Source organism: Qipengyuania sp. B-5 (genome assembly GCF_056857815.1).
This window is the reverse complement of sequence record NZ_JBSXNU010000049.1, coordinates 1-55,129: the sequence shown is the minus strand read 5'-3', so window position 1 is coordinate 55,129 and position 55,129 is coordinate 1. Positions and strand designations below refer to the sequence as shown.

At 61.3% G+C, this 55,129-nt stretch carries 61 protein-coding genes, 2 tRNA genes, 1 other RNA gene and 1 pseudogene (1 of these 65 cut by a window edge); 10 read left to right on the top strand and 55 right to left on the bottom strand.

The window, feature by feature from the left end; all coding sequences use genetic code 11:
* The 23 genes from hypB to AC13CE_RS09805 all read right to left on the bottom strand — a co-directional run.
* Window positions 1–522 carry the 5' portion of a hydrogenase nickel incorporation protein HypB gene (hypB, locus tag AC13CE_RS09915; RefSeq protein ID WP_482972247.1) on the bottom strand. The gene continues 372 nt to the left of window position 1, outside the view, so 522 of the gene's 894 nt are visible here — the first part of the coding sequence; its start codon is at window positions 520–522; its stop codon lies beyond the left edge, outside the window.
* Window positions 522–764: a hydrogenase maturation nickel metallochaperone HypA/HybF gene (locus AC13CE_RS09910; protein WP_011536540.1), complete on the bottom strand. Its 243-nt coding sequence runs from the start codon at window positions 762–764 to the stop codon at window positions 522–524. Before AC13CE_RS09910 ends, hypB begins: the two co-directional genes overlap by 1 nt.
* Window positions 764–1,483, bottom strand: coding sequence for a HoxN/HupN/NixA family nickel/cobalt transporter (locus tag AC13CE_RS09905; RefSeq protein WP_482972246.1), 720 nt, complete (start codon window positions 1,481–1,483; stop codon window positions 764–766). Before AC13CE_RS09905 ends, AC13CE_RS09910 begins: the two co-directional genes overlap by 1 nt.
* 15 nt (window positions 1,484–1,498) lie before the next feature.
* Window positions 1,499–2,548: a hydrogenase expression/formation protein HypE gene (gene hypE / locus AC13CE_RS09900; protein ID WP_482972245.1), complete on the bottom strand. Its 1,050-nt coding sequence runs from the start codon at window positions 2,546–2,548 to the stop codon at window positions 1,499–1,501.
* Window positions 2,545–3,678 carry a hydrogenase formation protein HypD gene (hypD, locus tag AC13CE_RS09895; RefSeq protein WP_482972244.1) on the bottom strand — a complete coding sequence of 378 codons (1,134 nt, stop codon included), beginning with the start codon at window positions 3,676–3,678 and terminating at the stop codon, window positions 2,545–2,547. The genes hypE and hypD overlap by 4 nt, the downstream gene beginning before the upstream one ends.
* The gene (locus tag AC13CE_RS09890) at window positions 3,675–4,358 is read right to left on the bottom strand and encodes a D-sedoheptulose-7-phosphate isomerase (RefSeq protein WP_231735368.1); all 684 of its coding nucleotides are present in this window, start codon (window positions 4,356–4,358) and stop codon (window positions 3,675–3,677) included. Before AC13CE_RS09890 ends, hypD begins: the two co-directional genes overlap by 4 nt.
* A complete protein-coding gene (locus AC13CE_RS09885; RefSeq protein ID WP_011536535.1) occupies window positions 4,355–4,651 on the bottom strand; it encodes a HypC/HybG/HupF family hydrogenase formation chaperone in 297 nt (98 codons plus the stop codon). Before AC13CE_RS09885 ends, AC13CE_RS09890 begins: the two co-directional genes overlap by 4 nt.
* Complete coding sequence (gene hypF / locus AC13CE_RS09880) at window positions 4,642–7,008, bottom strand: carbamoyltransferase HypF (RefSeq protein WP_482972243.1); 2,367 nt, start codon at window positions 7,006–7,008, stop codon at window positions 4,642–4,644. The genes AC13CE_RS09885 and hypF overlap by 10 nt, the downstream gene beginning before the upstream one ends.
* Window positions 7,005–8,183 (bottom strand): NHL repeat-containing protein, encoded by a 1,179-nt coding sequence (locus AC13CE_RS09875; RefSeq protein WP_482972242.1) that lies wholly within the window; start codon window positions 8,181–8,183, stop codon window positions 7,005–7,007. Before AC13CE_RS09875 ends, hypF begins: the two co-directional genes overlap by 4 nt.
* The gene (locus AC13CE_RS09870; protein ID WP_041384249.1) at window positions 8,180–9,046 is read right to left on the bottom strand and encodes a NifU family protein; all 867 of its coding nucleotides are present in this window, start codon (window positions 9,044–9,046) and stop codon (window positions 8,180–8,182) included. Before AC13CE_RS09870 ends, AC13CE_RS09875 begins: the two co-directional genes overlap by 4 nt.
* Window positions 9,047–9,050: 4 nt before the next feature.
* Window positions 9,051–9,272, bottom strand: a complete 222-nt coding sequence (locus AC13CE_RS09865; RefSeq protein WP_041384247.1) for a hypothetical protein — start codon at window positions 9,270–9,272, stop codon at window positions 9,051–9,053.
* 11 nt (window positions 9,273–9,283) lie between these two features.
* Window positions 9,284–9,484, bottom strand: coding sequence for a hypothetical protein (locus AC13CE_RS09860; RefSeq protein WP_197421697.1), 201 nt, complete (start codon window positions 9,482–9,484; stop codon window positions 9,284–9,286).
* Between the two features lie 18 nt (window positions 9,485–9,502).
* Window positions 9,503–10,501 carry a hypothetical protein gene (locus tag AC13CE_RS09855; RefSeq protein WP_482972241.1) on the bottom strand — a complete coding sequence of 333 codons (999 nt, stop codon included), beginning with the start codon at window positions 10,499–10,501 and terminating at the stop codon, window positions 9,503–9,505.
* Window positions 10,502–10,597: 96 nt separating this feature from the next.
* On the bottom strand, window positions 10,598–10,909 hold the full coding sequence (locus tag AC13CE_RS09850; protein ID WP_007015748.1) for a hypothetical protein: 312 nt from the start codon (window positions 10,907–10,909) through the stop codon (window positions 10,598–10,600).
* Window positions 10,910–10,912: 3 nt separating this feature from the next.
* Window positions 10,913–11,398: a hydrogenase maturation protease gene (locus AC13CE_RS09845; protein ID WP_007015747.1), complete on the bottom strand. Its 486-nt coding sequence runs from the start codon at window positions 11,396–11,398 to the stop codon at window positions 10,913–10,915.
* Window positions 11,386–11,703 (bottom strand): hypothetical protein, encoded by a 318-nt coding sequence (locus AC13CE_RS09840; protein ID WP_039330882.1) that lies wholly within the window; start codon window positions 11,701–11,703, stop codon window positions 11,386–11,388. Before AC13CE_RS09840 ends, AC13CE_RS09845 begins: the two co-directional genes overlap by 13 nt.
* An 11-nt stretch (window positions 11,704–11,714) precedes the next feature.
* Window positions 11,715–12,095: a hypothetical protein gene (locus AC13CE_RS09835; RefSeq protein WP_007015745.1), complete on the bottom strand. Its 381-nt coding sequence runs from the start codon at window positions 12,093–12,095 to the stop codon at window positions 11,715–11,717.
* A gap of 89 nt (window positions 12,096–12,184) precedes the next feature.
* On the bottom strand, window positions 12,185–13,780 hold the full coding sequence (locus AC13CE_RS09830; protein ID WP_039330883.1) for a nickel-dependent hydrogenase large subunit: 1,596 nt from the start codon (window positions 13,778–13,780) through the stop codon (window positions 12,185–12,187).
* 61 nt (window positions 13,781–13,841) lie between these two features.
* The gene (locus AC13CE_RS09825) at window positions 13,842–14,804 is read right to left on the bottom strand and encodes an NADH-quinone oxidoreductase subunit B family protein (RefSeq protein ID WP_011536524.1); all 963 of its coding nucleotides are present in this window, start codon (window positions 14,802–14,804) and stop codon (window positions 13,842–13,844) included.
* Window positions 14,805–15,289: 485 nt separating this feature from the next.
* Window positions 15,290–16,738 carry a sigma-54 dependent transcriptional regulator gene (locus AC13CE_RS09820; RefSeq protein ID WP_482972240.1) on the bottom strand — a complete coding sequence of 483 codons (1,449 nt, stop codon included), beginning with the start codon at window positions 16,736–16,738 and terminating at the stop codon, window positions 15,290–15,292.
* Window positions 16,739–16,887: 149 nt separating this feature from the next.
* A complete protein-coding gene (locus AC13CE_RS09815) occupies window positions 16,888–18,153 on the bottom strand; it encodes a DUF3422 family protein (protein WP_482972239.1) in 1,266 nt (421 codons plus the stop codon).
* Window positions 18,154–18,461: 308 nt separating this feature from the next.
* Complete coding sequence (locus AC13CE_RS09810; RefSeq protein ID WP_482972238.1) at window positions 18,462–18,689, bottom strand: conjugal transfer protein TraD; 228 nt, start codon at window positions 18,687–18,689, stop codon at window positions 18,462–18,464.
* Between the two features lie 22 nt (window positions 18,690–18,711).
* Complete coding sequence (locus AC13CE_RS09805; RefSeq protein WP_482972237.1) at window positions 18,712–19,017, bottom strand: conjugal transfer protein TraD; 306 nt, start codon at window positions 19,015–19,017, stop codon at window positions 18,712–18,714.
* Between the two features lie 173 nt (window positions 19,018–19,190).
* Here AC13CE_RS09805 and traA point away from each other — a divergent pair, with 173 nt between their 5' ends.
* Both traA and AC13CE_RS09795 read left to right on the top strand, forming a co-directional pair.
* Window positions 19,191–22,076, top strand: coding sequence for a Ti-type conjugative transfer relaxase TraA (gene traA / locus AC13CE_RS09800; protein WP_482972236.1), 2,886 nt, complete (start codon window positions 19,191–19,193; stop codon window positions 22,074–22,076).
* A gap of 10 nt (window positions 22,077–22,086) precedes the next feature.
* Window positions 22,087–22,860, top strand: a complete 774-nt coding sequence (locus AC13CE_RS09795; protein ID WP_482972235.1) for a DUF6118 family protein — start codon at window positions 22,087–22,089, stop codon at window positions 22,858–22,860.
* A gap of 647 nt (window positions 22,861–23,507) precedes the next feature.
* Here the strand turns inward: AC13CE_RS09795 and AC13CE_RS09790 are convergent.
* The 13 genes from AC13CE_RS09790 to AC13CE_RS09730 form a co-directional block, all read right to left on the bottom strand.
* Window positions 23,508–23,747, bottom strand: coding sequence for a hypothetical protein (locus AC13CE_RS09790; protein ID WP_482972234.1), 240 nt, complete (start codon window positions 23,745–23,747; stop codon window positions 23,508–23,510).
* Window positions 23,748–23,876: 129 nt separating this feature from the next.
* Window positions 23,877–24,131, bottom strand: coding sequence for a cold-shock protein (locus AC13CE_RS09785; protein ID WP_482972233.1), 255 nt, complete (start codon window positions 24,129–24,131; stop codon window positions 23,877–23,879).
* A 153-nt stretch (window positions 24,132–24,284) separates the two neighbouring features.
* Window positions 24,285–24,470 (bottom strand): hypothetical protein, encoded by a 186-nt coding sequence (locus tag AC13CE_RS09780; RefSeq protein WP_482972232.1) that lies wholly within the window; start codon window positions 24,468–24,470, stop codon window positions 24,285–24,287.
* A 33-nt stretch (window positions 24,471–24,503) separates the two neighbouring features.
* Entirely contained in the window at window positions 24,504–24,716 is a 213-nt protein-coding gene (locus AC13CE_RS09775) for a hypothetical protein (RefSeq protein ID WP_482972231.1), read from the bottom strand.
* Between the two features lie 67 nt (window positions 24,717–24,783).
* Entirely contained in the window at window positions 24,784–24,993 is a 210-nt protein-coding gene (locus AC13CE_RS09770) for a cold-shock protein (protein WP_482972230.1), read from the bottom strand.
* Between the two features lie 191 nt (window positions 24,994–25,184).
* A complete protein-coding gene (locus AC13CE_RS09765; RefSeq protein ID WP_482972229.1) occupies window positions 25,185–25,409 on the bottom strand; it encodes a hypothetical protein in 225 nt (74 codons plus the stop codon).
* Window positions 25,410–25,467: 58 nt separating this feature from the next.
* On the bottom strand, window positions 25,468–25,611 hold the full coding sequence (locus AC13CE_RS09760) for a hypothetical protein (RefSeq protein WP_482972228.1): 144 nt from the start codon (window positions 25,609–25,611) through the stop codon (window positions 25,468–25,470).
* A 55-nt stretch (window positions 25,612–25,666) separates the two neighbouring features.
* Entirely contained in the window at window positions 25,667–25,933 is a 267-nt protein-coding gene (gene infA, locus AC13CE_RS09755; protein ID WP_482972227.1) for a translation initiation factor IF-1, read from the bottom strand.
* Window positions 25,934–26,174: 241 nt separating this feature from the next.
* Window positions 26,175–26,384 (bottom strand): hypothetical protein, encoded by a 210-nt coding sequence (locus tag AC13CE_RS09750; RefSeq protein WP_482972226.1) that lies wholly within the window; start codon window positions 26,382–26,384, stop codon window positions 26,175–26,177.
* A 1-nt stretch (window position 26,385) separates the two neighbouring features.
* A complete protein-coding gene (locus tag AC13CE_RS09745; protein ID WP_482972225.1) occupies window positions 26,386–26,583 on the bottom strand; it encodes a hypothetical protein in 198 nt (65 codons plus the stop codon).
* Between the two features lie 68 nt (window positions 26,584–26,651).
* Complete coding sequence (locus AC13CE_RS09740; protein WP_482972224.1) at window positions 26,652–26,909, bottom strand: cold-shock protein; 258 nt, start codon at window positions 26,907–26,909, stop codon at window positions 26,652–26,654.
* A 301-nt stretch (window positions 26,910–27,210) separates the two neighbouring features.
* Window positions 27,211–28,401 carry a tyrosine-type recombinase/integrase gene (locus tag AC13CE_RS09735; protein WP_482972223.1) on the bottom strand — a complete coding sequence of 397 codons (1,191 nt, stop codon included), beginning with the start codon at window positions 28,399–28,401 and terminating at the stop codon, window positions 27,211–27,213.
* A gap of 196 nt (window positions 28,402–28,597) precedes the next feature.
* Window positions 28,598–28,683, bottom strand: a tRNA-Tyr gene (locus AC13CE_RS09730).
* 155 nt (window positions 28,684–28,838) lie between these two features.
* On the opposite strand from AC13CE_RS09730, the gene rlmB reads away from it, so the two are divergent.
* Window positions 28,839–29,630 (top strand): 23S rRNA (guanosine(2251)-2'-O)-methyltransferase RlmB, encoded by a 792-nt coding sequence (gene rlmB, locus AC13CE_RS09725; protein WP_482972222.1) that lies wholly within the window; start codon window positions 28,839–28,841, stop codon window positions 29,628–29,630.
* Between the two features lie 21 nt (window positions 29,631–29,651).
* Complete coding sequence (locus AC13CE_RS09720) at window positions 29,652–30,497, top strand: hypothetical protein (RefSeq protein WP_221539661.1); 846 nt, start codon at window positions 29,652–29,654, stop codon at window positions 30,495–30,497.
* Between the two features lie 74 nt (window positions 30,498–30,571).
* Here AC13CE_RS09720 and AC13CE_RS09715 read toward each other — a convergent pair whose 3' ends face one another.
* The 8 genes from AC13CE_RS09715 to AC13CE_RS09680 form a co-directional block, all read right to left on the bottom strand.
* Entirely contained in the window at window positions 30,572–30,844 is a 273-nt protein-coding gene (locus AC13CE_RS09715) for an HU family DNA-binding protein (RefSeq protein WP_006834374.1), read from the bottom strand.
* A 213-nt stretch (window positions 30,845–31,057) separates the two neighbouring features.
* Window positions 31,058–33,451, bottom strand: coding sequence for an endopeptidase La (gene lon, locus AC13CE_RS09710; protein WP_482972221.1), 2,394 nt, complete (start codon window positions 33,449–33,451; stop codon window positions 31,058–31,060).
* A gap of 297 nt (window positions 33,452–33,748) precedes the next feature.
* The gene (locus tag AC13CE_RS09705; RefSeq protein WP_221539665.1) at window positions 33,749–34,090 is read right to left on the bottom strand and encodes a YbaB/EbfC family nucleoid-associated protein; all 342 of its coding nucleotides are present in this window, start codon (window positions 34,088–34,090) and stop codon (window positions 33,749–33,751) included.
* 10 nt (window positions 34,091–34,100) lie between these two features.
* Window positions 34,101–35,939 carry a DNA polymerase III subunit gamma/tau gene (locus tag AC13CE_RS09700; protein WP_482972220.1) on the bottom strand — a complete coding sequence of 613 codons (1,839 nt, stop codon included), beginning with the start codon at window positions 35,937–35,939 and terminating at the stop codon, window positions 34,101–34,103.
* A gap of 50 nt (window positions 35,940–35,989) precedes the next feature.
* Window positions 35,990–36,084, bottom strand: an RNA gene (gene ffs / locus AC13CE_RS09695) — signal recognition particle sRNA small type.
* 34 nt (window positions 36,085–36,118) lie between these two features.
* On the bottom strand, window positions 36,119–36,397 hold the full coding sequence (locus tag AC13CE_RS09690; RefSeq protein WP_221539669.1) for an ETC complex I subunit: 279 nt from the start codon (window positions 36,395–36,397) through the stop codon (window positions 36,119–36,121).
* Window positions 36,398–36,412: 15 nt separating this feature from the next.
* On the bottom strand, window positions 36,413–38,839 hold the full coding sequence (gene hrpB / locus AC13CE_RS09685; protein ID WP_482972219.1) for an ATP-dependent helicase HrpB: 2,427 nt from the start codon (window positions 38,837–38,839) through the stop codon (window positions 36,413–36,415).
* 29 nt (window positions 38,840–38,868) lie between these two features.
* Complete coding sequence (locus tag AC13CE_RS09680) at window positions 38,869–39,885, bottom strand: polyprenyl synthetase family protein (RefSeq protein ID WP_473820587.1); 1,017 nt, start codon at window positions 39,883–39,885, stop codon at window positions 38,869–38,871.
* Between the two features lie 67 nt (window positions 39,886–39,952).
* Here AC13CE_RS09680 and AC13CE_RS09675 point away from each other — a divergent pair, with 67 nt between their 5' ends.
* On the top strand, window positions 39,953–40,267 hold the full coding sequence (locus AC13CE_RS09675; protein ID WP_473820607.1) for a chorismate mutase: 315 nt from the start codon (window positions 39,953–39,955) through the stop codon (window positions 40,265–40,267).
* Here the strand turns inward: AC13CE_RS09675 and AC13CE_RS09670 are convergent.
* From AC13CE_RS09670 to AC13CE_RS09650, 5 genes are all read right to left on the bottom strand, one after another.
* Window positions 40,264–40,902, bottom strand: a complete 639-nt coding sequence (locus AC13CE_RS09670; RefSeq protein ID WP_473820588.1) for a hypothetical protein — start codon at window positions 40,900–40,902, stop codon at window positions 40,264–40,266. The genes AC13CE_RS09675 and AC13CE_RS09670 overlap by 4 nt on opposite strands.
* A 40-nt stretch (window positions 40,903–40,942) precedes the next feature.
* A complete protein-coding gene (locus tag AC13CE_RS09665) occupies window positions 40,943–42,436 on the bottom strand; it encodes a sensor histidine kinase (RefSeq protein ID WP_473820590.1) in 1,494 nt (497 codons plus the stop codon).
* Entirely contained in the window at window positions 42,384–43,064 is a 681-nt protein-coding gene (locus tag AC13CE_RS09660) for a response regulator transcription factor (RefSeq protein ID WP_221539679.1), read from the bottom strand. The genes AC13CE_RS09665 and AC13CE_RS09660 overlap by 53 nt, the downstream gene beginning before the upstream one ends.
* A gap of 87 nt (window positions 43,065–43,151) precedes the next feature.
* On the bottom strand, window positions 43,152–43,457 hold the full coding sequence (locus AC13CE_RS09655) for a PepSY domain-containing protein (protein WP_473820592.1): 306 nt from the start codon (window positions 43,455–43,457) through the stop codon (window positions 43,152–43,154).
* A 62-nt stretch (window positions 43,458–43,519) separates the two neighbouring features.
* Entirely contained in the window at window positions 43,520–44,239 is a 720-nt protein-coding gene (locus AC13CE_RS09650; protein ID WP_482972218.1) for an SIMPL domain-containing protein, read from the bottom strand.
* Between the two features lie 132 nt (window positions 44,240–44,371).
* On the opposite strand from AC13CE_RS09650, the gene AC13CE_RS09645 reads away from it, so the two are divergent.
* Genes AC13CE_RS09645 through AC13CE_RS09635 form a run of 3 tightly spaced genes read left to right on the top strand, consistent with a single transcriptional unit; the run spans window position 44,372 to window position 48,360 of the window.
* Entirely contained in the window at window positions 44,372–45,934 is a 1,563-nt protein-coding gene (locus tag AC13CE_RS09645; protein WP_482972217.1) for an amidohydrolase family protein, read from the top strand.
* A gap of 42 nt (window positions 45,935–45,976) precedes the next feature.
* A complete protein-coding gene (locus AC13CE_RS09640) occupies window positions 45,977–47,782 on the top strand; it encodes an ABC-F family ATP-binding cassette domain-containing protein (RefSeq protein ID WP_482972216.1) in 1,806 nt (601 codons plus the stop codon).
* Complete coding sequence (locus AC13CE_RS09635; protein WP_221539687.1) at window positions 47,779–48,360, top strand: uracil-DNA glycosylase family protein; 582 nt, start codon at window positions 47,779–47,781, stop codon at window positions 48,358–48,360. The genes AC13CE_RS09640 and AC13CE_RS09635 overlap by 4 nt, the downstream gene beginning before the upstream one ends.
* A 38-nt stretch (window positions 48,361–48,398) precedes the next feature.
* Here AC13CE_RS09635 and AC13CE_RS09630 read toward each other — a convergent pair whose 3' ends face one another.
* Window positions 48,399–48,872: a DUF6456 domain-containing protein gene (locus tag AC13CE_RS09630; RefSeq protein ID WP_482972215.1), complete on the bottom strand. Its 474-nt coding sequence runs from the start codon at window positions 48,870–48,872 to the stop codon at window positions 48,399–48,401.
* A 92-nt stretch (window positions 48,873–48,964) separates the two neighbouring features.
* Between AC13CE_RS09630 and AC13CE_RS09625 the strand changes: the two genes are divergently transcribed.
* Window positions 48,965–49,537, top strand: a complete 573-nt coding sequence (locus AC13CE_RS09625; protein WP_482972214.1) for a helix-turn-helix transcriptional regulator — start codon at window positions 48,965–48,967, stop codon at window positions 49,535–49,537.
* Between the two features lie 19 nt (window positions 49,538–49,556).
* On the opposite strand, the gene secF is transcribed toward AC13CE_RS09625, so the two are convergent.
* Genes secF through yajC form a run of 3 tightly spaced genes read right to left on the bottom strand, consistent with a single transcriptional unit; the run spans window position 49,557 to window position 52,495 of the window.
* Window positions 49,557–50,534 carry a protein translocase subunit SecF gene (secF, locus tag AC13CE_RS09620; RefSeq protein WP_221539693.1) on the bottom strand — a complete coding sequence of 326 codons (978 nt, stop codon included), beginning with the start codon at window positions 50,532–50,534 and terminating at the stop codon, window positions 49,557–49,559.
* A 12-nt stretch (window positions 50,535–50,546) separates the two neighbouring features.
* A complete protein-coding gene (secD, locus tag AC13CE_RS09615) occupies window positions 50,547–52,142 on the bottom strand; it encodes a protein translocase subunit SecD (protein ID WP_482972213.1) in 1,596 nt (531 codons plus the stop codon).
* 26 nt (window positions 52,143–52,168) lie between these two features.
* Window positions 52,169–52,495: a preprotein translocase subunit YajC gene (yajC, locus tag AC13CE_RS09610; protein ID WP_221539696.1), complete on the bottom strand. Its 327-nt coding sequence runs from the start codon at window positions 52,493–52,495 to the stop codon at window positions 52,169–52,171.
* A gap of 207 nt (window positions 52,496–52,702) precedes the next feature.
* Between yajC and AC13CE_RS09605 the strand changes: the two genes are divergently transcribed.
* Window positions 52,703–52,779 (top strand) — tRNA-Pro (locus AC13CE_RS09605).
* 91 nt (window positions 52,780–52,870) lie between these two features.
* Here the strand turns inward: AC13CE_RS09605 and AC13CE_RS09600 are convergent.
* The gene (locus AC13CE_RS09600) at window positions 52,871–54,853 is read right to left on the bottom strand and encodes a putative bifunctional diguanylate cyclase/phosphodiesterase (protein ID WP_482972212.1); all 1,983 of its coding nucleotides are present in this window, start codon (window positions 54,851–54,853) and stop codon (window positions 52,871–52,873) included.
* Window positions 54,854–54,988: 135 nt separating this feature from the next.
* Window positions 54,989–55,129: pseudogene (locus AC13CE_RS09595) on the bottom strand (IS5 family transposase); the annotation flags it as partial.

The window sequence follows — 55,129 nt, the reverse complement described above, 5'->3', positions numbered from 1 at the left end:
GCGGGCAACCATATCGGCTTCGAGGTGACAGCCGGCTCCAGTGTTGATCTGGATTGCACGGGCCCCCGCTTCGCGAATGCGCGTGGCATCATTGGCCGTCTGTTGATCACCTTCGATAACGGCAATCGGCAGACTTCCTTCCAGCGCCCGGATCGTGGTTTCGAGCAAGGTCGTCTTGCCAGCCCCTGGCGAACTGACGAGATTGAGCGCGACAACACCGCGCCCTTCGAACCAGCCCCGGTTGCGAGCCGCCTGGCGATCATTCCGGTCAAGCACGGCGGTTTCCAGCGATACACGCGCCGCTTGTTCGCCGTGGTGGTGATGGTCATGCCCGTGATCATGATGGTGGTGATGATGGTGCCCGTGTGAATGATCATGGTCGTGTGAATGAGTGTGATCGTGGGGGTGGTCATGATCGTGGGAATGGTCATCGCCGCTGCGAAGCAGCACTCGCTTCCCGGTTTCCGGGTCGATCATCGCGATCTCGTTGTCAGGATCGGTGCATCCGCAGGTGCCGCACATCAGGCCATTTCCTCCATATCGAAATCCTTGATGATGAACTGGTCGGTCTCGCCTTCCAGAAATTCGAGTGCAGCCTTCTCGAGCAGCGTACCTTCGCTCGCCACCTCGAATGAAAATCGGATCGCCTCGCGCTCTACGCAGGCATAGGGGCCGACTGCCAGGCGCACACGCGACACCCGCCGACCCTGCGCGTGATCACCAACAATGGCGACAATATTCCGGGCAAGAGACAGCTCGTGCATCAGGCCGCCCCCAACACGCCAGGCAGGTTGGCGTAGATCGTGTGCAATCCCAGGCCAAGTGCCAGCACAGCCAATGACAGATTCAGCGCTCGATGAAGTCGCAAGGCAACTCGCTCTGCATAGCCAAGTGGCCAGGAGGCGATAAAGCTGAGCGCAGCCATTCCTGCAATAGAGCCAACTCCGAACAGCAGGACATAGATAACCGCCAGCAGAGGATCACCCACCGAAGCGACTGCCAGGGTAAGCAGGGCAGCCGATCCTGCTGCGCCATGCACCAGCCCGACAGCCAGCGCTTTCAAGGGAAATTTGTGGGGGTGAGAGTGCTCGTGGCGGCTCGCATCATGGGGCGCCCGTTCGCCAAGATGGCTGTGAGCATGAAAATGACGTTCGCCATCGGAATGATCGTGCAGGTGGAAATGCACCCGTGCCTTGCGCATCCGCCAAAGTACATCACCCCCCAGCAGAATCAGCATGAAGCCAACGGCGCTCTCCAGAAGGGCTGCCGTACGGCCTGTCAATGCCATGCCCAGCAGGATCACTGCAGAGCAGATCGCGAGCAGGGTGAGCGTATGCCCTAGCCCCCACGCAGCACCCCGCAGCACCATCGACCGGCGCGAATTCCGTCCCGTGGCCATAGCGCCGACAGCGGCGAGGTGATCGGGTTCGAGCGCATGGCCCATTCCGGCAAGGAAACCCAGGGCGATCAACGAGAGTTGCATGGCAGGTCTTCTCCCTCAGCAGATACGCGGCAGCTGCTCGCCGACCAGCATATCGACGATCCGGCTCCCGCCGAACAGGCTATGCATGACCACGCGCGGGCTGCGCATCTCTGCCGCGCGCCCGATAATGGCTGCATCGCGCCCTGCCTCGGTTGAGCGCATGGCTGTCAGCGCAGCTTCCGCCTGCTCCTCTGGAACGAACAGCACCAGCGCCCCTTCATTGGCGAGATAGAGTGGATCAAGCCCGAGCAGTTCGCACACGCCCTTGACCTCGGCCCTCATTGGCAATCTGGCCTCGTCGATCTCGATCCCGATGGCCGAGGCTTGCGATATTTCGTTGAGTGCGCTGGCCAGGCCTCCTCTGGTGGCATCCCGCGCACAGCGCACACCCGGTGCGGCTTCGATCACCGCTTCCATCAGGTGATTGAGCGGGCGGCAATCCGAACGAATATCCGCCTCGAAAGCCATGTCTCCACGCGCGGCCAGAATGGCGGCGCCATGATCACCCAATACACCGTTGACCAGCGCGACATCGCCCGCGCGAACTTTCTCCGCGGCAAGTTCGCGTCCAGCAGGGATGACTCCCACTCCGGAAGTGGTGACGAAAAGCGTATCGGCAGCACCGCGCTCAACCACCTTGGTATCGCCGGTCACGATCCGCACACCGGCCTCGTCGGCCGCCCTACGCATGGCCGCTGCCACGCGGCGTAGCAAGGCGACTTCGGTGCCTTCCTCAATGATAAAGGCCGCCGACAGCCACAGCGGTTGAGCGCCGCCGACGGTAAGGTCGTTAACTGTGCCGCAAACCGCAATCTTGCCGATATCGCCACCGGGAAACTCGAGCGGCTGCACTACGAAACTGTCCGTGGTGAAGGCCAGCCGGGCACCCTCCACGGCCAACATTTCGTGGCTCAACCGCGCCTGGTCTTCCAACCCGTCGGGTTCGAAAACCGAGGTAAACACATCCTCGATCAGATCCCGCATGGCCTTGCCGCCACCGCCATGCGCCAGCGTGACCCGCTCCGCTCGCAGCCGTCCGTTGCCAGTGGGAGTTACAGCGTTCATTGCGCTGGCTCCGGCACCGCATCGATCCCGCCATACTGATAATAGGCGGCACATGCTCCTTCAGACGAAACCATCAGGGCACCCATCGGTGTTTCCGGTGTGCACGACCGACCGAACAGCTTGCACTGCCATGGCTTGATCGCGCCTTTCAGCACTTCGCCGCACTGGCAAGCCTTGGGATCCGGAATGCTAGGCGATGCAACGGCAAATTTTCGCTCAGCATCCCAGGCCGCATAGGCCTCGCGAATCTGGACGCCAGAATGGTCGATCGAGCCCAGCCCGCGCCATTCGAAGAATTCCCGCAGTTCGAATACTTCCGTAACCGCAGCCAGCGAAGCTTCATTGCCATGGCGTGGCACAATCCGGGCATACTGGTTTTCGATCTCCGCCCGGCCTTCGGCCATCTGCCGAAGCACCATCCAAACCGAATGCAATACGTCGAGCGGTTCGAAGCCGGCGACCACCAGCGGACGGTGGTAGTCGCGTGCGATGAAGTCATAGGGATCAGTGCCGATGACCATCGAGACATGGCCCGGCCCGAGAAAGCCATCGATCCCCATATCGGGTGAATCGAGGATCGCCTTGATCGTGGGGATGATGGTGATGTGGTTGCAGAACAGCGAGAAATTGCCGATCCCTTCTGCCTGAGCCTGCAGGATTGTCAGGGCTGTGGAGGGCATCGTCGTCTCGAAGCCGAGGCCGAAGAAAACCACTTCGCGGTCCGGGTTCGCACGGGCCAGCGCGAGGGCATCGAGTGGTGAATAGACCATCCGCACATCGGCCCCTTCGGCCTTTGCGCCTAGCAGGCTGAGCCGCGATCCCGGCACGCGCATGGCATCACCAAACGTAGTGAAGATCACCTCCGGCTTCATAGCCAGTTCCACGCAATCATCGACCCGGCCCATCGGCAACACGCAAACCGGACAGCCCGGCCCATGGGCAAACTCGATTTCCGGCGGAAGCATCTTCTCGATGCCGTATCGGAAGATCGAATGCGTGTGGCCGCCGCACACTTCCATGATGACGACCGGGCGATCGCGCCCGGCCATGATCTGTGCGGTCAGGGCCTCGATTTCCTTGAGCAGGACACCGGCGCGAACCGGATCGCGGAATTCGTCGACATACTTCATGCGCCTGCCTCCAGCGGTGCGGCCCGGTCATTGGCTAGCAGCGTGTGGGTCAGGTCCCAGAGGATGTGATAGGCCGCGAGGTGGCATTCCTGCACCCGGTGGATCGAGCCTGTTGGGACCACCAGCAGATGATCCAGTCCGGCGCGGGCCATCTCGCCCCCGTCACCACCCGCCAGGCCGATCGTGGCAATGCCCATCTCCCGCGCCTTGGCAAAAGCCCGGATGAGGTTTGCGGAATTGCCGCTGGTCGAAAAGCCGATCAGGCAATCACCGTGCCGCCCGTGGGCAATCAGCGGACGCACGAACACATGGTCCTGTCCGACATCATTACCGACTGCCGTCAGCATCGCGACATCGGCCGCGAGGTTGATCGCACCCAGCGCCGGCCTTCCGGCGGTCACTGGATGGAGAAACTCCACCGCGACATGCGCGGCATCACAGCTCGATCCGCCATTGCCCATGGCCAGCAGGCGCCCGCCCTGGCGATAGCTTGCGGCCAGCGTGGTCGCGGCGGCGACCAGCTCGTCTGCCTGTTCTGCAAAAAACTTGCCGAACACCTCAGTGTGGTCCCGAGCCTTGCTCTCAACCGAATGGCGCAGGCTTTGCGCCGAGGCACGGAGCTGTTCGCCACCTCTGCGCATATGCGGATAAAGCGCATTCAAGGCAGGGCCAGTGGTCACCACTGCGCGTCTCCCAACGCGCGATCGCCGTCGCGCATGGCTGCAAGTTCCTGCTGCGCCTCTCCCAGCTCGGTCAGGATGCGCAGTGTTTCGGCCGCCTGATCCTCGTCAATCTTGCTCATGGCAAATCCGACATGGATCAGCACCCATGTGCCGATCAGGTCTTCGACACTGCCTTCGCCAATAACGCAGGCGAGGTTGACCGGGCGCCGCACGCCCGAGACATTGGCCACGCCCAGCTTGCGCCCGGCATCGGTGATCTCCACGATCTGTCCCGGAATACCTAAGCACATACTTCTCTCCCATTTTCGATTTCCGTGGCCGCTTCGTGCAAATGAGCCATGGCCACAGCGGCCTGCCCCAAAGCCAGACCGCCATCATTGGCGGGCACTCTCGAGTGGCTGAGGACGTTGAGCCCCAGTTGTTCCAATCCTTCATGGACCAGGCGGAACAGCGTGGCGTTCTGGAAACAGCCGCCAGACAGGGCCACAATATCAGGGCCATCGTCTGCGGTCAGGCGCTGCGCCATGGCCACAACAGACCGTGCGAAGCCGCGATGGAACCGCGCGGACATCACCCCAACCGGCGTATTCAGCAGCAGGTCACCCAGCATCGCCCGCCACACGGCGAGCGGTTCAACATAGGGAAGCCCACGCCCGCCCAGCAACGGAATGGAAAAAGGATAGGCCAGATCGTCCGGCTCATTCAGCGCCGCCGGATCGATTGCTGCTTCCAGCAACATGGCTGCCTGCCCTTCATATTCCTGCCGATCCCAGGCGAGACCGCAGATCGCCGCAGCGGCATCGAACAACCGCCCGCAAGAGGAAGAAAGCGGGCTGTTGGTCCCGCTGGCGATCATCGCATCGATCGTGGATCGCGGCATGGCGGAAATGCGGGAAAACAATGGCAGGTCAACGAAATTCATCGCGAATTCGGCCCAGCCCATCTGCGCCATCAAATGGGCATAGGCATTGCGCCAGGGTTCGCGGATCGCCGCAATCCCACCCGGCAGTGCGACCGGCTTGAGCATCCCGGCACGACGGTATCCGCGATAATCGCAGATCAGGAACTCACCGCCCCAGATCGTACCGTCATCACCCAGACCCAGGCCGTCAAGCGCGATCCCCAGTACAGGGGCGGCATCGAGCGAGCGACCGTTTTCGGCCAGACAGGCGGCGATATGGGCGTGGTGATGCTGTACCGTGATCACCGGCCGTCCATCCGCGATTTCGCGTCCATGCTTGGTCGAAAGATATTCGGGGTGCGCGTCCACCGCGATTGCCGCGGGCCGATGGTCGTAGAGCTGGTTGTAAAGATCGAGGTTGCGGCGCACATCTTCTTCGGTCGCTGCGTCCTCCAGATCGCCCATGTGCTGACTCAACACAGCCTCGCCATCACGCACCACACAGAAGCTGTTCTTCAGCTCCGCGCCCATGGCTAGTAGCGAGAGGTCACTCGGAAAGCCGGTGGGCAGGTCGATAGCTCTGGGGGCATAGCCGCGTGCGCGGCGCAGCAGCCGGACCCGGCCCAGATCAACCCGCGTAACGCTGTCGTCGATCCGGTTGGCAATGTCCCGGTCGTGCATCAGCGCGAATTCGGCAATGCCTTCCAGTTCGGCGCGGGCCTGCTCGTTGGAGGTACATTGCGGGCGGCCTGAGAGATTGCCCGAAGTCATCACCACCGGGCGCTTCATCCGCCGCAACAGCAGGTGATGCAGCGGGGTATGCGGCAGCATGAAGCCGATCCGGTCCAGCCCCGGCGCAACCGCTTCGGGCAGCGGCTCCCCCGATGCGCGCAGCAACACGATCGGCGCTTCAGGCGATGCCAGCAGTTCGGCTTCATGATCCGAGACTTCGGCATAACGGCGGATAACGTCCAGATCGCGCGCCATCAGGGCAAAGGCCTTGCCCCTGCGCCGTTTGCGCATACGCAGATCGGCCACCACCTCCGCGCGGGTGGCATCACAGGCGAGATGAAAGCCGCCAAGCCCCTTGATGGCGACGATATGCCCGTTCATCAGCATGCCGCCTGCGGCATCCACGTCGTCCATCATCGAAAAGGCTTCGTGATTAACAGTACCGGGGCCAAGGCGCTCGATCCATGCGCGCGGTCCGCAAACATGGCACGCGATAGGTTGGGCATGGAAGCGCCGGTCTGTCGGATCGGAATATTGCTCTCCGCATTCCGGGCACATCGCGAAACCTCTCATGGTCGTGCGGGCACGATCATAGGGGCCGGTCTCGATAATCGAGAAACGCGGCCCGCATTCGGTACAATTGGTAAAGGGGTAGCGATAGCGACGCTCGAAAGGATCGCGCACTTCTTCAAGGCAGGCGGAGCAGATTGCCGCATCGGGCGTTACAGCCCCGCGCATGCCGTCACCTTCCGATGCACCGATAACGAAGCTCTCGGGCCGCACAGCATCAATTGCCACGCGTTCTATCGCATCAATCCGCGCCAATGCAGGCAGCGCCGCGCGCAGTTCGCTTTCAAAGCGCGACACCGCTTTGCCCCAAAGGCGAATTTCAACTCCGCTGCTGGTGTTGCGCACATCACCGGTTAGCTCAAGCTCGCGTGCAACCCGCCATACAGTGGGCCGGAAGCCTACGCCCTGCACCTGGCCGCGCACCAGAAGGCGTTCGCCGGTCACCGCGCCAGATTCCACAAAAGGACGCGATTGTTGCCGCTATCGGCAACCGCCACCAGATCACCCAGCGCTGACAGGCCATAGGGCCAGCACAGGCTGTCTCGTTCGGGCATGCCCCAGCGATTGTCGCCTTTGCTGGCGAAGTCCGGCTGACCACAAAGCCGGTTCGCCGCAATGCCGGTGGCGCTGTCTGCCCAGCCGAGCAGACGCGAGTTCGCGGTATCGGCCACAATCAGCTGGCCACCGGCTTCAACCGTCGCATAGGGCATGTTCACACTGGCCGCGCTGGGATAGTAGGAGGACATATTGTGATCGCAATGTGCGGCGTCCCGCTGTCCCAGAATTGCGTCGCAAGGCGCGCCATTGTGCTCTGGAAATCCACGCCACAGCATCACACGGTTGTTGCCGCTGTCTGCCAGCGCGAGATGGCCATTCCACCAGCAGGCTCCATGCGGCCACCGCATCGACATCGCCGTGACTTCGCCGCCCGCGTTCTCGTCGCGCGTAGAGAAGTCATGCTGGCCCAGCACCAGATCGGCTGGCTGGCCGGTTTCTGAAGGATCGCTCCAAACCAGCAGGCGGCGGTTGCCGCTGTCGCATACGACCAGTCTGCCGGCCACTTCGGCCACGCCATAGGGCCAGTGCAGGCTGGCCGAGGTTGGACGGTCAGCGCCGCGATTGGCCAGAACGGATTCACTATCCTCCTGACCCAGCACCAGATCGGCTGGCTGGCCATTGCCTGTTGGCACTTCGCGCCAGATCAGCACGCGGTGGTTCCAGGCATCAGCCACGGCCAATCCGCCGCGCCATGCGCACAGGCCAGTCGGCACATTGAGCGTAGCAGGACCGGGAGGCCCCTTGGCGTTGCGGCCTTCGCGGCAGAAACTCGGCTGGCCGATCAGAATATCGGCAGGCTCATTGTCCGATTGTGGGATCTTTCGCCATCCCAGCAGCCGATGATGCCCGGTATCCGCGACCCATAATGTTCCATCAGGATGCAGGCAGACACCGCGCGGCCCGAACAGGCTTGCAGCGGCGGGAGACAGCGGCGTTGCAACGTCGCCCGGCGACCAGCCGAGTACCACGCGCGGCCCGCCTTCTTCCAGCAGCGGTGTTCCCGCGATTTGCGTCCCTTCGGCTTTAACCGGACGGAAGGAGGGCGCGAGCGATACTTTCATCGCGTCAGCCTCAGTTCGATGGCATCCCCTCGGACGCGTACTGCATGAGGTTGCAATTGCACTTCTGGTGCCGTCAGGCATTCACCGCTTTCGAGCGCATAACGGAAACCATGATGCGGGCAGGTGATGAAGCCATCGGCAATTTCCGCCTGGTCCATCGGCATGCCAAGATGCGCACAGGCGTTCTCGAAACAGGTAACCTTGTCCCCGAATCGCGAAAGCAGCAGCGAACGCCCTTCCAGCTCCAGAACAGAAGTCGTCCCGTCGGGCAATTCAGTCAGTTGCAGAGCATGGAGCCAGCCTTCATGCTCATGCGCGGCGAAGGGAGAAGTGAAATGCACCGTATCACCGCCGCCGCCGCCCAGCCCCTTGGCCTGCTTGACTTCGCGGATTTCGGGCACTTGCTCTGTGATCGCTTTCTTTACCCCGGCATAGAAAGTCAGCGCCGAAGCGGGACATCCATCACAGGCCCCCAGAAAACGCACCACTGCCTTGTCGCCAGATACTTCGACCAGTTCGGCATCGCCGCCATGGCCAGCCAGCGTCGGGCGCACCGTGGCAAGCGCGGCATCGACCCGCTCGAACAGGCTGGCTTTGAGGATGCCATGGCGGCGGAGCACGCAATAGACCACCTCGTCCGCCGCCGCCTGACGCAAGGCCTCGGCTGCGCCGGGCAGCTCACGCAGCGAACGGATCAGGCGACGGAAGGCTTCGGCATTGAGCGCGTCAAGCGCCGCTGCCCGTGCCTGCGCACCATTACGTGCACCTTCTTCCCAGTTCTCTGCCAGCGCTTCCAGCGCGGTCAGATCCCCCAGCAGGCGGGAAAGCGTTGGCTCGGGCCGCTGGGGATCCGCCTCTGACATCGGATCAGGCGTACTTGATGTTCCGGTAGAGGTAAGGCTGAAGCAAGCCGCCCACCAGGCCCCCGGCAATCGCCGCTACCCATAGTGGTGCAACCATGCCAACCAATACAGTTGCAACGGTAGCTGCGGCAGCCCCGGTCACAAGTAGACGGATGGCGAGGGCCGTATCCTGGAACAGCTTGCCCTGAAAAAACAACTTGGTTGAACTGAAAACCATATCAAACATGGTAGTCTCCCTCAGGCCGATTGCATGAAAAACAGCACGGCGAGTCCCATGACTACACCGGGAACTCCGGCGAGCAGGCCGTAAAGCCCGCCCAGTTGGGCTGCCAGTTGCTTGCCCAGCGCAGCCCCGCCAATCTTCAGGCCCGAGAGCGCGCCGCCGACAAGAGCCCCTGCTATTCCGGCCACCAGGGCCAGCAGTAAAATTACGAGCAAATTTACCTCCATTGTTCTCTAAAATCCGCCGTTGGCGCGCGAGGGTTCGCCGCGCACTGCCATTTCAAGTTCGATGATTGTTTGCGCCGCGCTCTCGGCCCGGTCCTGCGCTCCGGCAGCGGCAAATATTTCGCGCGCTTCGCGCAGCAGCTTGATCGCCTCCGCGATGTTGCGTGGATTGCCTGCTTCTCCGTCTTCCGGATCGTCAGGGAGGTTGCAAAGGCAATTGGCCTTGTTCGCTATGGTGTTGGCATATTCAAGCGGAGTGTTGTCCCGCTGGCGCACCTTCAACGCCTCGTCATAGGCCTCCAGCGCACGGAAACCGTTCTCGACCCGGTGGCTCGATGATGCATATTGCAGCGCATTGCCCAGATTGTTCTGCAGCATTGCATATTCCATCGGCTGATCGATCAGATTGACCGCCGAAAGTCCTTCTTCAAATGATTGCACCGCCAGCGCTTCGCTGATCTTGCCGCTTTCGCTCGTAATCGGAACGGAGAGGAAGGCGGTCGCCAGATTGTTGTTCAGAATGGCATATTCGCGTGGATGACGCAGCTTGTTGAACGTCCGCAGCGATCGCTGATAGGCGGATATTGCATCTGTAATTCGTGCCATGCCTGCGCCTGCAAGAGTCTGCAGGGCGAGGCCAAGGTTCATTTCCGCTTCAGCCACCTCTTCGCCGCTGCCTCCCTCCGCCAGGACCGGTGTTGCCTGTTTCAGCAAGTCACGAGCCTGTTCGATCGGTGCGGCAATTTCGGAAGGAATTGCCATGAGCGCCGTGGCCATTCGCGCACGAATCCGGGCAGTCAGCAGTGCATCCTGGTCTCCGCACTGATGGATTGCCTGTTCATAGAGTTCGATGGCTGCCAGCAGGTCGTCGGCTTCCTTCGGCCGCTGTTGCAGACCCATGGCAATTTCCATGAGCATTTCGGCTTTCTCGATAACCGAAGCGTCACTTTCCTCCACCACCTTCAAGGCGGCCGCCAGCTGATCCTCTGTGCGACTGAGCGCAACCATCCCGACTCTCCCCGGCCTCCCCTTGATCGGATTCGGGCCTGCAGCCCTTAAAACGAGCGCCGGGTAAATTGTCTACCAGTTTTTCGTTATGTAAACTTAGTTATCAGTTACGGGGAGGTCCGCAAGAAGCGCCGCATCTCCGCTTGACCACCTTACGGGGACGTCCTGCGCCTCGAAGTCGGCCAGGCCGTGCGCCTCGAACACATCGAAAGCGCCAACTACCCGATCACCCTGAGCATTGCGTTGTTTCAACAGCGCTCCTCCGGCCGCCGCGTGAAACACCGGCAAAATCCGCAAGGTCGCGCCATCGATCAGCACCGCAACTGCATCGATGCCCGAGAAATAGGTAGCGACCAGGCCTGCGGGAAACCGGATCGTCCCGCGCGCGACCGAGATGGTCTGCTCCATGACTTAAGCCTCGGGGGCGATGACGAGCCGCGCCGCGATCTTGGCCGCCACCTTCTCGACCGCTGCAACTACCGGCCCGGAAAGCTCGGTGGCATAGTCCAGCGTCTGCGCTTCGATCAGATAGACTTGCACATCAGAAGGGAAGTCATCGCCAAAGATCTTGCGTCCCACAAACAGGGCGTTGTCCCAACGGAACGCGTGAAGACCCACGCCATGGACCGGTTCTGCCGCCAGCACATCGCCGGGAACCTCGTAGATAGCCCCCGGCTTGCCTTCGGGCTCCCTTGCATCGATCACGATAAGCTGCTGCGCCCCGCGCGCACGGTACATCACTGCCATCCCATCAGTGCCGGCATCCAGCAGCGCTACATCAGACGGCAAATCTTCAGCAGCAAGCCGGGCGATGACGGCCGGACCAGCCCCGTCATCACCGCGATTGATATTGCCGCAGCCAATGATCGCAGTGGCAGGTGCGTCTAAATTCGCCACAGGCGGCACGACCACTCGGGTTCAACCGGCAGCATAAGTTCAGGCAGATCACAGAAACGGCGCTTGATAAGGTAATACATGCAGGTTTCGCAGGGCTGTTCCAGTTCATCAGCCGTGATGGTGTGATCTGTAAACCCGGCAATCACAAGTTTGGAAGCAAGGTCCTTGCCTTCCGATTGCAGGCGGGACACGATCGCGTTGACCTGCGCGGAGTCTTCGGCTCTGGGGAAGACTTCGGTTTCAAGGCCGCCAGCCAGAAGACCCGCGATCTCCCGCCGTAGGGTTTCGTCTGCATCAGTGGCCATGCGCAACTCCTTCAAATGCGCCAGAGGCGACACCACCATTCGGGCTCGGCGGGCAAGCTTAGCTCCGGCAGGTCACACCAGCGCCTGTGGACCAGATAATACATGCATTCCTGACAGCGCATCTCGTCTGCCCCGTACGGGCGAAGCAACCAGCCGGAAATGTCGAGCTTGGCCCTTAGATCATCCGGGTCGAGCGCCCTTAACTCGTCAAGAATGCCTGAAAACTCGCGGTCGGTTTCGGGAAATGGCTCAACCTGCGTTTCCAGCCCTTCGTTGAGATAATCCTCGATCATGCGCAGAAGTGTCGCATGATCGGCCTCTGAAGGCACCACGCCATACCGGGACAGGAGCCATTCGCGCTGGCGCTGCAATTCGGTGTTGTCGCCTGTCATTCCGGCGCATTCTCCCAACGGGTTGTTATTCTATTCGCAGCCTCGGGTGGGAGACACCTCACAGCGTCCTCCCACCCGGCGGCCCGATATCAAGCTGTGCGGAAGCGCGCCAGTTCCTCGCCCGTTTTCGCATCGTGTGCGTGGACCGTACAAACCAGGCAGCTGTCGTAGGAACGGCAGACATGTCCGACTTCAACCGGATCGGCAGTATTTGTAATCGGGGTGCCGATGAGTGCCTCCTCGATCGGTCCCAACTCGCCATTGCTCGCACGCGGGCCGACATTCCATGTGGTCGGAGCGATGATCTGGTAATTGTGGATCTTGCCATCGCGCACGTCGATCCAGTGGCACAAGGCGCCACGCGCAGCCTCGGTCGCGCCCCATCCCTGGCCATCGCGCTCAGTAGGCTTGATGTACCATTCATCGTTGAGACGGAACTCGCGCAGGATGCGTTCGGCTTCGCGGTATAGCTTGCACAGCTCATGCAGGCGGGCGAAGTGGCGCAGGTAGGTCGAAGCGCCGCCAAGCTTGCGATACATGTCGAGCACCAGTCCATCACTGTGTTGCCAGGCCTCGCCATGATCGCCACCAGCGATCAGCTGCCGCGCGAGCGGGCCGGCCTCAAGACGACCATGTTCGGCGTGGCGAACGGCAGTCGACCAGCTGTATTTGCCATCAGTATCGATGTCGTTTTTCGCGATTGGCATCGTCGTCCGGTCGAATGGGTGGATATCGTCCCCTTCGTTGTACCACGCGCGCTGCATGTCCTCGCGGACATTGCCCTGATCCATCAGCTTGAACGCGCCGCTGGCACCGTCGAACGTCCCCGATTTCATGATCACGGCGCTGTTGCGGCCTTCAATCGTGGGGTTGTTGTAACGGTCTTCATGCGGGAGATAGCCCCACGAGATGAACTTGCCGTGGCCAGTGCCATATTTCTCCAGTCCGATGTCGAGCGACATGCGGATAAACATGCCGAGATCGGAATTCGCGTGTTCCGGCCGCTCATCAAGCCACGCCATCAGTTGATCGTACGTGGTGATTTCCTCATAGCGCTCCATCGAGCAACCAAGGAACAACGGTTCGATCCAGTTGCGGCGGAAGTGCTCCAGGATCGACCAGGCGCGGGTCACGTCGGTCAGGGTCGGGGCGCACATCACGCCGCCAGGAACCATGAAGGAAGAATGCGGCCACTGCCCGCCAAGCAGGGCATAGATTTCTACCGGGCGGCCCGAAATGGTCACACCCGCTTCATAGGAGGTCCCTGTGAAGGGCGCATAGCGCTTCACCGCTTCTTCGTAGAACTTGGACTTCGCATAGTTCTGGTTGGTGTAGTCGATCATGAACAGACCATAGTGATGTCGCGGGATTGACTGGAGTGTTTCGACGATTTGCCCGAGATTGCGGGCAAGGATCGCGTTACGCGGAACGGTGGTACCCCAGGCGGAATCGAGTGCCCAGGCAGCACAGGACAGGTGCGAGGCACCGCAGATGCCGCAAGCACGAGGCGTAACGACAAGCCCGGCCTGTGGATCCTTGTTCTTGAGGATGACTTCGAAGCCGCGGAACATTTCCGCTTGCGTCCATGCATTGGTGACGATCCCGTTCTCGATGTCGACGCGGACATCAAGGTCGCCCTCCACCCGGCCAACGGGCGAAATGTCGAGGGTTTGTGTAGCTGCCATTGTAATTCTCCCGAAATTCTGTGTGCGGCGCGCTTCGCTGCGCGCCATGAACCCTCATGAATCAGACGACGAAGATATCCTCTTCGGCCCACGCCGGAGCCGCACCCTTGGCGGCAGCTGTGAGCTTGACGTAGCCGGTACGATCAACCCCTAGCGGCAGATCCTTCGGCACGCCCATCACAGTCTGGGTCTTGAAGACAGTTCCTGGGGCGAGATCGAAGAAGGGGAATTCCGGTTCCGTACAGCCAAGGCAGGGCATGCCAGCACGGGTCTTGGACGAAACGCGGTTCCACAGAATGCGGTTGCAGGGGCTGTGAGTCATCGGGCCGCGGCACCCCAGATCGTAATAGAGGCAGCCCTTGCGCTGACCGAAGGCCGTGGTCGAGACCTTGTAGGCGAAGTGCATGTTGCGGGTGCAGCCCGTCTGCGTGAAGCTGGAGAAGAAGGTCTTTGGCCGATGGAATTCGTCCAGCGTCAGGTCGCCCGCGCGGCCCGTGGCAACGGCGACAAGGATCTGCGTTACCCAGTCAGGGTGAGCGGGGCAGCCGGGAATATTGATGACCGGAAGGCCAGCCTGAGACGTGAAGCCTTCGCCCAGCGCTCCACCCTTGGCCCGCTTGAGGAACTGCAAGCCTTCGCTTTCAGACGGGTTCGGCGCCGTTGCCGGGATGCCGCCCCAGGTGGCGCAATCGCCGATTGCCACAACAAATTGCGCCTTGGCAGAAAGATCCGCCACCCAGTCTTTCATCGGGCGGCCACAGAAGCGATTCCATTCGCCCGTACCGTTGGGCGCATTGATGACGCTGCCTTCGAACACGAAAATGTCGAGCGGGATTTCGCCGGAAAGGCACTTTTCCATCATGACTTTGACATTCTCACCCAGCTCGAGGCCAAGCGAGGGATGCCAAAGGACATTGATGCCAAAATCCGTCACCAGATCGCATGCGCTGGGCTCCTCGGCATTAAGGAAGGACATGGTATTGCCAGAGCAAGCACCGCCTTGAAGCCACAACAGATTCGCCATTTCTCAGTCTCCCAACTTCCCGGCGGAGTGCCCGACCGGCCAAATGCCCGTGCGGGCCATGGGAGGACATTAAGCATGATTCGTGCCAGAAAAATATTAAAGCATTTTCAGTATCTTATGGAGAAGCCCCTATTTTCGGCGAAGAAAATGCAAAGAAACTTTGCACGCACTCCTTGAAACATTCTTTGCAGTCGGAGCCGTAGGAGGTGCGTATGCCAACCGTTCAGGCTAGCCGTGCCGGTTGCCGCAGACCGGGCATTCAACTTCGCCGAACGCCGAATACCAGATGCCTTTGCAGCGCCCGCACCAATGGCCATGCGCACCAGAAAGCCCTGCACCCGCTGTTCGCGTCAGCTTTGTGGAGCCGAGGTCTTGTGGCGCCTCTTGCCCCGGATAGGGCATGCGGGAAAAACGCAAGCGAACAACATTGTCCCGGTCTGCCATTTCACTGCCACTCCCGCTCCTGCTCCTGCATGAGACCACCGTCAGCCATCATGCAGACCGTAGCGCTTGATCTTGTTGGCCAGGCCCACGCGGGATAGCCCCAGCGCGTCGGCAGTCTTGCTCTGGTTCCAGCGAAAACGGGTGAGTGCACCTACCACGACCCGTTGCTCCAGACGCTCGACCATCTCCTTGAGTGTGCCGCCTTCCATTTCCGCCTGCTGGCCGACCTCCGGGGCAACAACGAGATTGTCAAACACGGCCGAGAGGTTACGCTCTGTAATGTAACCACCATTTTCAGCCAGCGCCACCGCGCGCCTGATCTCGCTTTCCAGTTCCCGGACATTACCTGGGTATTGATGAGCCTGCAGCCTGTCGAGCGCACTCTGCGTAATGCCAATTACCCTGCGGCCGACTACTCCGGCATATTTCTCGATGAAGAAATCTGTAAGAACAGGAATATCCTCCCGCCTGTCCCGCAGCGCCGGGATGCTCAGCGAAAAGCCTTTGAGACGATAATACAGGTCACGCCGAAATTCGCCTTTTTCGACCATTTCCAGAAGCGGCCGGTTGGACGCCGCAATGATCCGGACATTGGCATGCAGCAACTTGTCCGACCCTAGCGGTTTAACCTCGCCATTCTGAAGGAAGCGCAGCAGGCTGACCTGGAAACTCGGCGAAACATCTGAAATTTCGTCAAGGAACACCGTTCCGCCATCTGCGGCACGGAACAGCCCAAGCCGGTCTGCGGTGGCTCCGGTGTAAGCCCCCCGCACATGTCCGAACAATTCGGAATGGAGCGTGGAATCCAGCATACCGCCGCAATTCTGTACATGGATCGGAGAATCGACACGTGTAGAGTTGAAATGGATCGCTCGCGCCAGCAGTTCCTTGCCCGTCCCGGTGTCGCCCTCGATGAGGACTGGCAGATCGGTGACTGCCGCCTTGCGCGCTTCAACGATCAAATCAGCCATCTTGGCGCTGGCATAAACGAGCTTCTCGAATTGCGAGTAACCGCCCTTGACTGACATATCCACGCGTTCCTCGAAAATCTGGTCATCGACCGAAATCTTCAGTTCACGCGAAAGAAGGCGATGCCGTCGCGAAAGTTCGTTCATTTCCAGGCTGCGCTTTACCATGAGCGCAATCTGATGAGGTGTTAGCGGCTTGAACAGATAGAGATAGGCGGCAGAGCGACGGACTGCCTCGCTGTCAGCATCGTCGCGATTCTGCGAAGAGACCGCAATTCGACAAACCCCCGGATGTGAAACGCGCGCGCGTGTCAGTACGTTGTCTTGGGCATCGTCCACCGTGTCGAGATCGCAAAGCAAGAGGTGTACTTCGATGTCGTTGAGCCGCTCCTGCGCGGTCTTGCCGTCCTCAGCTATGACCAGCCGGTAATCAGCCCGCTCCTTCAGCCCAGCTCGCGCCGCGCTGATCAGCGCATCGTCGCGCGAAACAACAAGGATCGTCAATTCCCCGGCCAAATGCACCTCCCAACATGCAGCGGACCGCAACTGCTACCGCCAGTCGCGACCGATGTGCAAGGAAAGTTTGCATTTCGCCTGCCAACTTAACAATGAAATGTGCTTGGAGGCTGGTCACAGGCGTTGTCGCGTGCGCAATTCCCGCGTGAATGCAGCTAATCGCCGCCCAGAACCCGCTTTTTGAGCGAATGGAGCGCAAACCACACGCATCCCAGGACCGGCAGCACCAGCAAAGCGATCGCAACTTCCGGATCAACCCAGTCAAAGTGATGGGACGCACCCTTTATGGCATACCCTAGCAGGCCGATGGCATAATAACTCACGGCCACTACGGAGAGGCCCTCGACGATCTGCTGCAAGCGCACTTGCATCGTCGTGCTGCGCTCCATCGATCGAAGCAGTTTCGCGTTCTGGTTCTCGATCCGCGTCTCGATACGGGCGCGCAGCAGTTCGGAGATTTGGCGCGCACGCCGTGTCAGCTGGCGTTCGCGCTCAGTCAAGGCGGCGCAGGTGCGCGCTGCCGGCAGGAAGCGGCGTTCAGTGAAGTCGACGAGCGAAGCGAACCCACGGATCGGTTCCGGAGCAAGTTGTGCGAGTCTCTCTTCCACCAGACGCGAATAGGCTGCGGTAGCGTTCATGCGATAGTCAATTGACGTGGCAATGGTCGAAAGTTCCAGGCTGAGGTCAGACAATTGTGCCAGCAAATCATCGTCAGAGGCCACCGAGGAAGTGACGGCCTTGGCAAGTGCGGCCAATTCGCGTTCGGCCGCGTCCAGCCTTGGCCAGGCCTCTTGTGCCACCGGCAGCCCCAAGAGCGCCTTGTTGCGGTAATTCCCAAGCTCCTGCAATTGCTGCAGTTGCCGGGTGAGATCACTCCGGTCGACTTCCCCGGCTGACACCACAAGGCGCCCCCGGCCATCGGGGTGAATGCGAAAATCCGACCAGATACGCACTCCCTCGGAGAGGCCGCACGACACAAGCTCGCTGCGATTGAAATCAACCGCGGGCAATGCCCTTTCGACTTCGGCTTCGTCGCCACCAACCCAGATCGATGTCGCGCGAATGATTGCGCCCGGCAGGGTTTCCACCCAGTCAATGGCCTCGCCCACCGAAGAGTCCAGTCCGGGGGCGAGCAAAACTTCGATGGCGCGTCCCGGACAAAACACTGTCAGCGTCGAACCTTCGCTCTGTCGCTCCCATGTAAAGGAGACGTCGCCGGAGAGTGCACCTGACAGGTGGCGCGGATTCTCTTCATCCGATTGGCTTCCGCACAGAGCGGACAAGACTGAGCGCTCCGCCTCACGCTCGCCAGGCCCAACCTCAAGCACCCACTGGAACACTGCGACCGGCAGTTGCAACAGCGGCCAGCGACGCAAATGCATTTCGCTGACAACTTGCCGCCGCAACTCATGTTCTCGCATAGCCTCATTCCCTGCCAGTGGATTCCGGGCCAGACCTATTCAAACAAGCGCGAAGCCGCAATGCCGGTAAAATCGATCTCGGCTAGCTGCCATCGGACATGGCAGCAACGAAGGGCAGCTATCCGCAAGATGAGCCCTAAAACCTGCCGTTCCGGTTCGTCCGACGTTGCTGCCAGATCGAGCCCACTGATCCGATGTCCGCTTCCAGGAGATCGTCGTTGAACCTTCGATGGCTGGATGGAGGGCGCAAAGCTGACGCGAGCAATCGACTCCAATTTGCAGAGACTGGAGTCGCTCTCCTCTGCCGATCAGCCTGATTGCTCCGCCTCAAACACCCGCTTACCCTTGCGCCGGAACAGCACGAGCGCCTGCGCACCATCCGGACCGCGCAGCTTTGCCGCGACAGTGAGGAACGCGCCGAAAAGTGCGGCGCGATCGTCGTCGGTCAGCTCGACCAGCTCAGCTTTGGCGACCAGCCCGCCGAGCTCGATCAGCTGCCGGGTCCGTTCGCGGCGTTTGATCTGCCATTCGCGCATGTCTGTTCGTGCCTTTGCCGCCTCAAGCCGATGCCGCGCCGCCGTCGAGCGGAAGAGTGCCGTCCGGCTGCTGGCCAGTTCCGCTCGAAGTGTCGCGTGACTTGCCCTGAAAGAATGCCGCGCCGCGCTTGCGCCATCCCTCCCCTGTCGCCTTGTCGATATTGGCAGCAGCATCGAGCAGCGCGCCAGCGAGGACATCAGCATCGAGCGCGTCGGCTCCGGTTGCCGTGACCAGCGCGCCGAGATCGCGCACGCGGCGTTCCTTCAACTGCTTGGCCTTGTCGGCCAGGGCCTTCAGTTCCGAATCAAAATCGCGGGGTTTGCGCATGGGAAGTCTCCATCGTTGGTGTGATGGGGCGATGATAATCTCTGAGCTTTCCCAATGCAGTAAGGTCGCCGGGACAGTGTGATACCGCCTAGTCCCGATCAGGATTTTATCATGAGAGGGCGCGCTTATACGTCGTGCCGACGTTGCTTTTGCGGTGTAACTGGATTGCCGTCATGGCAATCTTTCACTTCAGCGCAAAGGTCATCGGAAGGTCAAGCGGACGCAGTGCCGTTGCGGCGGCAGCCTATCGGGCTGGCGAGCGATTGCACGATGAGCGCATCGATAGAACCCACGACTTCACCAACAAGGCAGGTGTCCTTCACTCCGAAGTGATGCTGCCAAAAGGCGCACCCGAAGCCTTCGCTGACCGGGCCACTTTGTGGAATGCGGTCGAGGCCGCCGAGAAGCGCAAGGATGCCCAGCTCGCCCGTGAGGTCGAGTTTGCCCTGCCGCGCGAACTTACCAAGAAGGACAACATCAAACTGGCGCGCGAGTTCGTCAAAGCCGAGTTCGTCGAGAAGGGCATGATCGCCGATCTCAATGTCCATTGGGACATTGGCGAGGACGGCAATGCCAAGCCCCACGCCCATGTCATGTTGACGATGCGCGATGTCACCAAGGACGCCTTTGGCGCAAAGGTGCGCGACTGGAACAAGACTGCGCTGATCGAGCAATGGCGAGAGCGCTGGGCCGATCATGTCAACCGCGCGCTGGCAAAACGCGACATCGATGCGCGGATCGATCATCGCAGCCTGGAAGCGCAAGGCATTGCGCTCGAACCGCAGGACAAGATCGGCCCTGCAGCCTCGCGCATTGGAGGACGCGGGCTGGAAGCCGAGCGGATCGAAGAACACCGCGCCATTGCGCAACGCAATGGCGAGCGGATCATCGCCAATCCAGCCCTTGCCTTGGATGCGATCACGCACCAGCAGGCGACGTTCACGAAGCGCGACCTTGCCGCATTTGTTCACCGGCATAGCGACGGCAAGGAGCAGTTCGACGCAGCCTACAATGCCGTACGCGCATCGCCCGATTTGATCTATCTGGGCAAGGACGGACGCTGGCAGGATCGGTTCACCTCGCGGGCGATGATCGAGACCGAGCAGCGCCTGCATCGCGCCGCCGACACGATGGCCGCGCAGGCCAAGCACAGCATCAACGATGTCCAGCGAAATGCCGCATTCACCAGCGCAGTGAAGCGCGGCCTGACTCTATCGGGCGAACAGAAATCCGCCTTCGAGCATGTGACCAAGAAGGGCGGTCTTGCGGTGGTCGTTGGCTATGCCGGGACAGGCAAGAGCGCCATGCTCGGCGTGGCGCGCGAGGCTTGGGAAAGCGCAGGCTACACTGTACGCGGCGCAGCCCTGTCCGGCATTGCTGCCGAGGGACTGGAGAACGGCTCAGGCATCGCATCGCGCACAATTGCCAGCCTTGAGCATCAATGGGGCAAAGGACGAGACCAACTCCATGCAAAGGACGTACTCGTCATCGACGAAGCGGGCATGGTCGGCACCCGCCAGATGGAGCGCGTGCTGTCCCATGCCGCCAAGGCCGGTACCAAGGTCGTCCTGGTCGGCGACCAGCAGCAATTGCAGGCCATCGAGGCTGGCGCGGCATTCCGGGCGATCCATGAACGCCAGGGCGGCGTCGAGATCAGCGAAGTCCGCCGCCAGCTTTCGGCATGGCAGCAGGATGCGACCCGGCAGCTTGCTACGGGCCGAACCGGCGAAGCGATCCGCACTTACGAGGAACACGGCATGGTCCATGCCGCCGACACCCGCAAAGATGCGCGTGCCACCCTGATCGAGCGCTGGAATCGGGAACGGCAGGTCAGCCCGGACGACAGCCGGATCATCCTTACGCACACCAATGACGAGGTGCGCGAACTCAACCAAATGGCGCGCGAGAAGATGCGCGAAGCTGGCGCGCTGGGTGCCGATGCCACGATCAAATCGGCGCGCGGCGAGCGGCAGTTTGCGTCAGGCGACCGCATCATCTTCCTGCAGAACGAGCGCGGGCTTGGCGTCAAGAACGGAACGCTTGGCAAAGTTACAATGGCTAGCGCGCAAAGCATGGCCGTGCGCACCGACGATGGCTGCGAAGTCGCCTTCGACACCAAGGACTACGCCCATATCGATCATGGCTACGCCGCCACGATCCACAAGGCGCAGGGTATGACGGTGGACCGCGCCCATGTGCTCGCGACACCGGGCATGGACAGCCACTCCGCCTATGTCGCCATGTCACGCCACCGCGACGGACTGGCCCTCCACTATGGCCGCGATGACTTTGCCGACCAGTCCAAACTGGTTCGCACGCTGAGCCGCGAGCGCAGGAAGGATATGGCGGGCGACTACAAGCCCGAGCAGGCCTTCGCCGAACTGCGCGGAATCAGCTTCCGCGAGCGGATCGTGGAGGTAGTTCGGCGGGTTCCCAAAGCGGCCAAGTCCATCTTCGGAAACTTCCGCCCTCAGGCTCGCCAGCTCGAACCAATCCCGGTGCAGGCGAACAAGCAGGACGAGCAGCGCCGCGCAGTCGAACGCTACGCCCGCGCACTTGGCGATTTCGGCACAATGCAGGCCCAGGGCTTGCCCGTCCTGCCGCACCAGAAGGCCGCACTGGAGAAGGCGGGAAAGGCGCTCGAAGCGATCCGGCCCCATGCCGCCAGCGATCTCGCAAAGGCGCTGGAGCGGCATCCCAAGCTGATTGCAGAGGCCGCTGGTGGGCGCAGCCACGAAGCCATACGCGCCATGCAGGAAGAAGCCGCCGTGCGCACCGATCCGGCGCTGCGAACCGAGCGCTTTGTCACCGACTGGCAGGGGTTGAGCACGGAGCGCAAGCAGCTTGAACAGCAAGGCGACCGAGCGGGTGCTGCCCGCGTCTCAGCCAAGCTGACCGAGCTGGCAAAAGGGCTTGAACGCGATCCGCAGGTTGAAGGCCTGTTGCGCGGCAAGACCCGCGAACTTGGCATCGATCCAAAGCCCGAACGCAGAATCGCGAACGAACTCACCGCAACCCTCGCTCGTGAGCGCACCCGCGCATTCGACATGGGCATCTAGGAGAAACGACATGGAAGACGGCCACATCGAAGAAGTGCAGCTGGACCTCGAAGTCGAGGAACCACCAACCCCGGAACCAGAACCGGAAGGCGTAACAGAAACCGATCCGGCAACGGAAGCGTTCGCTCGTCTCGAAGGCGAAATGGCGATGGTGCGCCATACGGTCCAGAACATGGCGAGGGAGCGAGCCGACATCGTTGTTCCGGACTACACCGCCACACTCGGCCAGATAGCCGATCAGCTGGCGCAGGTCTCGGATACTTTGAGCAAGATCGGCAACAAGCCCGCCATCGAGCTGACCCCGGAAGACATTGCAGTTCAGATCAAGCGCGCTTCACTCGACATGCTGCGCGACAGCAGCGACCTGTTCCGGCACGGACGCAAAGACTTCGACAGCGCCGCCGCGCAGCTCAGTGCGATGGTGGGGCGTGTCCGCGCCGAGGACGACCAGAAGCGCCAGACCTGGCGTTTTGCAGGCATAGGGCTGGCTGCCGGTATCCTGCTATGGGCGATCCTACCCGGTACCATCGCCCGCGCCATGCCCGAGAGCTGGCATTGGCCCGAAAGGATGGCTCGCAAAGCCGTTGGCGAGCCGACTATCGTGGAAGCCGGTATTCGGTTGATCCGATCACAGAATCCCGAGGCATGGGAGGAAATCGCCGAGGTTGCCAGGATCCTAAATGCAAATCGCGACAGCTTCGAACAATGCAAAGATAGGGCACAAAATACTGAAAAGTCAGTTGAATGTACTTTTCACTACGCCGAGAAAGGGATCGGCTACTAGCCAGGAAGTCCTTTGCATTGGCTAAACACAAATGAAAAATGGCCTCCATCCCAAAATGGAGCGGACGCCTTTAGTCGATGTTGGCATTGCGAACACCGCAATGCCGCCCTTCGGGTCGTCTTGGTGCAGGGCTGCTGCTAATTGGATAAATCGTGAGGCATTTCACCCTCACCAGAAGGTTGGCACCGATCTGAGAGAGCAAGTTCAACCCGGGAACGTCCTTCGTCGCTGGCGATGGCCAAATCGATGGGGCGGCCGCCCAAGGCTTCGCTATGCGTGTTCATGAATTCAATCGCGGCTTCACGTCCTAGAACCATCATGGCCATACGCGTTGTTTCACCCTGGCGGCGCGATGCCGCGGGTGTAAGGCGAGGCAACGCATTGCGCCGCGTCACCATGTGCGCGCAACGTCTGGATGGATTATAGATATCGAAGGGAAGGACATGTCTCGCTCCTCGCTGCAAGTGGGAGCACAACCTGTCTCTCAGTCGCAGCCACTCGAAAAAATCCCTGCGATGTGGATTGCTCTAGCACAGGATTGACCCGTTGCCTCACGATTTCTCACCGTGACCCTTGTTTCGGCGAACTAAACATATCCGACTTCTACAACTATCATGTTCGAACACCGATGCCAGACCTTCAAGACTTCAGCTCTGGTCGTAGCTGTAGCGGATTGACCTCTCGATCGCTTCAATGAATTGTTCGCCATACTGTTTGGTGGACACATGGTCCTGTTCGTCCTGCCCAAGTGTATGGCCCCGGCCAAAAGTGCGGGAGAGCCTCGAAAGAAAATCCGGTTCGCCTTCAGCCATATGCCGGATAAGCGCCTGCAATATGCGTTCGTGAGCGAGTACCCTGCGTTCAAGATCGGTGTTCTCGATTGTCATGTGCGTGGGTCTTTCAGTTATCTGATGATTGCACCAACTCGGCTGCCACCATTTGGCTGACACTGCCCCCTTTCGAGAGCTCGGCAACCGAGTGCGTTCCTGCTCCCGGTTGCCGTCAGCAAATCAGCGCTAGCCAGCCTGACTGCCGGCCTGCTCCTTGACCTCATTCGATTCTGCAGTCTGGGGATGCAAGTTGATGGCATATCGCTTGCCATTGTCCGCATCCTTCACGTCATAGCCGTAGCGCTCGTCCTGCTTGGGCGCATTGGCTTCATCCTTGAGGTCGGACTTGCGGAATGCAAGGACGTCACCGCCCTTTTCAGGGGTGATCCGGCCCTTGCCGACGCTGCTGTCGTAGTTCTTGATCTTGCCGTAATAAGTCATGGTGATTTCCTTCAGATGTGCTTGCAGCCCGCCAGAATTGACCTGGCTGCGACTAAGAGGCGAAACTGAAGGAGGTGGCTTCTCTCAACTGGAAACCTGAGACCGTCGATTGCGGCTGGTAGCTGACTTATAAATGGTGCTTGCGACTCTCAGTTACAAGCTTTCCGCTGTCAGAATATCCATCACTTCATCGAAATTTTCATGTACGTTGATCTGAGTGCCGCCTGAAAAGTTCAGGATCGCCCCCCATTCGCCCCTGCCGCCGAAAAGAATTTTCTCGGCACAACACGATACTGCCGTTCCGTCTGTACGATGGAACATGACGAAATCAGGCTTCATTGACATATAGATCTCTTCGAATACTTGATCCGTTTACTCTGAGTTGATTTCTCGATCTCGGCTCTCGCCCTTTTCCCGTTGGGATTTTTCCCTATCGAGCTTCACCTTACGCGCCTGTTCGGCGAGGCCGCGCCAGGTCTTCTCCGCTCGAATTTCGCGTTCTCTTACGTTGTCGAGGGTCGCGCTCTCTGCCGCCGCCGCCGCCGCATCCGCGCGCTCGCGGTAGAACTCATATGAGTCGGCCATTTAGGGCTCCAATTCTGCTTGGAGGAATCTGAGCGCGACGAACGAGCCGCCGCGCTCAAATGAAGAATCAATCGGCGGCCGAGAGATTGACCGCGCTGGCCTTACCGTTGCGTCCGGTCTCGACTTCATAGTTGAGCCGCTGGTCCTTATCGAGCGTCGTCATGCCCGCCGCCTGAACGGCAGAAATATGCACAAAGCTGTCGGCAGAGCCGTCATCGGGCTGGATAAAGCCATAGCCCTTGTCGCCATTGAAGAATTTTACAGTACCGATAGTCATTTCGCTTCCTTTCAAGAAACGGTTTAGGCCTGTCCGCGCGATTGCGAGCAGGGGTCGTGCGTCAAGTCGTCAATTGAAAGGAGGTCGTCATATCCAAGGCGCGAAAATCGGAATTTTCCGGTTTCCTAACCAGGCGTCGATATCCGTCGAAATTCAACGTGAGCAGATTTGGTCGGGCGGCTTCTTGCGAACTAGACGATCGCTTCGGAGCCCGTTTTTGTCAGAACCGAGTTGGAAAACTGGGCCTTGCTCCAGGCACAGGCTGCGGCAGCGCCCAGCCCATGCTGGAAGTCGCTGATACGACCAGCGATGCGTGAAGCCTTCGCGAGTTTGGCCAAGCGGTCGTCATCATTCGCGGCACCGTCCGCACCCATAAGGGCTCGCTGGTGCTCGGCATATTGATAATTGAGGTCCATGTCGGCTCTCCTGCTGTGGCGGGAATGCTGATGCATGGCCGCGAGTGTCTCGTGTCGCTCAGTCGATCATCGTGGCGACGAGACGTCGCAACTCGGCAATCGGCATGTGACTGGATTTTGTCCGGTCACGGTCCGCGCCATTTGCATGTATGGCGCCATAGCGCGGCGAAAGTTTGGGGCGCGACGTATCGCGCAGGTTCATTGCATTCATTTTTCTTATGTTCGGCAGGTTCTTCCCGCCGCCTTATTCTAAAGTGTCAGCGCCTGTATCCGCGTTTGCGGCCACCAGCGGGCCCTTGCCCGGGTGTTCGTTCGCGGAAGACGATCCGGCCCTTGGTCAGATCATAGGGCGTCAATTCGACATGTACGCGGTCTCCAACGACCGATTTGATACGATAGCGACGCATCTTGCCTGCAGTGTAGCAGATAAGCCGATGCTCATTATCGAGTGTGACGCCGAAGCGGCCATCGGGCAGGATCTCATTGATCTCACCTTCCATCGTAATGAGCTCTTCCTTCGCCAATCCATCTTCCTTGCGTACGAAAAATCATCCGCGCGGACGTATTCCGCTGCGGAGCCATGTTGGATGAAATGGAAGTGGTGCCGATCTCGCGCTTGTGCGCTCATTGCGGCAATCATAATCCGTCGCAAACGACGTTAGGCAATATCTATATAGCAGCGTGCAAAAAAATTTCAATGGTGCTGGTCAAATGGTTTGGAAATTGTCGCATATGTTGACGTGACCCGCTCCGACCGGATCGCACTCATTGAGCTTCAGACTGACGCCGATGCTCGGCCAGCGCATCCTCCAGACTGGAATATCTGTATGGGCCGACACGGTATTGGGTGACAGTCACCGCAGTGATCCCTTCGGGCAATACCGGCGATGGAATCGGTTTTACCGAGCCACCCTCGTTCTCCCACTCGTTTGTCGCCTGAGCCTTGCTGCCTGGCGCTTCGGTATCCTGGTTCATGCTATTGGAGCCTTTCCGATGGAAGCTGGCCCCGGGAAATGCCGGTCCAGGACGGAACCGCCTCGGTCCGAACGGCTCTGATGCGCCTTTCATAGTAGCCAACGAGATCGAAATAGGTCTTCCGATCTTCCAACGAGGCCGACCGGGCCGCATTGGCCTTTGCGAGCTCGTAATTGAAAATCAGTTGATCGAGCGTCATGGCGAACTCCTCTCACACCTCGCAGGAAAAGGCGGCCGGGGCTTGTCCGCCCCGACCGCGATAGAGCGCTAACCCTGCTGGGCGCGCGCCTGCTGTTCCTGCAGGCTGGGACCTTCGCCCTGCTGCGGCTGCAGGTTGATGGCCCGCTTGTTGCCGCCGTTGACCTCGCTGGTGTCGTAACCGTAGCGCTGATCGACGCTGGGCTCCTGTGCTTCCTGTTGCAGGTCCTTCCGCCCGAACGGCAGCGCGTCGCCGCCCTTGTCCGGGGTGATCATGCCGGTGCCCTTGCCACTGTCGTAGCTCTTGATCTTGCCGAAATGTGTCATGTTATGTCCTTCAGTATGACTGCAGCGCGCCAGAATTGGACCGGCTGCGACTAAGAGGCGGAACTGAAGGAGGTGGCTTCTCGAAACTGGAAGCCTAAGACCGTCGATTGCGACTGGTAGCTACATTGTAGATGGGCGCACTTGGATGAATATACAAGTCCGAACCGAAAACATATTCAAGGGAGGATCAATGCTGGAGCGGCACCCATCGCGACCAATTCACGGAAAATGAATAGCATCCAATTTGGCCTGAGATCGCCATAATCATCAACGCACAGTGTGAACTGCTAAGATCATGCACTCACTGCGAAGCAGCATGGGCTGCGCAATAGTCTCCCCACGCTTCCATCAGCTTGACGCGTGCGCCCGGATTGTCCGGCGTCCCGAGATAGGTGGTGCGGCGATAGGCTGCTTGGACCGCATCCGGCGTCTTGTGCGCCAGGGCGGCTTCGACGACCGCATTGGGAAAGCCTTCGTTCGCGGCCCAGTCGGTAAAGCTGGAGCGGAAACCGTGGACGTGGAAGGGCTCCTGCATATCGCGCATGACTTTGAGCAGCGTCATGTTGGACATCGCCTTGCCTGTCATGCCGGGGAAGACCACTTCGGCTCCCTCCATCTGCATTGCCTCAGCCTTCGTAAGGACCGCCAGAGCTGCTTCTGACAGTGGCACGATGTGCGCCCTGCTGCGCTTCATGTGTTCGGCTGGGATTGTCCAAAGGCGCTGATCCAGATCGAATTCATCCCATCTAGCAAGGCGCACTTCCTGCGAGCGAACGCCCGTCAGAATGAGGAGGTCGAGTGCAAGGCGCGAATAAGAAGGCTTGCGCCGCAACGCGGTCAAGAATGAAGGAACGGCGACGTATGGCATCGCCTTTCGGTTTGCCGGTTTCTTGACCTGTCGCGGGAGTCCTCGCCCCGCTTTCAAACTGCTGTTGCCCGATGGAGCCTCCGTGGAGCGCCAGCCCTTTGCATGGGAGTAATCAAGCACCGCGCAAATCCGGTTGCGGACCTGGCGAGCGGTTTCGGGGATTTCCTGCCAGATCGGCGTGAGGACCGAGATGATATCGGCAGCGGTGATTCCGCCAGTCGTCATGTCGCCCAGTTTCGGGAAGGCGTAGTTCTCCAGACTGGCCAGCCACTGACGACCGTAGACATCACTCTTCCAGCCGGCCTCGTTCTCGGAGTGATATTGGGTAGCGGCATCGCGAAAGGTGACCTTGGCGGCTTCCTCGTCCTTGCGCTCGGTCAGCACGTCGCGCTTTTCAACCTTCACGGCTTTGCGGAGTTCAGCAGACCTCGCGCGCGCTTCGGCCAACGTCACCAGCTTCGCACTACCCAGACCAATGTCTTGTCGCTTGCCATCCCGCTGGAGTCGCAAAAGCCAGGAAGCCGCACCAGTTTTTCCAACTTTCAGGAAAAGTCCGTCGCCGTCCTGATAGGTGCCCGGATTCGCCAAGGCAGCCTTGACCGCCACTGCTGTAAGTTTGCCCATTCTCGTTCCCCACATTTCTGGAGGCCAATTGAGAGAGCCACTGTGTGGGGAAGCCTACTTCCTTCCCCACACCTTCCCCACACTCACTGCCGGTTGCAGGCAAATAGTAGCGAACAGAGGCGGCCATCGGAAGGCAGAATACCCTTGGTTTTCTGAGATTTCTAGGGCTTTTCGGGGATGTTCTGAGAAAGGGCGGTGGTGGACAGGGCTGGATTCGAACCAGCGTACGCTTGCGCGGGCAGATTTACAGTCTGCTGCCTTTAACCACTCGGCCACCTGTCCACACCGGTTCGCCATCTTTCCCGAAAACGGGCGAAAGAGCGGGGATGCGCTGGGGCATCCCCTGCCGAGAGGCGCCCCTTTGGCGAAGCGGCGCTTGCCTGTCAATGCCCTCGCTGGCAGGAGCGCGACGCAATCTCGATTACAGGACATGAAGCATGGCAAAAGGCGAACGCAAACGCGCATTGAGGGGCCGGGCCGGCCGCATGAAGGGCGGGCGCGGAAGCGGCCGGGCAAGTCCGGGACAGGTCCGTCTGTGGGGACGCCACGCGGTCGAAGCGGCGCTCAAGAATCCGGACAGGCAGCACCGCAAGCTTTGGGCGACGCGCGAAGGCGTGGCCTCGCTCGACGGCGAACTGCCGGCCGATTTCCCCGTCGAATATGCCGATGTCCAGGACCTCGCCCGCCTCGTTGCCAAGGATGCCCCGCATCAGGGCCTGGTTCTCGAGTGCGCGGCGCTGGAAGACCGTTTCCTCGACGAAGTTCTCGACGGCGATCCGGCGCGTCCGATCATTGTGCTCGATCAGGTAACCGATCCGCACAATGTCGGCGCGATCATGCGCTCGGCGGTGGCCTTCAACGCAGCCGCCCTCGTCACGCAGGATCGGCACGCGCCTCCCGAAGGCGGGGTGATCGCCAAATCGGCATCCGGCGCGCTCGAGACGCTGCCATGGATTCGCGTGGTCAATCTCGCCCGCGCAATGGAAGAAATGGCCGAGGCAGGATATTGGCGCATCGGTCTGACCGGCCATACAGAAACCACATTCGCCGAAGCGTTGCCCACAGGTCCCGTAGCAATTGTTCTGGGCGCGGAAGGCGAAGGCATGCGCCAGAATATCGAAGCGCATTGCGATGCCTTGGCGAAATTGCCGATTTCTAACGAAATCGAAAGCCTCAACGTGTCCAACGCGGCGGCGATCGCGCTATATGCGGTAGCTACAAGGGACTGACTACAGACAGGGGGATTCACCGTGACGAGTATTTCGATGAAGCTGCGCGCATGCGGACTGGCTACGGCGAGTTCGCTAGCGCTCACGGGCTGCCTGCTCACGCCGGGTGCCTTCACCAGTGAATTGCACCTGATGCAGGATGGCGCTTTCAGCTACAGCTACGACGGCGAGATCCAGATGCTCGCCCTGTCGAAACTAGCGGAAATGGCCGATCAGCCGGAAGAGTTCGAGGCCGAGTGCTGGGACGAGGAATTCGAAACCCGCGAATGCACGCCCGCCGAAGTCAAGGAACAACGCGCAGAATGGGACGCGGCCGCAAGCGAACGCGAGGCGGAACGCGAGAAGGAGGCCGAGCAGATGAGGGCCGTTCTCGGCGGGATCGACCCTTCGGATCCCGAAGCGGCGCAGGAACTGGCCGACAAACTGGAACGTCAGCGGGGCTGGGAAATGGTTACCTACAAGGGTGACGGGCTGTTCGATGTCGACTTCCGCATATCGGGCAGCCTGACCCATGATTTCGCTTTTCCGACGATCGAGAAGATGCCGATGGGCAGCATGTTCGTCACCGTAATGCTGCGCGACGAAAATCAGGTCCGTATCGATGCTCCCGGATTTGCGGCACAGGGTGGCGGGAATCCGATGCAGGGCATGATGGCTGGTATGGCCGGTCTCGCCCAGCTGGCGGAGGATGAGGACATAGGAAAGATCGCCGTGCCCGAGGGTACGTTCACGATTGTCACTGACGGACGCATCCTCGCCAATAATACCGATGAAGGTCCGGCGGCGCATTCACTAGGTCAGACGCTGGTCTGGGAAATCAGCCCGCGCACGGAACAGGCACCGACGGCCCTGATTGCGTTCGACTGAATAGATGAAGACACGAAAAACGCCGCGGCCACTCGCGTGACTGCGGCGTTTTTATGTAAGGACAGAAACGTGTCTTAGTTGACGGCGTCCTTCAGGCCCTTGCCAGCCTTGAACTTGGGCTGGTTCGAAGCAGGGATGTTCATCGGTTCGCCGGTGCGCGGATTGCGGCCGGTCGAGGCCTTGCGCTTGGCGACCGAGAAGGTGCCGAAGCCGACCAGACGAACTTCATCGCCCTTAGAAAGCGACTTGGTGATAGCGTCGAACACACCTTCGACAGCGCTTGACGCGTCGCTCTTCGACAGGCCGCTAGCTTCCGCGACAGCACCGATCAGATCGTTCTTGTTCATATTCTTTAGAACCCCCTCAATTCGAGTTTTGAATTATGGCCTGGTGAATCGTTTCACCCGAGAGGCAGCGAATTGAGAGGCTTTTGGCCCGCGTGTCAAAGGCAAAATCCGCAATAATTGGCGGTTTTTGGCCTTGAAGACCCGATTGTGCGGCAAAACGAGCTTTTGTTGTGCCGCAACGAGACATCTCGCTGCGGCGCAACAAATCAATTGCTAATGCGCCGTCGGCGATGCGCCGGTCACTTGTGGGTGGCCCGGCTGGCTTGCCAGATCGTCCGCCTCGGTCCACTCGATCGGATCGGGGAGCGAAGTCAAAGCGTGTTCGAGCACTTCGTCGACGTGGGATACCGCGACGATCTCGAGCCCCTCCTTCACGTTTGCCGGAATCTCGGCGAGATCCTTCACGTTCTCTTCGGGAATAAGGACCTTCTTGATCCCGCCCCGCAGCGCAGCGAGCAGTTTTTCCTTCAGGCCGCCGATAGGCAGAACCCGGCCGCGCAGTGTCACTTCGCCGGTCATCGCCACATCGGGCCGTACCGGAACGCCCGACAGGGTCGAGACGATGGAAGTAACCATGCCGATGCCCGCGCTGGGACCGTCCTTGGGCACAGCGCCTTCGGGCAGGTGGATATGGATGTTCTTGCGCTGGAAGATGCTCGGCTTGATGCCGTAATGCGGGGCGCGCGCCTTCACAAAGCTGAAGGCCGCGGCAACGCTTTCGTTCATCACCTCGCCCAGCTTGCCGGTCGTCTTGATCTCGCCCTTGCCCGGCGTGGTCACGCTTTCGATGGTCAGCAATTCGCCGCCCACCTCGGTCCACGCCAACCCGGTAACCGCGCCGACCTGCGCTTCTTCTTCGCCCATACCGTGCTTGAACTTGCGCACACCGGCGAAGTCGGAAAGGTTTTCGGGCGTGATTGTGACGCTTTCCGCCTTCCCTTCGAGGATGCGGCGCAGGCTCTTGCGGCATAGCCGGGCAAGCTCGCGCTCCAGCGTGCGGACGCCTGCCTCACGCGTGTAATAGCGGATCAGGTCGCGCAGCGCCTCTTCAGTCAGCTCGAACTCGCCTTCCTTGAGGCCGTGATCCTTGACCTGCTTGGCGAGCAGGTGACGGGTCGCGATCTCGACCTTCTCGTCCTCGGTATAACCTTCCAGCCGGATGATCTCCATGCGGTCGAGCAGGGGCTGCGGCAAGTTGAGGCTGTTCGCCGTGGTGACGAACATGATGTCCGAAAGGTCGAGGTCGAGTTCCAGATAATGGTCCTGGAACTTGTTGTTCTGTTCGGGATCCAGAACCTCGAGCAAAGCCGAGGCCGGATCGCCGCGGAAATCCTGGCCCAGCTTGTCGATCTCGTCGAGCAGGAACAACGGGTTGATCTTGCCCGCCTTCTTGAGATTGCTGACGATCTTGCCCGGAAGCGAGCCGATATAGGTGCGGCGGTGGCCGCGGATTTCGGCTTCGTCGCGCACACCGCCCAGCGACTGGCGAATGAATTCCCGCCCGGTCGCCTTGGCGATGCTCTTGCCGAGGCTGGTCTTGCCGACGCCGGGAGGGCCTACGAGGCACAGGATCGGGCCCTTCAGCTTGTTGGTGCGCGCCTGCACGGCGAGATATTCGATGATCCGGTCCTTGACCTTCTCCAGCGCATAGTGATCCGCGTCGAGGATTTCCTGCGCCTTGCCGATATCCTTCTTGACCTTGCTCTTCTTGCCCCAGGGCAGGCCGAGCAACACGTCCAGATAGTTGCGGATGACGGTCGCCTCGGCGCTCATCGGCTGCATGGCCTTGAGCTTCTTCAGCTCGCTTTCGGCCTTGGCGCGCGCTTCCTTGCTGAGCTTGGTCTTGCCGATCTTCTCGGTCAGCTCGGCGATCTCGTTGCCGCCGTCCTCGTCGCCGTCGCCCAGCTCGTTCTGGATCGCCTTCAACTGCTCGTTGAGGTAATATTCGCGCTGGGTCTTCTCCATCTGCCGCTTCACGCGGCCACGGATGCGGCGCTCCACCTGCAGGACCGACAGTTCGCCTTCCATGAAGGACATCACCATTTCAAGGCGCTTCAGCGGATCGGTTTCGACCAGCAGGGACTGCTTGTCGGAGACCTTGGCCTGAATGGCGGCAGCAATGGTATCGGCCAGCTCGCCTGCATCGTCGATCTCGCCGAGCTGTTCGGCAGCATCGTCGCCGATCTTCTTGTTGAGCTTGGCATATTCGCCGAATTGTTCGATCACCTGGCGCATCATCGCGCTGATCTCGGTGCCCGAAGCGGTCGGCTCCTCGATCATCGAAACTTCGGCGGCGACATATTCGCCGACCGTGCGCAGTTCGTGCAGCTTGGCACGTTCCTGCCCTTCGACCAGCACGCGGACGGTGCCGTCGGGCAGCTTGAGCAGCTGGAGAACCTGCGCGATCACACCGGTGTCATAAAGATCGCGGGCTTCGGGATCGTCACAGCCCGGATCGAGCTGCGACAGGAGGAAAATGTCCTTGGAACCTTCCATCGCAGCTTCGAGCGCCGCAACCGACTTGTCGCGCCCGACGAAGAGCGGGACGACCATGCCGGGAAAAACGACAATGTCGCGCAGGGGAAGGAGGGGAAAGGTCTCGGTCATATAATCAGTCCATTTGCGGCCCGGAGCGGGGCCTGCGTCTCGCGAGGGAATATGGGTAGCGGACCGCCCGGGCGCAATGTCCGCCCCGGGTTAAGCTGTGCACAGCGCGATCCGTTTAGCTTCGGCAGCTGCAATCCGAGACATGGACCGCATGGACCACTGTCCAGGAGGCAAAAACCTGACAACTTGTGCAGCGGGAGATTCGACGGCCGAACAGGCTCGAAAACAGGCATGCCATCCGGCGCTAGCACGGGGTCACAGATGTAGGACAGCAGCCCGTGCCGGAGCGTAGAAGCGTTACCCAAATCCGGGAATATTCATGCCCGGCGGCAGGCCCATGCCACCCTGGATCTTTTCCATTTCCTCGGCCGACTTGCGGTCCGCCTTGTCGCGCGCATCGTTGAAAGCTGCGGCCACGAGGTCTTCGACCATCTGCTTTTCTTCCACCTTCATCAGGCTTTCGTCGATCGTCACGCCGATGATGCGTCCGCGTGCTGTGGCACGCACCTTGACCAGACCGCCGCCTGCCGCGCCTTCGACCTCGATATTGTCGAGCTTGGCCTGCACATCGTTCATCTGGGTCTGGATCTGCTCGGCCGCCTTCTGCGCGGCAGCGATCATTTCTTCCATCGACTTCATAGGATCGTCCTCATGCTCTGCGGTTCCAGGGAACCTCGCGCCGGATCGGGGGGAGTTCGGCGCCGTCTTCGATTATTTCGGCATCGGGAAAGGCAGCTTCAACCGCTTTCACCATGGGATGTTCTCGCATGGCCGCTTTTGCAGCCTCGCGCTCGGACTTTTCGCGCTCGACCATCGAGGGTCGCGCCTGCTCCGGATCGCCCGTTTCGAGCTGCCAGCGGGTCTCGGTCACTGCATAGAGTGCATCGCGCAAGACCGGTTCGATGGCATCGGAATATTTCGCGTCACGGGCGTAGACCAGCCTGCCCATCTCCACGCTGATCGGGCGGATTTGCAAGCGCATGATACTTTCGGCCTGCAATTTTCCGGCCGCAGAGACCTTCTCGACCAGCTCTTCCCAATCGAGCGAGGCCGCCGGAGCGCTCGCCCCGCCTTCGCCCGCCTCGCTTGCAGGGGCCGGCCCGCGCGCTGCGAGTTCCTCGATCTGTTTGGCCAGCTTGCCGGGATCGGGCATGTCTGAGGCGTGCAGCACGCGCAGCAGCGCCATGCGCGCCGACACCAGCGGATCGGGCGCCTGCCGCACTTCCTCGTGCCCCTTGAGCAGGAGTTGCCACAAGCGGTGGACCTGGCCGACAGAGAGACGCTCCGCCCATTCGGTCAGCTGTTCGCGTTCCTCGGCAGTGGTCGCATCGGCTTCTCCGCCCGAAACCTGCGCGAGCGCAATCCGATGCGTGAGGTCCATCAACGAACGCATCAGTGCCAGCGGCTCGACACCGAGCGCATATTGGTCGTCCACCGCAGTCAGTGTGGCCTTCGCATCGCCATTGAGGATGTGCGCGAAGAGCCGCCGCTGTGCGCCCCGGTCGGCGAGACCCAGCATGTCGCGCACGCGCTCCGCCGTGACCATGCCGCCGGTATCCATGTCGGCATGGGCGATTGCCTGGTCGAGGATCGACAGCCCGTCACGCACCGAACCTTCGGCGGCATTGGCGACGATGTGGATCGCCTCTTCCTCCGCCTCGACGCCTTCCTTGCGGCAAATCTCGGTAAAATGCGCCTCGAGCAATTCGACCGGTATGCGCCGCAGGTCGAACCGCTGCGTCCGGCTGAGCACCGTTACCGGCAGTTTATCGACCTCGGTCGTTGCGAAGAGGAACTTCACATGCGCGGGCGGTTCTTCCAGCGTCTTGAGCAACGCGTTGAAGGCGTTGCGCGAGAGCATGTGGACCTCGTCGATGATGTAGATCTTGTAACGCGCACTGACCGCAGCATAGCGTACCGCCTCGATGATCTCGCGCACGTCGTCGACGCCGGTATGGCTGGCGGCGTCCATTTCGATCACGTCGATATGGCGGCCTTCGGCGATGGCCGTGCACGGCTCGCACACGCCGCAGGGGCTGATCGTGGGACCGCCCTTCCCGTCCGGCCCGATGCAGTTCAGCGCCTTGGCGATGAGGCGCGCGGTCGAGGTCTTGCCGACCCCGCGAACGCCGGTCATCAGGAAGGCATGGGCCAGCCGGTCGCGCGCGATCGCATTGGCCAGTGTGCGGACCATGGCATCCTGCCCGATCAGCTCGGCAAATGTCTGCGGACGGTATTTGCGCGCGAGTACGCGATAGGGCTGTGCCGGTTCGGCAGAGGGAGCGGTGGAGTCTTCAGTCGGGACCGCTGCCGCTTCGGCAGGTTCCTTTGCCGGTTCCTCGGCAGGAGCAGGCGGCGCCTCGGGCTCGGTCGCATCGCCGAACATCGAATTCTGCCCCGCGGCCTCCAGTTCGGCGGCGCTCGGCGCATCCTCTTCCGCATCGGTCTCCCAGGGAAGGCCGTCAGTACTATCCGGTGAATCACCCATGCAGGTTTAGGTAGGCGCAGACGCGCCGAATGTCATGAAGGGTGTGGGAAAATAAAGGAGCCGAGCGACCCGCCGCAATTCACCTGGGCTGCTTCCTTCCGGACCTGACCCGGTGAGCGAACGCAAACGTCCACCCGACTCCCGGCGCGCCATATGGCGATGTGGGAGCTAGAAATCAATCACCGAAAGTTGTCGGCGTAAGCCTGGATCTTGAGAGACCTGGGAGGCGTGGCGTGAACGCGAGCGGCGATGCCGTATTTCTCGGCATAGGCTTTCGCCTCTTCCTTGGTCGGAAACGTCAGCAACACCTGCGCCTGCGTATCGCTGCTGCCGGTCCAGCCCATCAACGGGTCTGCGTGACGCGCCTCGGATTGCTCGAATTCGAGCACCCATTCATCGGTACGGGCCCTGCCCGACTGCATCGCATTCTTGGGTCGCTGATAGATTCTGGCGGTCATGTGGTGCCCTGTAATTCAGCCTTCGCTTCTTGAAAAGGCGTTCTTGGTCTTCAAACTGGGCTTTTCCGTCCAGGGCTCCTCAGGCCAGCGGTGCTTGGGATAGCGGCCTTTCATGTCCTTACGCACATCGTCCCAGCTGCCGCGCCAGAAGCCGGGCAGGTCGCGGGTCGCCTGAATCGGGCGTCCGGCGGGGCTGGTCAGCTTGAGCAGGAGCGGGGTTCTGCCCACAACCGGATGGCGATCCAGTCCGAACAGCGCCTGCACGCGGACTTCGACGCTCGGCGCATCGTCTCCGGTATAGTCGATCCGGTGTGAGGTTCCGGCAGGCGAGGTGAATTCACGCGGCGCCTCGCGGTCGAGCCGCTGGCGGGTGTCCCAATCGAGCATGCCGAGCAGCGCATCGACGAGCTTTCCCCTGGGCACGTCGCAATCGCGCCGCCCCCCGAGCAGCGGTGCCAGCCATACATCGGCGGTCTCGGCCAGCTTGGAGGCAGCGAACGCGTCCAGTCCGATGAAGGCGGCGCGCGCCTGCAGGTCGGCAGGAACAAGTTTTGCCACGTTCTTCAACGCCTTTTCCACAAGCATATCCACAAGCGCCTGTGGATCGGGGTCGGGATCGGGGCCGGCAGCGAGCGTTATCGCGCCCATCCGCTTCTCCAGCAGCGTTTCGACTCGATCGCCTTTCCAGCGCAGGACCGGGCGGCGTTCGATCCGCTCGTCCAGCCAGAGTTCCAGATCGCGCTCTTCAAGAGCGATAGCGGAGGTAATCCGCGCGCCTTTCGCCTGTCCCTGCGCATCGCCGATCACCAGGAATTCGGCGCGCGCCAGAGAGGATGCCGGATCGAGCATGAAACCGCGTCCGCCCGCAGCAAGCCAGTTCTCGCCCGAAGGATCGCGGCGTTTGGCCACGAAGTCTGGACGACCTGCGGCAAGGAGGATTGCCGGCGGGACGTCACGCCTCTCACGCCGCTGGGTCAACGTGTTCGCCAGCTTCGCCCATCGTTCGGCCAGCTTGCGGCTGGCCTCGGCGCGCGCTCCGCGATCGCCGTTCCACCGGGCAAGGCGGGCTTCGAGATCCTCGCCGCGCCCGCCCAGCCCGCGCTCCTGCAGGAGCAGCGCCAGCCGTGCAGCAGTGTCTGCCGCGCCATGCTCTGCGCCAAACAGCACCATCGCAGCCGAGGACGGATCGAGCGGCAGACCCGCTAGTTTCTGCCCCCGCTCCGTAATACGCCCTTCCCCGTCCAGCGCACCGAGCCCTTCGAGTGTCTGGCGCGCCGCCGAAACCGAGGCGGTTGGCGGCGGGTCGAGCCATTGCAGGCTTGCCGGATCGCTCGTCCCCCATTTGGCGAGGTCGAGCACCAGCGGTGCCAGGTCGGCAGTCTCCATTTCGGGCGGATCGAAAACAGGCCTCCCCGCATGTCCGGCTTCCTCCCACAGGCGGTACGCTACCCCCGGCCCCTGCCGCGCCGCGCGCCCGGCCCGCTGTGCGGCGGCAGCCTGGCTGGCACGGTGGGTCACGAGATGCGTCGTCCCGGCTGCCCGGTCGAATTCGGCACGGCGCGACAGGCCCGCATCGACCACCACGGAAACCCCGTCCAGCGTTAGCGAGGTTTCGGCAATCGCGGTTGCCAGCACGATCCGCCGGCGGCCTTCGGGATCGCGGCGGATGGCAGCACGCTGGTCGGCGGGTTGGACCTGGCCGTGAAGCGGCAGGACCAGCGCCTTGGGCAGCCGGTTCGCCAGTCGCTCGCGGGTCCGCTCGATCTCGCCGACTCCGGGCAGGAAGGCGAGGATATCGCCCTCTTCCTCACGCCAGGCGGTAGCAATCGCAGCGGTTACTGCGTCTTCCATACGCGTCTGGGGTGAGGAACCCAGCCAGCGGATGTCCAGCGGATATGCGCGGCCCTGGCTTTCGATCACAGGCGTGTCTTCGCCCATCAGCGAGGCAAAACGCGACCCGTCGATGGTCGCCGACATGACGAGGACACGCAGGTCTTCGCGCAGCACGGCCTGAGTCTCCAGCGCCAGCGCCAATCCAAGGTCGCTATCGAGATGCCGCTCATGCGCCTCGTCGAACAGCACGGCGGAGATGCCGGACAGTTCGGGATCGCCAAGGATGGTGTTTACGAAGATCGCTTCGGTCACCACCAGCACCCGTGTCCTGGCAGAGCGCTTGCTGTCGAGGCGGGTGAGATAGCCGATGGTCTCGCCCGGCTTCTCGCCCAGCATCTGTGCCATGCGCTCCGCCGCCGCACGTGCGGCAACGCGGCGAAGCGAAGTCAGGATGATCGTGCCGGTGCACCAATCTTCGCCAAGCAGCGCCGGCGCGACTGCGGTTGTCTTGCCCGCCCCGGGCGGCGCGACCAAGACCAGGCCATTCCTGTTTCGCACGCCCGCAATCAGATCGGGCAAGGCATCTTGTATGGGAAGTGGATCGGACACGCGGGCGTCCTACACTTTCGGTCGCGCGATCAATACCCCCGTGAAACCGCGAAAAGCGCGGCCTGCGTCATGGCGCGGCGGGCCTTGCCATCGGGGAAGATCGACAGGGCATCGATAGCGCGCTGTGCGAAATGCCGCGCGCGGGCCTTGGTGTCGGCGACGGCGTTGTGGCTGTCGATCAGGCGGATCGCCTCTTCCAGATCGGCGTCCGATGTGCGGAAACCGCCGATGGCGGCCTTCCAGAATTCCCGCTCTTCCTCGCTTCCGCGGGCATAGGCGAGGATGACCGGCAGGGTCATCTTGCCTTCGCGGAAATCGTCGCCGCGATCCTTGCCCATTTCTTCAGCATCCGAATCGTAATCGAGCGCATCGTCGACCAGCTGGAAGGCGACCCCGAGATTACGGCCATATTCGTCGAGCGCGCGCTCTTCCTCCTCGCTACTTTCGGCGACCACGGCCGCAATACGGCTGGCGGCGGCGAAAAGCGCGGCGGTCTTGGCGCGGATGATGTGGAGGTAGCGTTCCTCGCTCGTATCGATCTTGCGCTGGGCAGTCAGCTGGTCGACCTCCCCCTCGGCGATGATCGCGCTGGCGCCCGAGAGAATCTTGAGCACCTTCAGGCTGCCGTCCTCGGTCATCAGCTCGAAACTGCGGCTGAAGAGGAAATCTCCGACCAGCACAGTGGCGGGATTGCCGAAAATGATGTTCGCCGCCGCCTTGCCGCGCCGCAGGTCGCTGCCGTCGACGACATCGTCATGCAGCAGGGTGGCGGTGTGGATGAACTCCACCGCGGCGGCGAGCTTGTAATGACGTGCGCCGGTATACCCCACCAGTTCAGCGCCCGCGAGGGTCAGCATCGGCCTCAGGCGCTTGCCACCGCCGGAGATCAGATGCCCGGCCAGTGCGGGAATCAGGGGTACCTCGCTCTGCATCCGGTCGAGAATGACCTGGTTGACTTGATTCATGCCCTGCGCGGTCAGCGCCAGCATGGGCTCGATCGAGGGCTGCGGGGCCTGGCGCGGCAGGGGAACGACGTCTGCTGTCATGTCAGCTTGGCCATGTCCTGCCTAACCTTTCTTGGCAAGAGCCGGATTGGCGCTAATCTGGCAAGCGATGACGCAGGACGCGCAACAACCCTCCGCCGAAGACCCAACGCTCGCGAGCTTTCGCAAGAGCATCGACAATATCGATGCCGCGCTGGTCCATATGCTCGCCGAACGATTCCGGATCACGCAGGCGGTCGGCGCCTATAAAGCGAAAGCTACTTTGCCCCCGGCCGATCCGGCGCGCGAGGCCGAGCAGATCGCCCGGCTGCGCCGCCTGGCCGAAGAGAGCGAGCTAGACCCGGAGTTCAGCGAGAAATTCCTACGCTTCATCATCGACGAGGTTATCCGCCACCACGAAAGGGCGCGGCAGGACGAAGCCTAATCGTCGTGCTTGCGGTCCCTGCCTGACGGATTGGGGACGGCAGTCGTGCGCCGCTGTTGCCGTACAGGACGTTCCGCCCGGGCGGGCGCACGGGACTGCGGCGGGGCAGGACGAACCTGTCTCGCGCCAGTCGCGGCAGGCGGGACCCGACCTTGTCGCCTGGACTCGCGGGCTTCCCGGCGCTGGTTGCGTGATGCGGCTTCTGCCGCACCGCGCACAGCGCCAGCAGCAAAACCTTCGTTCCTGTCGCGGCGGCCGCCGGAACGATGATCGCGGTAATGTCCATCGCGATCACGCCTGTAGCCGCCCCAGTTATCGCGAATGTCACGGGCACCACCGCGCCGCGCTATCCAATAGTTGCGGTGGCGGTCGTTCCAGCGGTGACGATGGCCGCGCCGGTCGTATACGTAGTAGCCGGTGCCGGGGTAATAATAGTCGTCGTACCAGCCGTAATAGGAGTCATAATACGGGTCGTAATAGGGATCGTAGTACCCGCCCGAATTATATCCCACGCCCACCGATACGCTGGAGCCATAGGGATCGAGCATCGTGGCGCAGCCTGACAATGCCAGGCCGGAAGCCATGACGAGCCCCATGCGAAGCGCGGGGAATTTACGGGGTGCGATCTTGTCCATGACACGTGTTATGTCAGCGACGGATTGAACAGCGCGTGAATTAGATACCCGGCCGCGGCAGGCGCAAGGTTACCATCAGACCGCCCAGGTCTTCGCTTTCACTCAGTTCAACCGTGCCCGCATAGATTTCCGCCACATCACGGACAATGGCCAGGCCCAGTCCGGTGCCCGGCTTGCCCGTGTCCAGCCGCGCACCGCGATCGAAAATCCGCTCGCGCTGCGCTTCGGGGATGCCGGGGCCGTCATCTTCCACCCAGATAATGCACTGCTCCGAGCCCGGCTGCGCGTCGACGGTGACGAATACGCTGCCTCCACCATATTTTGCGGCATTCTCGATCAGATTGCCGAGGATTTCGTCGAGATCCTGGCGCTCCATGGCGACGGCGGCATGGCGGTTTCCGTCCAGGTCGAAGCGCGTATCCTCGTAAATCCTCGTCACCGCACGCAATACGCTTTGCACGCTGGGCCAGACTTCGGCGCGGGTATGCCCCGATGCGCGCCGCCCGACTGCTCTTGCCCTGGCAAGGTGATGCTCGACGTGACGCTGCATGGTTTTCGTCTCGCGGCAGACGAGGTCCGAAAGTTTGGGATCATGCGCCGTTGCCGCATTGGTCAGAACCGTCAGCGGGGTCTTGAGTGCGTGGGCGAGATTGCCTGCATGGGTGCGGGCCTCTTCCGCCTGCCTTTCGCTATGGGCCAGAAGCGCGTTGATTTCCTCCACCAGCGGCTCGACCTCGAGTGGTAGCGGATCGTCGATCCGGTTGGCCCCGGCGGAGCGCATCGACTGGATTGCAGCGCGTACACGGCGGAGCGGGGACAGCCCGTAATAGCTTTGCAGCACGGCCATGATCAACAGTCCGAGGCCGAGCGCCGCGAAGCTCCAGACCAGGATCGAGCGGATGCGCGATATTTGGAAGTCCAGTTCTTCCCGCGCCGAAGCGACGGTAAAGGTCCAGCGCGTTTCGCTGTCCGGCAGGATGATATTGCGCTCCACCACGCGCAGCGGTTCGTCGGGGAACTGGTTGCTGTCGTAAAAGTGGGGCGCGTCGTCCACATCGCCGCCCCGCACCTCCAGTGTCCGGTCCCACAGGCTGCGGCTGGGATAGGGATCCCTGCCCGGCCCGGTAATCTGCCAGTACACGCCGCTGTTGACCTCGAGAAAGCGCTGGTCGCCGAGCGAACGATAGAAACGCACGTCTCCCCAATCGTCGACCTCTGCCGAAGCGATCAGGGCGGTGAGGACGTATTCGAGCTGGTCGTCGAAATTGTTCTGGACCTGGCTGGTGAGCGCCCTTTCGAGCGCAAAACCTCCGCCAAGCAGCAATACCGATATCCAGATTGCCGCGATCGCCATCATGCGCGCGGCCAGGCTTCGCCGCGGGGCAGGCGTGGCTACGGTGACGGGATCGCCATCGGATGCGGACGCAGCGGCGTCTGCGTGCGGGGAACCCGCCGCCGGACGCGCCCCGCCCACACCTTCTTCAGGATGCGCGCGGCTGGTCAGCGGGGTCGTCGAGGCTGTAACCGAGTCCACGGATCGTTGTGATTACCTCTGCACCCAGCTTCTTGCGGATGCGTGTGACGAAGACCTCGATCGTATTCGAATCGCGGTCGAAATCCTGATCGTAAATGTGTTCGATCAGTTCGGTGCGGCTGACTACCTTGCCCTTGTGGTGCATGAGATAGGACAGCAGCTTGTATTCCTGCGCAGTCAGCTTGACCGGTTCACCCTTCAATGTCACCCGCCCCGAACGTGTGTCGAGACGCACGTCGCCGGCGGTCAGTTCGCTGGAGGTATTGCCCGAAGCGCGGCGGATAAGCGCACGCAGGCGGGCGATCAGTTCCTCGGTCTGGAAAGGCTTGGCGAGATAATCGTCCGCGCCCGCATCGAGACCGGCCACCTTGTCGGACCAGCTGTCACGCGCGGTGAGAACAAGGACAGGGAACTTTCGCCCTTCCTTGCGCCACATGCCGAGCACGGTCAGCCCGTCGATCTCCGGCAGGCCCAGATCCAGGATCACGGCATCGTAATCCTCGGTCGAACCGAGAAAATGCCCGTCTTCGCCATCGGTCGACAGGTCGATCGCATAGCCGTTCTGTTCCAGCGTGCTCTTGAGCTGCAGGCCGAGCGTCGGCTCGTCTTCGACGATCAGGATTCTCATGAATTTCCGTCCTCGCTAATAATCTTGCGCATGTCGTTCATGTAGATGAACGCGTCAAGATGAACGAGGTTTCTGATCGCCGAATACTCAGCGGCTGCGACGCAGGATCCGGCCCGTCCGGGCGTCCACATCGACATAGAGCACACGTCCGTCGCGAATGAATTTAAGGCGATAGGCCATGGCCGTCGAATCGTAATCGAAACCCAGATATTCCGCATTCTTCATCATCGGCAGAACGCGATTCTCGATCTCGCGAGCGCGCAGGATATTGCCTGCGCGCATTTCCTTGCGCGCTTCGCCCTGATCGGAACGACGCTGCGCTTCCGCCGGGGTGGCAGTAAGCGGCCCGGCAATGAGGCCAAAGGCGAGCAAGGATGCGAGGATCGGTTTCATGATGGCTGTGTGCCTATCGGCGGAGCATTGAACAAGGTGTGAATATCCTTGTTCACACCGGTTCAGCGGGTCATCTCGTATTTCACCGTGACGCTGATGCCCGTGCTCACGAGGCCCGGTTCGACCGGTGCAGATTCGTCCTTCGCCATCATGCGGCTGCCGGTGACCACGATCGGCTGCGGACCCGAACGGCCCTGGATGGATTCGTTGATCTCCAGCAGGCGGACGTTCGAATACCCTGCCATCGAGGCGTATTCACGCGCCTGCGCTTCAGCCCTTTGCATTGCGGCACGGCGGGCCGAAGCCTTGGCGGCCTCGTCATCTTCGAGACTGAACTGCGGACCATTGAGGTCGGTCGCCCCTGCCGCGATCAGCGCGTCCAGCACTTCGCCCGTTTCCTCGATCTCGCGCAGCTTGACCGTGACACGGTTGCTGGCCTGATACCCGCGGAACATCTGTTCCTGCCGCTGCTGGTCGTAATCGTAGCGCGCATTGAGGTTGATGCTGCTGGTCTGGATATCGCGCTCCGCCACGCCCAGCGACTTGATACGGTCGATCACCGCGCGCATCGCCTGCGAATTCTGGCGCAGCGCCTCCACGGCGGTCGGTGCATTGGTCGTCACCCCAGCGCCCACCGTTACGATATCCGGTTCGGCCTCCACTTCTTCCATCACGGTCAGTTCGACCACAGGGCCGGATGACGCGATCTGTACTTCGGCGGCGTGGGCGCTCATCGGAACGGCGGCAGTAAGCATCAGGGCTGGAACGGCATAACGCGTCATGGGCAAATCTCCTTTTGTCGAGCGGGTATGTCCACTTTGCACCTTTACGCACGGCTGAACGAAGCCGTTCCGCTAAATGCTTTGCCCGAAAGGAAATTGGTCGCTAGCCAGCGGCAGAGCAGGGGAAGAGTAGTGGTCAGATTACCGAAATTTGCAGCGATTATGTGGGCAGCGCTGGCTGCAACGCAGCTTGCGGCCCAGCCGATGGATCGGGTTCCGGATCGGAGCGAAGGCGAAGGCCCCTTCCCCTTGCTGATCATTTCGGGTGCCAACATGATCGAAGGTTCGGGTGCGCCGCCGACCGGGCCGGTGGATATCGTGGTCGAGGGAAATCGCATTACCGCGATCCACGGTGGCAGCGCGCCTGACGAAGTTCGGGCACGCGCCGGACGGATCATCAATGCTCAGGGAATGACCGTGCTGCCAGGCTTCGTCGATACGCATGGGCACAACGGCGATACGGGCAAGGCCCCGCAGCCTGCCTATGGCTACAAGCTATGGCTCGCCCATGGGGTCACTAGCGTCCGGGGCGTGTCCTTCTACTGGGGCCCGGACCAACCGGACCTGTCCGATAGCCGCCGCAGCGCCGCCAATACCATCACCGCCCCGCGCCTGTTCCCCTATGCCGCCATGGGCGACAAATGGGGCGGCGGCGCGATCGACAGCGAGGCGCAGGCGCGTGCCTGGGTGCGCTGGGCGAAGGCGCAGGGATATTGGGGCATCAAGTTTTTCAACTCGCTCGAACCTGCCATTCTGGAAGCAGCGCTGGACGAAGCGGACAAGCAGGGCCTCGGCACTGTCGCCCACCTTGCGCAGCCAGGAGTGCAGCGCGTGAATGCGCGCAAGGCCGTCGAGCTCGGGATGGACGGCATCACCCATTTCTACGGACATTTCGAAAGCCTGCTCGATGACAATGCCCTGCCCCGCTATCCGCAGGGTTATAACTACAGCGACGAACAATCGCGCTTCGGCTGGGTCGCACGGCTGGCCGATCAGGTGGTCGAGCCGGGCAGCGAGGAATGGGACGAATATGTCGACTTCCTCGTGAAAAGCGACGTGACCCTGAGCCCGACATTCAACATCTATTCCGCCAGCCGCGACGTCATGGCGGCGAAGAACCGCGATTGGCATTCCCGCTATACGCTGCCCAGCCTGATGGATTTCTATGCGCCCAGCGCAACCAATCACGGCAGCTATTACAAGGACTGGAGTACCGAGGACGAAGTCGCCTGGCGCAAGTTCTATCGCTACTGGTTCGATCTCACCGCCGAGTTCCATCGCCGGGGCGGACGCGTCACTGTGGGCAGCGATCCGGGCTATATCTACCAGACCTGGGGCTTCGCCTATATCGGCGAACTGGAGATGCTTCGCGAGGCCGGTCTCTCGCCGTTGGAGGTCATGCGCGCCGCCACTGTCGCAGGAGCCCAGGAAATCTATGAACCGCGTGGGGAGGCCCCGCCCATGGGCACCATTCAGACCGGGAAGCTGGCTGATCTGGTGATCGTGCCGGGCAATCCTCTCGACAATCTCAAGCTGCTCTACGGCACCGGTCATACGAGGCTGAATTACGACAGCGGAGAGATCGAGCAGGTCGGGGGCGTCCGCTGGACCATCAAGGACGGCGTGGTTTACGACGCGCCAGCGCTGCTCGAAGATGTGGCGCAGATGGTGGAGGCGCAAAAAGCGGCACGCTAAGCGCTTGCAGCATGGGGACAGCGCGACTACCTCGCGCCCCCTATGGCACAGCCCCCTATCCTCAGTCTCGAAGGCATGGCCCTGCAGCAGGGCGGCAAATGGCTGTTCGGCGGGCCGGACAACCCGCCGCTCGACCTGCATGTCGGCCCTCGTGACCGCCTGGCACTGATCGGCCGCAACGGCGTGGGCAAGACCACGCTGTTCCGCATGATCGACGGGCAGATCGAGACTGATGCGGGTACCCGCAAGGTCAAGCCGCACGCGAAGATCGTCCTGCTCGAACAGGACCCGGACATTTCCGGTCACACCACTCTAATGGACTGGGCGCTGGACGGCGACCATGCGCCGCAGGAATTCGAAGTCGAGGCCATTGCAGGCCAGCTGGGCATCGACATGAGCCGCGAGACGAGCGGCGCAAGTGGCGGCGAAAGACGCCGGGCCGCCATTGCGCGCGCGCTGGCGCAGGAACCCGACCTGCTGCTGATGGACGAGCCGACCAACCACCTCGACCTCGGCGCGATCGACTGGCTCGAAAGCTGGCTCGACCGCTACAAGGGTGCCTTCGTCGTCATCAGCCACGACCGCACTTTCCTCAAGCGCCTGACGCGCGCGACCATCTGGCTCGACCGCGGAAAGCTGCGTCGAAAGGAAGTCGGCTTTGGCGGCTACGAGGCCTGGGAAGAGCAGGTCTATGCCGAGGAAGCGCGTGCGGCGGAGAAGCTGGACGCGAAACTCAAGCTCGAGGCGCATTGGCTCGAACGCGGCGTCACCGCGCGGCGCAAGCGCAATCAGGGCCGCCTCGAAAAGCTGTGGGAGATGCGCGCGCAGCGGGCATCGATGATTTCTGCGGGCGGGACCGCCAAGCTCAAGCTTGCGACGGAGGAGGAGTTCAAGTCCAAGTCCGTCATCACCGCAGACAGGATCACCAAGGCCTACGGCGATCGCACCATCATCAAGCCCTTCTCCCTTCGCATCCAGCGCGGCGACCGGATCGGCATCGTCGGCGCGAACGGGGCGGGCAAGACGACGCTGCTCAAGATGCTCACCGGCGAGCTTGAGCCAGACAGCGGCGCGGTGGAGATCGCCAAAACGCTGACCGGCGTGATGATCGACCAGCAGCGGCAGCTCCTCACCGCCGACAAGACCGTGCGGCAGGTGCTGGCCGAAGGCGGCGACTGGATCGATGTGCGCGGAGTACGCAAGCACGTGCAGGGGTATCTGAAGGAATTCCTGTTCGACCCGAAGATCGTCGACATGAAGGTTTCGGTGCTTTCGGGCGGCGAGCGGTCGCGCCTGCTGCTGGCGCGCGAGTTCGCCAAGGCATCCAACCTCCTCGTGCTCGACGAGCCGACCAACGATCTCGACCTTGAAACACTCGACCTGCTGCAGGAAGTCATCGCCGATTACGAAGGCACCGTGCTGATCGTCAGCCACGACCGCGACTTCCTCGACCGTACAGTGACCATCACGCTGGGCCTCGATGGTACGGGCAAGGTCGATGTGGTCGCGGGCGGCTATGAAGACTGGCAGGCGAAGCGGCAGCAACCGGTCGCCGGAAAGGCGAAAACCGCCAGAGACGAGGACAAGCCCGCGCCTCCACCCCCGCCGTCAAAGCCAACCAAGCTGTCCTATAAGGACCAGCGCGATTACGAGCTGTTGCCCGCGCGGATAGAGGAACTGGAAGCCGCGATTGCGCGCGGTGAGCAGATCCTCGCCGACCCCGATCTCTACACTTCCGATCCGCAACGCTTCGCCAATGTCTCCAAAGGCATCGAAAATGCGCGGACCGAGAAGGAAGCGGCCGAGGAACGTTGGCTGGAGCTGGCCGAGCAGGTCGAGGCGCTTTGAGCCACGAAGAACTCGTCCGCGAAATAGCAGGCTGTCGCCTTTGCGCCGCTCACCTCCCCCATGGGGTCCGCCCGGTCGCCAGCTTCTCCCCCACGGCGCGCCTGCTCATCATCGGCCAGGCACCCGGGTCGAAAGTCCACGAGACCGGCATTCCCTGGGACGACAGGAGCGGCGACCGGCTGCGCGAATGGACGGGCCTGTCGAAAGTCCAGATGTACGATGCTGCGCGCGTCGCGCTGGTGCCGATGGGTTTTTGCTATCCCGGCAAGGCAAGTGGCGGTGACAATCCGCCTCGCCCCGAGTGTGCGCCGCAATGGCACCAGCGGGTGCTCGACGTCCTGCCCGACCAGCGGCTGACCTTGCTGGTCGGCACCTATGCCCAGGCGTATTACCTGCCCGATACGCGAAAAATGCCGATGACCGAACGCGTCCGGGCTTTTCGCGAATTCCTCCCGCACTTCTTCCCCCTGCCCCACCCTGCCTGGCGGAGTGCGATCTGGATGAAACAGAACCCGTGGTTCGAAGCGGAAGTCCTGCCGATCCTGCGTGACGAGATAGTTCAGGCACTAGAGACATAAAGCTGTCAGGTTGACACAGTTGACACTGTCCAGGGCATTCATTCGATCCTGTAAAAATCGGCAACCCGGTCGAGCGCGAGCTTGAGCACAAGCTTGCCGCTACGTGCAGGCCAGCCAAGATCCCTTTCGGCTTCGGGCAGGTTTTCGCAGGCGCAGGCGACACGCCAGAGAATGTCACTGAGGCCATTCCCGGCTTCGGCCATCGCTCCGTCGAAACGTGCCTTGGCGGATAGCTGGCGCTCCGTCGGTGTCAGGCCGTCACCGCCGCCGCAGTCGACCCGCACCGGGTCCCAGCGCATTGTGACCGATGGCGATAGCTGGGCACGTTCGTAATCCGCTCTCAGCCGCTCGCCTGCATCGAACAGGCGGTAATCGAGGTGTCCACGCGCATGCAGCCATGTGAGCGGGGATTCGCGCAGGTTTACCGTTACTGTGCGCCTTTTTCCCCTGACCGATCCTCCGCGCCTCGGCCCTACTTCTGTCAGTTCGCGTTCGACCAGCTCTTTATGCATGCCTTTGTCTCCAGATTGTGCGGACCGACCTTGCGTTGAAGCGGTTAATGTAGGAAAGACAAATCACCGATTTGGTTAGCAGGGAGTTGGATGTGATCAACCGTATCCGCGATATACGCAAGCAGAAGGGAATGACCCTGGCAGACCTTGCCGAAGCGTGCGACCCGCCAACCACGCCGCAGACTCTCGGCCGTTTGGAAACGGGCATGCGCAACCTCTCGCTGAAATGGATGGAACGGATCGGTGCGGCCCTCGGAGTCGAGCCGGAGATGCTTGTTCGCTCGGAAAAGGCAGGCCACCCGCAGGTGGTGGCGACGCTTGGGCAATCCGGCGCGGAAGCGCTCGGCACGACGCGGGATGCCATGCTCGCCACCGATCTGGGCGGAGACGGCGCGCTGGTGGTCATGACTGTCGATTATCCCCACGGCGAATATCGCCCGGGTGACCAATTATGGCTCCGCCAGCTGGCTCCGGAAGACGCTGCCCGCGCTGTCAATCGCGACGTGCTGGTGCCGAGAAAGGGTGGCCGCTTCGCCTTCGGCCGGTTGATCGACCGGCAGGGGAAACTGGTCGGCCTGCTGCCGCCCGGACATGGGGAAAAGCAGCAGGTGGTCGACAGTCCAGCCTGGATCGCTGTAGCAGAAATGCTCGTCCGCCGCCTCTAACCGGCAGCGGACAATAGCCTCATACTTCGCCGCGCAGCTTCTTTTCCTGTTTGTCGGCGACAGTCTCCTGGGGGATGAAGCTGTCCGAATTGACCCCCATCCAAACGAGCAGCGGTCCGGCCATATACACCGAACTGTACGTTCCGACGAAGATGCCGAGCGTGATGCCTGCAGTCAGTCCGAACAGGCTGGCCGGTCCGAAGAGCAAGAGGGGGACGAGTGCGATGAGCAGCGTCAGCGATGTCATCACGGTACGCGCCAAAGTCTCGTTCACCGACAGATCGAGCAATTCCGGAAGTGGCATCTTGCGATACTTCTTCAGGTTCTCGCGAATGCGGTCATAGATGACGATCGTATCGTTCAAGGAGTAGCCGATGATAGCCAGGATCGCCGCGATGATCTGCAGGCTGAATTCGATCTGGAACAGGGCGAACATGCCCAGGGTCAGCGACACGTCGTGGAACAGGGCAAACAGGCCGCCTACGCCGAACTGCCACTCGAAGCGGATCCAGATGTAAAGCGCGACCGCGAGCATGGCCGCCATCAGCGCCCATACGGCGTCTTCGCGGAATTCGCCCGATACCTTGCCGGAGACATTGTCGTTCCCGTCCAGCCTGAAGTCCGGATAATTGCCCTGCAGTTCCTCGACTACGGTATTTGCGGCCTCCTGCGCGGCCTCGTTGTCGGCCGACACTTCGTCCGGCAGCCGGACGCGGATCGAAACCTGGTTGTCCTCGCCGAAGCGCTGCACCACCGGTGAGCCGTAACCGAGATTTTCGATGTCCTCGCGCAGCTGGGCGACGGGCGCATCGGTTCGCTCGGTAAAGGTCGCACGCACTTCGAGGCCGCCGGCGAAATCGACGCCGTAATTGAGGCCCTTCGTCATGACGAGCGCCCAGCTTGCCGCGATCAGCAGTATGCTGACGACGAAGAACGGCACGCGCCATTTGAGGAACTTGATATTGGTATCGTCGGGGACGAGCTTGAGCAGTTTCATCTTCCGTCGTCCTTAAATGTTGAGGTCCGTCGGCCGCGTCTTGCGCAACCAGCCTGCCACCCACATCCGGGTAAGCGGTACGGCGGTGAAGACCGAGGTGAACAGGCCCACGACCAGCACCACGGCGAAGCCCTTGATCGGACCCGAACCGAACTGGAACAGCAGCACACCGGCGATGAAGTTGGTGACGTTGGCGTCGTAAATGGCGCGGCTGGCTTCGATATAGCCGTTTTCCACCGCCGCCATGACCCTGCGTCCGCGTTTGCGTTCCTCGCGGATGCGCTCGTTGATCAGCACGTTGGCGTCGACCGCCGCACCGATCGTAAGAACGAAACCGGCGATGCCGGGCAGCGTCAGGGTCGAACCGAGTGCGGCCATGATCCCCAGCAGCATGAGGACGTTGATAACCAGAGCCACCGTCGCATAAATGCCGAATCGGCCATAAGTGACTATCATCAGCGCCATGACGAGCAGTGTTCCGATGCCCATGGCAAGGAGTCCCTGCTTGATCGAGTCCGCCCCGAGATCCGGCCCGACCGTGCGTTCCTCGACCACGGCGAGATCGACCGGAAGCGCGCCCGAACGTAGCTGGATCGCCAGTTCGTTTGCGGATTCGGTGGTGAAGCTGCCGCTGATCTGCGACTGGCCGTTCTGGATCGGCTCGAGCATCCGCGGGGCAGAGATCACCTCGCCGTCGAGAATGATGGCGAACTGACGGCCGGTATATTGGGTGGTAAGCGTGGCGAAGCGGCGCCCGCCTTCGGGGTTGAAGGTAATGCTGACGACCGGTTCGTTGGTCTGCTGGTCGAAGGTCTGGATGGCACCGGTGAGCGTTTCACCATCGATGCCGCCAAGCCGCTGCACGACAACGCCGGTACCCTGATAGACTTCACGGTCCGCATAGGGGAGGACTTCACCGCCGGGGACGAAGCCGCGGCTGACTTCTTCTGCCGTAGCCTCCCGTTCAACCAGCTTGAACTCCAGCTGCGCGGTCTTGCCGAGCAATTCCTTCAGCTGTTCGGGATCCTGCAGGCCGGGGACCTGTACCACAATCCGCGTATCGCCCTGGCGCAGGATGGTCGGTTCGCGCGTGCCAAGCTCGTCGACGCGAATTCCGATGGTGCGCAGCGCGCCTTCCATCGCGGCATCGACTGCGTTGCTGAGACCCGCCTCCGTCTGGGTCAGGACAAAACGCTGACCATCGACGACCTGGAGATCCCATTCGCGCACCGGCCCGGTGCCTGCCATCAAGTCTTCGATTGCGGCCCGTGCCCGGTCTATGTCCCCCGCGTCGTCGAGCAGGAAGCTCAACTCACCGTTCTCGCTGGAGACGTCGCCGATGCGGATTCGCGGTTCGGCGCGGCGCATGGCGTTACGCACGCCTTCTTCCATGTCCTCGAGCCGCTTGCTCGCCACCTGCGCACGCTCCGCTTCGAGCAGGATGTGGCTGCCCCCTGCAAGGTCGAGCCCGAGATTGACGGTCGGATTGGGAAGCTGCTCGGGCCAATCATTATTGGTCAGCGAAGCGATCGAGGGAAACGCTGCGAGCACGCCAAGTATGGCAATGCCCCAGAGCATGACCTTCTTCCAGGTCGGAAATTCCAGCATGGCGGCGTTCTATCCTTTTCGCGCGCTCAGTCGTTCGCGGGCTTGGCTGGCTTCGCGCTCAAGACCTCGCCGATGGTCTGCTTGACCGCGCGCACCTTGACGCCCTTGGCCAGTTCCAGTTCGACGAATTGATCCTCGACCTTGGTGATCTTGCCGACCAGGCCGCCCGCGGTAACCACCTCGTCGCCCCGCTTGAGGCCTTCGACCTTTTCCCGGTGCGCCTTCTGCTGGCGGAGCTGCGGACGGATCATCAGGAACCAGAAGACCGCGAAAATCGCGACCCAGGGCAATACCTGCAGCCAGATCGGCGGCTGGGCAGCGGCGGAACCGGCGGCGGCGAGAATGTCGAGCATGGAAGTGTCTTGCCTGTCTTTATGAAGCTTGTCGAACCGATGTCAGTTGGGCGCTGGCCGCACACGCTTCAAGGCACGCGGTCATCCCCTCCTGCAAATTGTGGCGCGCGACTAGCAGCAATGTAAGGGGCTGGCAACGAGATGGGCTGCGAGACAGGCGCTTGCCATGCGCGAAAGCCCCGCCTATAGGGCCGCCTCCACTGGCTTCGGGACGTAGCGCAGTCTGGTAGCGCACCATACTGGGGGTGTGGGGGTCGCTGGTTCGAATCCAGTCGTCCCGACCAGTGGTTTTCATTCAGATCGCCGTGCTCGCACCTGTCGCTGGAGTGGGAAGGTGCTGATCACCCCAGCTGCAGTTACCCAAGATCCGGGAAGCTATCCGTTGACGATTTGTTGCAGGGTCGGACCTGTCGGCGACGCCGACACGGCGTTCCCCGCCAATCTTTCGACCAACCCCTGAGTGCCGGTCGCAGCTCCCAGCAAGTGCCCCTGGACCATGTCGCACGACATTGCCCTCACATGCGCGAGCTGTTCCATCGTCTCGATATGCTCCGCCACACAGCGAGACCCGACCGAATGGCACAGGTGAACAAGTCCCCGCAGGACATGGCGCGCCCGCGGACATTCGGTGATTTTTGCCGATAGGGAACCGTCGAACTTGACGATATCGAAACTCAGGTCCCGCAGATAGCCGACCGACGCATGTCCTGCGCCAAAATCATCCAGAGCCAGCTGGCAGCCCGCCACGCGTAAGGCGTGCATCTGTTCACGCGCTTCCTCCATATCCGAAAGAATTGCGGTTTCGGTGACCTCCAGCTGCAACCTTTCCGGCGAAAATCCGGATTGCTCCACGATCGTCAAAAGCCTCGTGGAAGCATCTGGCCTGGATAATTGGGCAGCACTCAGATTGAACGACAGCCCGATGGTGCCCGGCCATTTGGATGCTTCGGACAAGGCGCGTCGCAACAGGACATCGTTAAGTTCGTGAATCATGCCGAGCTGTTCGGCGACCCTAATGAACTCACCGGGCACGATCGCACCCAGATCGGGGTTATTCCAGCGCGCCAGCGCTTCTGCCGCAACGATCTCGCCATGTTCAAGATCGACGATCGGTTGGAAATGGACTTCCACCTCTTCAAGGACGCGCCCCGTCAGGAGCAGACCTTCAATTTCTTTCCTGCGCCTGTCGTATTCGAACAGCTCTTCGTTATAGAGCCGCCATCCCCCGCGCCCGCTGGTCTTGACCTTGTAAAGCGCGGAATCGGCTTGCCTGAGGAATTCACCTACCGACGTGGTCTGGGCGCCTGCTTCGGTGAGGCCGCACGAAGCAGTCACCTTCAACGACTTGCCGTTCCAGACTACCGGATCGGCAGTCAATCGACAGATTAGGCTGCCCACTTCCGCAAGTTCGGCCTGCCCCAATCCGGCCGGCCAGAAGACGGCGAATTCGTCTCCGCCCATTCGCGCAATGAGCGCGTCCCGACCGAATTCGTTCTCCATGCGCTCGCCAATCTCCGCAAGAATGGCGTCACCCGCGGCGTGTCCATAGGCATCATTGGCCGGCTTGAAGAAATCGAGATCGAAATGGGCAAGCAGAGAGCCGGGTTGCTCGTTTGATGCGTGCACCAGACCCTCTTCGATTGCTTCCACCAGGGTTTCGCGGTTGGCAAGGCCAGTGAGTCCGTCCCTGCTGGCCTTCAACAAGGCTGCAGTTTCGGCTGCTATTGCGCGGTTTCGCTCGCGATCTACGGCAAAGCGGCCCTCGACCAGATCGGTGAGCGCTTTACCGTGGAAATAGAGCAGACGGATAACGAGAAGCAGCGCCAGAAAGAGGCTGACCCCGATGCCTTTGAAGGCAGGTTCATCCATGAAGAGCAGGCGGCCGGCTACCGGTAAACCGACCAGAATGACTGGCAGCGTAGCGACCAGTGAGAAACTGCTCAGGCCGAATGCCGCCCCCAGGGTCATGAGGATGCTGTAGAGAAGAACCGCAAAAATCTGGTCTTCGTATTCCACCAGCAAGACCTGGACCCAGACAGCGAAAACGGCAGAGATCAGCGCTGTAAAAAAGGCGATCCTGGAGAGTTCGCTTTCAATGTTGGCGATCTGACCGATAGGCTTTTGCAGGAAGAACCAGTAAAAAAAGCGCCAGCCGAGCACTGGGGCAAGAACTATTCCGAACGGCCCCGGCGGGTTCCCGAGCCCCCTGGTTGCGAGATGAAGTCCCACCAGGTTGATGAGCAAGACAGCGTAGAGCAGCGGGATCTGCCGCTTCAGATTCCTGACGATCTCGCGAAGCTGCTCGGCCCTTTCCCCGTCGGACATCTGGGGAAACAGAAAGCGGCGTAACATGCTCATCGTCGTACCATACGACGATGCCTTAAAATTTTGGTTAATATCGGGATAAGGGTTTCTTCCGCGACCTGGCTAGGCTGTGTAATCGGCGACGCTATTCTAACACAATAACAGTCAAGACCTACCAGTATTTATTTACTAGGTTTCGTGGACAAAGGGTATCCAGAGTTTGACTGAGGCGAGCGCGACGAAGCCAAGGTAGGATTCCTTGGTTTTGTCGTATCGGGTCGCAACGCGCCGCCAGTTCTTGAGTTTGTTGAACAGGCGCTCGATCAGGTT

Coding starts and splice junctions, on each gene's coding strand:
- AC13CE_RS09780 (WP_482972232.1), bottom strand. CDS start 24,470: ATGAAGCCTGATTTCGTCATGTTCCATCGTACAGACGGAACGGCAGTA.
- AC13CE_RS09675 (WP_473820607.1), top strand. CDS start 39,953: ATGACGCAGGACGCGCAACAACCCTCCGCCGAAGACCCAACGCTCGCG.
- AC13CE_RS09830 (WP_039330883.1), bottom strand. CDS start 13,780: ATGGCAGCTACACAAACCCTCGACATTTCGCCCGTTGGCCGGGTGGAG.
- AC13CE_RS09690 (WP_221539669.1), bottom strand. CDS start 36,397: ATGACCGCCAGAATCTATCAGCGACCCAAGAATGCGATGCAGTCGGGC.
- AC13CE_RS09770 (WP_482972230.1), bottom strand. CDS start 24,993: ATGACTATCGGTACTGTAAAATTCTTCAATGGCGACAAGGGCTATGGC.
- AC13CE_RS09855 (WP_482972241.1), bottom strand. CDS start 10,501: ATGGTTGCGCTCAGTCGCACAGAGGATCAGCTGGCGGCCGCCTTGAAG.
- AC13CE_RS09850 (WP_007015748.1), bottom strand. CDS start 10,909: ATGGAGCAGACCATCTCGGTCGCGCGCGGGACGATCCGGTTTCCCGCA.
- AC13CE_RS09600 (WP_482972212.1), bottom strand. CDS start 54,853: ATGAGCATGTTACGCCGCTTTCTGTTTCCCCAGATGTCCGACGGGGAA.
- AC13CE_RS09835 (WP_007015745.1), bottom strand. CDS start 12,095: ATGACAGGCGACAACACCGAATTGCAGCGCCAGCGCGAATGGCTCCTG.
- AC13CE_RS09715 (WP_006834374.1), bottom strand. CDS start 30,844: ATGAACAAGAACGATCTGATCGGTGCTGTCGCGGAAGCTAGCGGCCTG.
- AC13CE_RS09655 (WP_473820592.1), bottom strand. CDS start 43,457: ATGAAACCGATCCTCGCATCCTTGCTCGCCTTTGGCCTCATTGCCGGG.
- AC13CE_RS09760 (WP_482972228.1), bottom strand. CDS start 25,611: ATGAACCTGCGCGATACGTCGCGCCCCAAACTTTCGCCGCGCTATGGC.
- rlmB (WP_482972222.1), top strand. CDS start 28,839: ATGGCAAAAGGCGAACGCAAACGCGCATTGAGGGGCCGGGCCGGCCGC.
- secD (WP_482972213.1), bottom strand. CDS start 52,142: ATGCTGGAATTTCCGACCTGGAAGAAGGTCATGCTCTGGGGCATTGCC.
- AC13CE_RS09815 (WP_482972239.1), bottom strand. CDS start 18,153: ATGCGAGAACATGAGTTGCGGCGGCAAGTTGTCAGCGAAATGCATTTG.
- AC13CE_RS09705 (WP_221539665.1), bottom strand. CDS start 34,090: ATGAAGTCGATGGAAGAAATGATCGCTGCCGCGCAGAAGGCGGCCGAG.
- AC13CE_RS09670 (WP_473820588.1), bottom strand. CDS start 40,902: ATGGACAAGATCGCACCCCGTAAATTCCCCGCGCTTCGCATGGGGCTC.
- AC13CE_RS09810 (WP_482972238.1), bottom strand. CDS start 18,689: ATGCGCGAATGGCAGATCAAACGCCGCGAACGGACCCGGCAGCTGATC.
- AC13CE_RS09680 (WP_473820587.1), bottom strand. CDS start 39,885: ATGACAGCAGACGTCGTTCCCCTGCCGCGCCAGGCCCCGCAGCCCTCG.
- AC13CE_RS09905 (WP_482972246.1), bottom strand. CDS start 1,483: ATGCAACTCTCGTTGATCGCCCTGGGTTTCCTTGCCGGAATGGGCCAT.
- AC13CE_RS09885 (WP_011536535.1), bottom strand. CDS start 4,651: ATGTGCTTAGGTATTCCGGGACAGATCGTGGAGATCACCGATGCCGGG.
- traA (WP_482972236.1), top strand. CDS start 19,191: ATGGCAATCTTTCACTTCAGCGCAAAGGTCATCGGAAGGTCAAGCGGA.
- AC13CE_RS09630 (WP_482972215.1), bottom strand. CDS start 48,872: ATGCATAAAGAGCTGGTCGAACGCGAACTGACAGAAGTAGGGCCGAGG.
- AC13CE_RS09785 (WP_482972233.1), bottom strand. CDS start 24,131: ATGACTTATTACGGCAAGATCAAGAACTACGACAGCAGCGTCGGCAAG.
- AC13CE_RS09765 (WP_482972229.1), bottom strand. CDS start 25,409: ATGGACCTCAATTATCAATATGCCGAGCACCAGCGAGCCCTTATGGGT.
- AC13CE_RS09650 (WP_482972218.1), bottom strand. CDS start 44,239: ATGACGCGTTATGCCGTTCCAGCCCTGATGCTTACTGCCGCCGTTCCG.
- AC13CE_RS09640 (WP_482972216.1), top strand. CDS start 45,977: ATGGCACAGCCCCCTATCCTCAGTCTCGAAGGCATGGCCCTGCAGCAG.
- AC13CE_RS09660 (WP_221539679.1), bottom strand. CDS start 43,064: ATGAGAATCCTGATCGTCGAAGACGAGCCGACGCTCGGCCTGCAGCTC.
- hypD (WP_482972244.1), bottom strand. CDS start 3,678: ATGAAGTATGTCGACGAATTCCGCGATCCGGTTCGCGCCGGTGTCCTG.
- AC13CE_RS09790 (WP_482972234.1), bottom strand. CDS start 23,747: ATGACAATCGAGAACACCGATCTTGAACGCAGGGTACTCGCTCACGAA.
- AC13CE_RS09700 (WP_482972220.1), bottom strand. CDS start 35,939: ATGGGTGATTCACCGGATAGTACTGACGGCCTTCCCTGGGAGACCGAT.
- AC13CE_RS09805 (WP_482972237.1), bottom strand. CDS start 19,017: ATGCGCAAACCCCGCGATTTTGATTCGGAACTGAAGGCCCTGGCCGAC.
- yajC (WP_221539696.1), bottom strand. CDS start 52,495: ATGCTCGACATTCTCGCCGCCGCCGGTTCCGCCGCTGCCCAGCCGCCG.
- AC13CE_RS09775 (WP_482972231.1), bottom strand. CDS start 24,716: ATGGCCGACTCATATGAGTTCTACCGCGAGCGCGCGGATGCGGCGGCG.
- AC13CE_RS09870 (WP_041384249.1), bottom strand. CDS start 9,046: ATGTCAGAGGCGGATCCCCAGCGGCCCGAGCCAACGCTTTCCCGCCTG.
- AC13CE_RS09740 (WP_482972224.1), bottom strand. CDS start 26,909: ATGACACATTTCGGCAAGATCAAGAGCTACGACAGTGGCAAGGGCACC.
- AC13CE_RS09745 (WP_482972225.1), bottom strand. CDS start 26,583: ATGACGCTCGATCAACTGATTTTCAATTACGAGCTCGCAAAGGCCAAT.
- AC13CE_RS09910 (WP_011536540.1), bottom strand. CDS start 764: ATGCACGAGCTGTCTCTTGCCCGGAATATTGTCGCCATTGTTGGTGAT.
- hypE (WP_482972245.1), bottom strand. CDS start 2,548: ATGAACGCTGTAACTCCCACTGGCAACGGACGGCTGCGAGCGGAGCGG.
- AC13CE_RS09735 (WP_482972223.1), bottom strand. CDS start 28,401: ATGGGCAAACTTACAGCAGTGGCGGTCAAGGCTGCCTTGGCGAATCCG.
- AC13CE_RS09750 (WP_482972226.1), bottom strand. CDS start 26,384: ATGAACCAGGATACCGAAGCGCCAGGCAGCAAGGCTCAGGCGACAAAC.
- lon (WP_482972221.1), bottom strand. CDS start 33,451: ATGACCGAGACCTTTCCCCTCCTTCCCCTGCGCGACATTGTCGTTTTT.
- secF (WP_221539693.1), bottom strand. CDS start 50,534: ATGAAACTGCTCAAGCTCGTCCCCGACGATACCAATATCAAGTTCCTC.
- AC13CE_RS09875 (WP_482972242.1), bottom strand. CDS start 8,183: ATGAAAGTATCGCTCGCGCCCTCCTTCCGTCCGGTTAAAGCCGAAGGG.
- AC13CE_RS09825 (WP_011536524.1), bottom strand. CDS start 14,804: ATGGCGAATCTGTTGTGGCTTCAAGGCGGTGCTTGCTCTGGCAATACC.
- AC13CE_RS09795 (WP_482972235.1), top strand. CDS start 22,087: ATGGAAGACGGCCACATCGAAGAAGTGCAGCTGGACCTCGAAGTCGAG.
- AC13CE_RS09865 (WP_041384247.1), bottom strand. CDS start 9,272: ATGTTTGATATGGTTTTCAGTTCAACCAAGTTGTTTTTTCAGGGCAAG.
- AC13CE_RS09840 (WP_039330882.1), bottom strand. CDS start 11,703: ATGGCCACTGATGCAGACGAAACCCTACGGCGGGAGATCGCGGGTCTT.